Source organism: Jeotgalibacillus aurantiacus, from assembly GCF_020595125.1.
Lineage (GTDB): Bacteria > Bacillota > Bacilli > Bacillales > Jeotgalibacillaceae > Jeotgalibacillus > Jeotgalibacillus aurantiacus.
Genome location: NZ_JACNMS010000003.1, coordinates 279,647 through 334,969 on the forward strand (window position 1 = coordinate 279,647; position 55,323 = coordinate 334,969).

Below are 55,323 nucleotides of genomic sequence, written 5' to 3' on the forward strand. Positions count from 1 at the left end.
TATATTGGAGGGGGATTGTCATGACGTTTTTAAAAAGAGTAGGTACGATTTATATTCCAGTCCAGCATGTTCGAAACGCAGCCGTCTGGTATGAGGAATTACTTGGCGCAACGATCAATCATGAGGATGAAGAAAAAGCCATTGTAGATCTGGCGGACCAGAGTTTTTTTCTCGTTAAAAGCCTGCCGGGTGAAACGTCGAATTTCAAGGATCATCAGAGTCAAAGCCGTTTTTCAATGACCTTTGAAGTGGACGGTCTTAAGCGGCTGGAGGAATTCAGGGACCATTTGCTGAAAAAAGGGGTTACGGTTGGTCATGTCGAAAACAGAGGTCATGCAGGGCGTAATGTTGTGTTTGAGGATCCGGACGGTAATCGCTTTGACGTCTGGAGTGAACTAAGTCCTGATTTTAAAAGGAGAGGAAGTCGTGAAAGTTTTTAGTACGGGATTTTTAGTGATCGTACATATTGTTATTTTTCTTATCTGGCTGACTGAGTGGGAGTGGCTGGTTACCTTACCCGGGATGATCGTTTGGGGATCCGCAACCATTGGTGGTGTCCTGTATTTTGCCATCCTTTACAGACAGGAACTGAAAGGGATCAAGCATCCGATGCAAAAAACATTGTTATTTATATCAACCGCAGGAATGCTGGCGCTCGTCTTTCTTTCTCTGATGATCGAGGGAATTCAGCATTCAATGCCATAGCATAAAGGAGTATCACAATGATGGAGATGAAAGAGTTATCCACAGTAGAAGAATTAAAAGAAGCGTATCCAGTCATGAAAGAGCTTCGCACCCATTTATCAGAAGCGGAATTCATCGAACTTGTTCAGCACATGCAGCATGAGGATTATCAGCTGTTTGGCTGCTATGATCACGGTGAGCTGACATCTCTGGCAGGCGTAGCGGTGAAAACGAATTTATATTTAAATAAACACGTATTTGTCTACGATCTTGTCACAGCAGACCGGCATCGTTCGAAAGGGTATGGGGAAAAGCTTTTAACATATCTTGAAAACTGGGGTCAACAGCGTGGTGCGCATTGTATCGCACTGGAATCGGGTGTTCAGCGCACGGATGCTCACCGTTTTTATGAGCAAAAGATGGATTTCAGCCGGGTAAGTTATTCGTTTCGAAAGAGTCTGTAATGAACCCTTTTTCTGAAACGTGCTAAAATACGTGTACAGAAGAAGTAGGGGGCATTTGACATGACGATTTTATGTATGATCAGACATGGAGAAACAGATTGGAATGCAGAGCGCAGGCTTCAGGGGCAGACGGATATTCCACTCAATGAAAAAGGAAGACGGCAGGCGCGGATCACAGCCGCCCATCTGAAAAAGGACCAATGGGATGTGATCTTATCAAGTCCATTAAGCAGGGCGCGTGAAACAGCGGATCTGATAGCAAAAGAAGTTCAATTGCCGGTTATTGAAATGGAGGAGTTTGTTGAGCGTTCATTTGGTGATGCAGAGGGAATGACGCAGGATGAGCGGGCCAATACGTTTCCGGAACGTAAATATCCAAATGAAGAAACAATTGCGGTTTTTCATGAACGATTGAAACAAGGACTCAAACAGGTCACGGATCAATATCCTGCTCAGCGGGTGATTCTGGTGGCGCACGGCGCAGTGATTAATGCGATTCTGTCGATATTATCAGAAGGTGAAATCGGTTCAGGGAAAACGAGGCTTGAAAATGCGGGCATTTCCCATTTTCATTTTAAAGATCAGAAATGGGAGATTGGGGATTATAATCTGATTGACCACTTGACCGAGGTTACAAACAGGGAAACTTCAGAATCATCGTAAATTATTTATGAACTTTCCGGGAAATTCGTTTCAAAGAACGAAAAAACAGGTATAGAATATGATCCGCCCCGTTTAAATAGACGTAAGCTCTTTAACCGTTATCAGGCCGTCTGGTGAAACTGAACCGAGGGGGGTTCATCGTTGGTGAGTGACATTGAAAGAAAGCTTAATATTACCCTCCCGCCTGAGTATGTCAACAGTTATCCCGAAATTGTAGAGCATAGCGCGCTTTATTTTTATCAGGATGATACCTCCGTGCCGATCGCACAGTTTTATCCCGCCATTGAAACAGAGGCCATTAATCTGTACTCAATGTATGAAACAGCCCTTTCCGAAGCACTGCAGGAAGGGATGTATCCTTTTGCAGAAACCGTAGATGGGGACTGGCTGTGTTTTTATTTTGACCGGGGCAGGCTGGAAGAACCACAAATTATCTTTGTTTCAAGAGATCAGGTGTATGAAGACCAGGAAGAGGCGATCTTCCCGGTGGCCGCACGATTCGTTGATTTTTTGTACATGCTTAGAAAATGAATCAGGAGGAGAGACCGTGCAGGGTCACTCCTTTTTTTCATGGAATCGTCCATTTGCAAGCTCCTGTTTTAAAGCAGCTGCCTTTTTCCGAATGGCTGTTTTCTGAGACTCTTCTTTTTTACTCCACTGACTATAAATTAATCCCATTCGCGGATTACGGCTCAGCTTTTCCGCATGACGGTCGAGAAAGTTCCAGTACAGCGCGTTAAATGGACAGGCATCTTCCTCAAGCTGGTGATTGACGTTATAGGGACAGGATGTACAGTAATTGCTCATCTTGTGAATGTATTTACCTGATGACACATACGGCTTGGTAGAGAGTTTACCTCCATCTGCGTACAGTGCCATCCCAAGTACATTCGGCAATACAACCCAGTCATAGGCATCAATATACATTTCATTAAACCAGTCTGCTGTCTGCTGTGGCGAGATCCCAAACAGGTTAGCGAAATTTCCAAGTACCATCAGACGCTGTATATGGTGATTATATCCTGACGCAACAACCGGCTTAAGCGACTGCTCCATGCATGTCATGTTGGACTGTCCATCCCAGAAAAACGAAGGCAGATCCACCTGATGATTCAGCTCATTAACTTTCTTATATTCCGGCATCGTTTTCAGATACACAGCCCTTATATATTCCCGCCAGCCGAGGATCTGACGGATGAAACCTTCGACAGAATTAAGCGGTGCACCGTTCGTTTTTGCGTCCTCCACCTTTTGAATGACCTCAAGAGGTGTGATCAGACCAATGTTAATAGATGACGACAATAAAGAGTGAGACATATACGGGTTATCAATCAGCATTGCATCCTGATAGGTGCCAAATGTTTCAAGGCGTTCTTTGCAAAAGTGATTTAATGCCTGAAGTGCCTCTTTCCTTGTGACCGGCCATCTGAATGGTTCGAGGTCTCCGGGGGTGTCACCGAATAATTCAGCGACTTTCTTCATGACCTCTTTTGTGATGTCGTCAGGTCGGAAAGACTTTTCTTTTGGAAATGAAGTTCCTGACTTTGCAGACTTTCTGTTATCCTGATCAAACGACCATTTACCGCCAACCGGCTTATCATCCTCAACCAGAACGCTGTAACGCTTCCTCAGCTTTCTGTAAAACGGATCCATCTTCCATGGACCGTCCCCTTTCAGCTCCTGCTGTGCTTCTTCAGCCGTTAAAAGAAAGAGAGGCTGATCAGAAAGTACGGTTACTTCTATATTTTCAGGCAGAGAATCCTGCCACTTTTCCATCGCCTTTTTCATCCGGTAATCAGTGTGTGCCGTGTAATAAATTTGATCAGGCTTATATTCATTCCGGTGGTTTTCCCAGGCATCTTGAAACGAGTCCGCTTCACGGTAATCAACTGTATACCCTTTTTCTTTCAGCTCTTCTGCAAAATGACGCATGGCCGAGAAGATGAGTACCAGCTTCTGCTTATGATAAGACTGCCAGGTGGAGCGTGAATGGGCTTCCACAAATAAAAAGACATCCTTGTCCTGATCGGCATCTTTCACGATCGGCAGCTGATGATTTAACTGACTGCCAAAAATCCAACGAGTTGCCATCTCGTCACCTCCACTCTTTTCGAGTATACCCAAACAAATCTTTTTACAAGCGTGTGAATGTGCTGGTCTGAAAAGCAGATTGACGAGCTTTGTCGAACGGCTTATAATAAATTTACAGAATATTTAGTTATTTAAGTTGCGACGTTCATCCTGAGCCCAAAACAAAAGGAGGGAAAGCTGTGGTACAGGGCAATCCAGGTACAGGCATGAAGAAATCATCCACCGGTCTGCAGGAAAACACAGGAGGATTACTGGCTTACCTATTCGGATTTGTCAGTGGCATCGTACTTCTTCTTATCGAAAAGGAAAATCAGTATATCCGTTTTCACGCCATGCAGTCCACCATCGTGTTCGGGTCCATTTTCGTCATCAGTCTGATCGCAGGCTTCATTCCCATTATCGGATGGATACTGACACTGCTGCTCGGTCCGGTCGCACTCGTATTGTGGATTCTGCTGATGGTTAAAGCCTATCAGGGTGAACGTTACCACTTGCCGATGGCTGGTAAAATGGCCGAGGATCAGCTTCGGAAAATGCATTAACATTTGAGAGGACGCTGATGGTCAGCGTTCTTTTTTATGGGAGTTGGCAAGGAAGGTGTTCGCAGGATTATGGTTGAGGTTCGCAAGATTTAACGGCGGGTTCGCAGGATTCTGGCAGAGGTTCAAAAGATTATGCAGCAGGTTCACAAGATTATGCCCTTGTTTCTCCGGATTGTGATATAAGAACTATTTCGCTCTTCAAAGGCTGTCGATGAATCTATAAGTCCATCGACAGCCTAATCATATCCCTGCACTGGATGCCATTTTCATAAATTGGCTCTGCATAGTGGCGTGTGAAGAAATCGTGATCAATGCCTGTGATCCTGAAACCGCATTTTTGATAAAGACCTAACTGAGACAGGCTGGAGTTGCCTGTTCCGATTTCAATGGTATGGTATCGAAGCTTCCGAGACTCATCAATGGCATGTAAAACGAGCTTCTTCCCAATGCCCTGACCCTGGCATTTTTCATCTACAGCAATGTTAACGAGTTCGATCGTCTGAGGTCTTGTTGGCAGCAATATGTAAATGCCTGTTAATGATTCATCAAGGTAAGCCGCATAACAAAAACCTCTATGTACATAGCTATGAATGACGTCTTCTGATGGATCTGCCAACAGCAGGATGTTCATTGCGTCAGGTGAAATGGAGTGCAAACGTTCAATGTTCATATCAATCATTCCTTTCATTTACAGTGTAGCAGGAAATAAGCAGGGTCTGGAAGAATAGTATGGAAAAGAGAGTGAGAATGGGGGGAGTCATGATGAGCGAAAATATCCGCCTTGCACGTTTGGTGTCGTGGAGTGTCCTGCTTGGCATGCCAATATTCTTCTTGCTGGTCTCAATCCTTACAAACGGATGGCTTTACTTATGGATCAGCTTTATACCAGCTTTTTTGGCAGGGTATGTGGGGTTGATTGTGACGAGAAAAAAGATTTCGCAATTAGAGGAAGAAACCCTTAGGACTCCTAAATAACCATCTAATTCCTTATTTTTATGAACTTATTTCCATAATTAAAGGTTTATATGTGTCTAAAATGTGTCTGGAAACCCATGGAAGCGCTTCCTTATCATTTGATATGCTGAAAAGGTATTAAATGATGAGGAGGCAGATGATGAAAAAACAGATGATTGCTTTATCCGTAGCAGGCGCTTTAGCATTTAGTGGAACAGCTTTTACAGCACCATCAGCACAGGCGGTCGGTGAAGGACCGGGCTATGGTGGAAATGAAACGATTAACACATCTATTCTTCATACGTACTCCGAAATGACTGAATTCCTGAAGACACAGGACGCCAAGCAGGCTGATCTCGAAGTGGAAGTAATCGGTCAGTCCGTTAAAGGCAGGGATCTTTACGTAGCAAAATACATAAAAAATCCGGAAAACCCGACCATTCTTTTCCTGACTCAGCAGCACGGTAATGAGCAGCTGACAACAGAAGGAGCGCTTGAATTCATCAAACATATGGGAACCGGTAAAATGAAAGGCGTGCTGGATGGCGTTAACATTCTGATCGTTCCAATGTTAAATCCGGATGGTGCAATGGGAGACGTAGACTTTTCGCTAGATGATTACATTGCTAGCGGCGATCGTAACCTGACACGCTATAATGCACTTGAGGTAGATTTAAACCGAGATCACGTAGATAAAATCCAGCCGGAAACAAAAGCGCTTCACGAGAATGTCATGCAGAAATATAATATAGACTATATGATTGACCTTCATCACCAGGGTGCACAGAGTGAGCGGGATGGAAAGCTTGTTTCAGGTTCAATTCTTTATCCAACGACACCAAATGTGGATGAAGATGTTTTGCTGAAATCAAAGCAGCTTGGCGCAGTTGTGTTTGACGCTGTTGACTCCACTGGCTGGGGGCATCTCGGCAAATACAATGGAGGATCAGCTGAGACGATCAGCCGAAACGGCATTGCTGTAGAATATGGTATTTCTACGCTGTTGTTTGAAATGAGAGGCATGTCTGATCATTTCTATGATTCCTATGTATTAGGACAGAAGAGTAACGGTTATCTCATAAAACAAACGGTAACAACACTGGATGCAACGGTTCGGGCGATTTCAGATGGATCGATTGCTGATGCAGACATCTCATTCTGGGACACGTTGGCTACGCAGACAACAAGACCTTATGAAAGTGAATAATTGAGAGAAACACCGCTGACTGAGTCGGCGGTGTTTTTAAATGTGAAAAGCTGTTAATCGAGTTTGTCAGGTTATCCATGGAATTCGTGAGGTTAGACAGTGAGAATGTGAGTTCGTGGGAGGAATTCGTGAGTTTCTAACCGGAGTTCGTGAGGTTAAAAAATAATTTGCAAGGTTAGTGTAAAAAGTCCTGGATTAAATTTTGCATTTTCCGTGTTTAATAAACTGTAAAATCCCTTCTATATAAAAAACCTTTTGTTAAACTCTTACTCCTCTTTTACTTCAATAAATTGTATAATAAAAGAAAAAAGGAGTGGATTCGTATGAACCGTTTTGCACGTCCTCCTTGTTAATCGAATGCCCGTGAACCACCACCCGTGCTCTCTTGATTGATTTCTAAAAAAGAGAGAGGTGGAGGAACGGTGGAATTAAAACGAAATATTTGGTTGTTATATGGCATCAGCTTCTTTTTTGCGCTGATCCCGGCTTATGTAATTGAGCGTCTTTTCTGGGAAATGCGCGGGATGAGTGTGCTGGATGTTGTGCTGACAGAGATTATTTTTGGTGCGGTAATGCTGACGTTAGAGGTGCCGGCTGGGCTTGTGGCTGACCGGATTGGGAAAAAGCCGGTCATAATGGCAGGCATTTTTCTTGAAGGTATCATGTTTGTCATCCTGCTGTCAGCGGACTCGTTTTGGCAGTTTGGTGTGGCGATCGCCTTTTCGGCTGCTGGAGGTGCTTTATTGAGTGGTGCTGAAAATGCATTACTGTACGATTCTCTTGCTTCAATCAGACAGGAGCATCGATTCGACTGGCATTTAGGAAGGATGCAGGCAGTGAGGATTGTGTCGCTCATGATTGCCGCTTTGTCAGGAAGCTTGCTGGCGGAGCAGTATTCTTTTGAGTTAAACTATCTGATTTCCATATTGAGTATTAGTATCGCTTTTATCATGTCATTATTTTTAACTGATCGAAGTGTGCCGGAGCATGAAGAGCCCGTTTCGATCATGGAGCAGGTCCGTGAGTCTGTAATGTTTTTCAGGCAGCATCCAGCCTTGGTTTATTTGCTGATCCTTGGAATCATGACGGGTCTTGCAGCAGGGTTCACGGAAGAGTTTTGGCAACTGTACTTAAGAGACGCAGGAATCGGGCTGTCATTTTTCGGGTTGTTTTATGGCGCAGTGCTGCTTGTTCAGATTCCGGGAGGGCTTCTGGCTTTCCGTTTGCGACAGCGCTTTGGCCGTGAGAATCTGCTTCACTTTATTGTATTGACTGGCGCTTTAGCACTTATGTTTTCTGCTTTTTTCGTCAATTGGGCGGGTGCTGCAGGATTGATTGTTCTTCTTCTTGCTTCAGGCATGACGGAACCGTTAGTACTCGGTGCCCTGCATGAAAAGGCAGATGACAGGATGAGAGCCACGCTCGAGTCCTTTCAATCACTGGCGTTTAATGCAGTGCTTGTGGGAGTTGGTGTTGGCTTTGGATATGTATCCTCCGCCTATTCATTAACAGCTGGTTTTGCGCTGCTCGGTATCATGTGCCTTGCACCATTCATCTATAAAATCATGAAAAAAGAGCCTGCATAATTGCGGGCTCTTTTCGTTCGTATAAAAGCAGGAAAAGAATTCTGCTCTTCCGGCTCACTTGTATAAGTATTATTTGTTATCCGATTTCTTATTTCCTTTTGCGTGCTTCCCCTGGCGTCCGTATTCCTTGTTCGTTTCTTTATTGCGTTCTTCTCCGCTTTTTCCACGATTGCTGTCGCTCATGGTGCTCACCTCCAAAGAAAGTCATTTAGTAAACGTTTACATTTATGTGTGTACCCGCCATTTTCATTTCGAAACAATGTTTACCTAAAATTGATGAACTGATTATAATGGCCTGTGCTAAAATGATAAAAAAGACATAGAGCGGTGAGATCGTATGGTGACTGAAAAACTAAAAGAGGACGTTGTGCTTTCCAGGGAAAAAGTTGGTCATGCTCAGAAGTTCATTTTGAAAAAGTACCCTGATGCCACGTCCAAGAAGCGGGCAGCGATTTTGGCAGACACCTTACATAAAATGATCGAGCGTTCTCTTCCGAATGGAGAGGAAGAGCGGAAGAAAGCAGCAAGGCAAAGGCTGTTCGAGCATTTGCTGTCTTCAGGGAATATGATCATTACACGGTTGGATCTTGCTGAAGAAGGGGCAGCATATGCAGACCCCGAAGAAATGATGAGCTGGAGTACGGGCTTTTTATCCGAGGATGAGGCGAAAAAGCTGATGGACGTATTTTACCCTCCTGTTAACGTGACCGGGAACGAAATGAAACCAATGAACAGGAAGAGGCTCATACCGGCTCTGTCGGGAATATTGATCTCAGGATTGGCGGTCGTGCTTATTCTGACTGTTGACTGGCCGGACAAGACTGAACCTGAACGTATACTGGCGGAGGCCGTTCCTCCACCTGTTCAGAATGTAGAAGTTTACAAAGGACCTGTTAATGAGCTTCCGGAACATCTGAAATTTACGTTTGTTGAAAAGGAAGCTGTGCAGGTCTGGCTGGGTGAAAGGGGCTCGATTTTAGCGGACGACCGGAATGTGGATGCGATTTTTCAGGCTGCTCATGACTTTAATATTCACCCTCTGCTGCTTTTTGCGATTACAGGTCAGGAGCAGGCATTTGTTCCAAGAACGCATGAAAATGCAGAGGAAATTTCCAATAATCCTTTTAATGTGTTTCATAGCTGGCAGGATTTTAATACGAACATTGAAGAATCATCTGAAATTGCGGCGAGAACGGTCGTCAACCTGAGTGACGGCCGTCCGCCAGAGGCGAATCCGATCCAGTGGATCAACCGGAAATACGCAGAAGATCCGAACTGGTGGCAGGGTGTAGAGGCCATTTTTGAACAGATGGAGAGGGAGATTGTGGCGAAACCGTCTTGATCTGAAGGTGGTTTGAGTAAATGGGGTGGGTTATTCTGATCTTTTGGTGCTTGTCCAGCCTGGAAACCTGGATTGAGGGAATCTTCTCGGGTAGTGATGGAATTCAGGTGTTGAAGTGATGGAATCTGTTTGCTGAATGAAGGGAATAAGCCGGACTGAAGCCATAGTGAGGGAATACATTTTTTAAACGACTGAATTATTTTCCAGAAAGAAGGCATTATAAACTCAATAGAAGGAATAAGTGACAGTTGTGAAGGAATCCATAAAGGCCCACGCTTATAGACCCGTTTCAGAATTAAAAAAGTCCTTGAAGTTCAACATTCATCTCAAATAACTTTTCAATAAAAACAGCTGAGACACATAAATGGTCTCAGCTGTTTCCGTTCATTTTAGTTATCTGTAGTTGGTGCTCCGCCTTTTCCACGCGTCAACACTTTTAGTCCCTGTCCCATATCAGAGGCAAGTACGTAGTTGCGGTCAACGAAGACGCCCCATACGTCTGCCTGGTCAGGTTTATACTGACCAATTTGTTTTGGCTCAGAAGGATTTGAGATGTCTACCATATAGACACCACCTGCATAGTGGCTCAGGTAAAGGGTGTTACCGTGAACTTTTGGATCATGAACAGTATTTCCGAATGTCACGCCGTCTTCAACATTATCTGTCAGGTCGGTTTTAAATTCGCTTAACAGTTTTGGATTTGTTTTATCTTTGATATCAAAAATTCGCGTATAGCCGTATGACTCTTCATAGCCCGGTTTCGTCGGGTTATACACTTCACGTGTCTCAATCAGAATGTTACCGCCTTTGGCAAGTGTTGCGGAATGGGCAGAACCCTGCTGTTCAGATGCAAAGTCAGTGCGGCCAAGGTATTTCGGGTTTTCAGGATCTTTTACGTCAAAGATGATTGTGCCAAGGTCCCACATAGAAACAAATGCGTAATCGCCGTTATCATCTGTTACGACAGAGTGGTTAAATACTGGGCGTGTTTTGCCGTCCGGAGAAGCCCAGTTGTATCCATCAAAGTCCTCGGATACTTCAGGAAGGGTTCTTGGATCGAATTGCCATACTGTTTCAGGGTTTTTAGGGTCTGTGACATCAACGATTTGGAAGTCACGCTGTTCGCCGTGGCTGTAGTAATCAGCGTATGGATTGGCAGTGTAAACGTAAGCTTTTCCGTTTTTCGCAGATAGGTAAAGTTCGTGAGTACCTGCAGTGCGGTCATACACTTCCCAGAACCCGAGTTTTTCAGGATTAGTCGGATCCGTTACATCATAAAGCAGGAAGCCGCCTGATGTATCTTCACGGGTGCGGTTACGCTGCTGCACACTGACAACGGCAAGATCTCCCTTGAATTCAGGTGTGTTTACACTCTTTACAATGACTTTTTCCTGCCATGTTCCAGGAACATCATCATGAGCAAATACTGCGACTTCTTCAGGGTTATTTGGATCCTGAAGGTCGAATACGCGGACCCCGCCATTACCTCCATTAGCCGTGTGTGTACCGACGTAGGCATACCCTTTATGCGCGTAGACGTCTGCTGTATTATTCTGTACCCCATTCAGTTCTTTGATCTGTTTAGCTGCTGACTCAGTAAGAGTAGATACATTTTTTGATCCTTCTAAATAGGCATCACTCAGGTTTTTAATTTCATCATTTGAGAATACACCGCGTTCTCCTTTTACAGCCCCACTGTCATCAAGTGAGTCGTGAGCAAGTGCTGGAGAAATTGCGCCAAATGCGAGTGCACCGGCGATAGAAGTCGTAAATAAAGCTTTTTTGAATTTCATATGAACCCTCCTGTATGTATGTTGTATAGAACATAATAACAAATATAGAAAAATTTAAATATTACAATATTATTATATGTTTATGACAAACCGGCCGATTTGTTTCTATACAATTCGAGTAAGAGGAATATGTTTTGGGGGTCGAAAGAATTCTTTATAGATAAATTTTCTTTCAGTTATAATAAATAAAAATGTTAACGAGGTGATTCAAGTGAAAAATACTCCTGAAGAATCGTTCGATCAGCTTGCTCAGGCCTACGATCAGGAGGTGGACCATGCGAGCCCGTTTAATACCCATTATGAAAGACCCGCCATGATGAAAGAGCTGCCGGATGATTTAACCGGACTCAGTGTCTTAGATGCAGGATGTTCGGCGGGCTGGTATGCAGAGCAGCTTGTTGAACGGGGAGCTGAAGTTACGGGAATTGATGTTAGCAGTGAAATGGTAAAGGCTGCTAAAAATCGTTTGAAGGACCATGCATCTTTTCTTCAGCATGATCTGACACAGCCGTTGCCGTTTGAAGATGAATCTTATGATGTCGTGATCAGTTCATTGACACTTCATTATCTTGAAGACTGGAATCGTATAATGGGTGAAGTAAGAAGGGTGTTGAAGCCTGGCGGAACGTTTTTATTTTCTACCCACCATCCATTTATGGATTTCATTCAAATGAATGAAGAAAACTATTTTAAAAAGAAATTACTCCATGACGAGTGGACAAAAGGTGGGAAAACGGTTGAGGTGTCTTTTTACAGAAGGTCTTTGCAGGAAATCGTTCAGCAGACAATCAGGTATTTTGATCTGCTGGATCTGATTGAGCCTCAGCCATTAAAAGAAATGGAGCAGATAAAGGCTGATCGATATGAATATTTAACAAAAAATCCTCATTTTCTCATGATAAAAGCAGGAAAAAGATGAATAAATCCTTAATAATAGGTATAAAGAGTAAATGAAGGCAAAAGGGGAGTCACAGATGAATGTTCTGTCGAGAAATCACATAACGGTTAGAGGGAAGGGAACGCAGCCTCTGGTTTTTGCACATGGGTTTGGCAGCAGTCAAGAGGCGTGGAGTCAGGTCAGCCCTGCATTTGAAAACGACTATAAGGTTATTTTATTTGATTATGTCGGATCTGGACGATCTGATAAAAAAGCGTATTCTGAAGAACGATATCAAAGCTTAAATGGTTATGCCGATGACCTGATTGAAGTGTGTGAGTCGTTAAATTTATCTGATGTTACTGTGATCGGCCATTCCGTCAGTGGGATGATCAGTACACTTGCTTCGTTAAAGAGACCGGATCTTTTTAAGCAGCTGTTTATGATTGCCCCATCTCCGCGTTATTTAAATGAACCGGGTTACCACGGAGGGTTTACCAGGGATGAGATTTCAGGCTTACTGGATATGATGGAGAAAAACTTTAAGGAATGGGCAAAATATCTGGCGCCGGTTGCTGCGAAAAATGCAAACCGTCCTCATTTGGCGGAAAACTTTGAACATCAGCTATTATCGAACGATCAAAAAATTGCCCGGCAATTTGCTGAAGCAACATTTTTAGTGGATATGAGGGACGTGTTAAAGGATGTAACACTTCCTGTCACCATTCTCCAGCCGAGTGATGACACGATTGTTCCTCATGAAGTTGCGGTGTTTCTTGATCAGCAGTTTCAGGACAGCCGACTCATTATTTTAAAGGCGACTGGACACAATCCGCATATCAGTCACCCGGAAGAAGTGGTAAAATATATTCATCAAACAATGATATAAGTTGGGGGGGATTGCATGGATAGCCAGCTGTATCATGCACCATGTGCTTTTGCTATTCTGGAATTGGACGGAAGGATCATAGAAGCGAATAAAATGCTGGGAGAATTTACGGGACAAGCAACGGATGGTCTTGCTCAAAAACACATGAGTTCATTGCTGACACTGCCTTCCCGCCTATATTTTCAAACCTATTTTATGCCTGTCCTGTCGTCTCAGGGAAGAGTAGAGGAGATGTACTTGACACTGAAAACAGATGGTGAGCCACTGCCGGTTCTGATTAATGCACAGCAACGCGACGGGCAGATTGAATGTGTGCTCGTTAAAATGAAAACCCGTGACGACTTTGAAAATGAACTGATCCGTTCGAAGCGTAATGTGGAAAAAGTACTTGAAAATACGGATCAGGCATATTCAGAACTGCAAAATCTCATTAATGAACTCGAAGGAAAACGGGAAGAAATTACAGCTGCCAACGCTCGACTCGAAAATCTGGCTATGATTGATCCGTTAACGAATTTAAAAAACAGACGCTTTTTTGAAGATGCTGTTCAATCATTTATTCAGTGGGCTGATACAAAAAGGTTCGAATTCACTTTTGTGATATTAGATATTGATCATTTTAAACGGGTTAATGATCAATATGGACATCCTGTAGGCGATCAGGTGCTGCAGGAGCTTTCATGGAAGCTTGAGCAGGAAATCCGTGAAGGAGATGTACTTGCACGCTTAGGCGGCGAGGAGTTTGTAATTCTACTAGCCAATGTCGGATCAGACAAGGCGCAGAAGGTTGCAGAAAGAATCCGTGCCAATGTGGAGTCTCACATGTGGTCGCACACACCTGTCACGATCAGTATTGGCATCACGGACTATCAGGAAGGTGATCAGCGTAAGGACCTATTTTTACGTGCTGACCAGGCATTGTATCATTCTAAACAAAATGGACGAAATCAGGTCACCGTCATCCCGGGCAAGCAGTAAATCTGCTTGCTTTCTTTTTGTTACTAAAATATAATTAGTTACATAAAGTAACTAGAAGGAGGGCTTGACATGATGTTTCATGATCGACCGGCTGTCTATGTGGGTGAGGTTGTTTTGCTTGTAACAAATCTGGATCAGTCACTGGCATTTTATCAGAACGTCATCGGTTTTCGTCTTCTCAATCGGCAGGGTTCGCAGGTGACATTAACAGCAAATGGTGAAACGCCGCTGCTTACATTGATTCAGCCTGATGGCGTGCTGCCAAAACAATCGAAGAAAACCGGTTTATATCATTTTGCTATTTTACTTCCATCGAGAGCTGATCTGGCAGCCATCATCGAACATCTTGCTGAACATCAGATAAGACTTGGTGCCTCCGATCACCTGGTCAGTGAAGCACTGTATTTTTCAGACCCGGATGGTAACGGTATTGAGATCTACCGCGACCGCGAGCCTGGTGAATGGAGCTGGAATCGCGATCAGGTTCGTATGACAGTGGATCCGCTGGATTTTGAAGACGTGCTTGAGACGGAACATCAAAAATGGACCGGCTTACCTGTCGAAACCAAAATGGGCCATATTCATCTTCACGTATCGTCTATTTCAGATGCAGAGGAATTTTATACACAACTTCTTGGGTTCGAACCTGTATCCCGATATGGCAGTCAGGCATTGTTCCTGTCGACTGAAAAATACCATCATCATATAGCAGTTAATACATGGAATGGCACCGGAATTCCTGCACCTGATCACAACACTGCGGGCCTGGCTCATTACACGCTTGTCTATCCTGATTCAGAGCAGCTTCTGGCAGCAGTACATAAGACGGGTGCTGTTGAGAAAGAAAAAGGGTACTACGTGAAGGATCCGTCCGGGAACGGGATTATAATGATTACGAAATGAATCGGGCTGAGGCTGCACTCGTGATGAGTAGCCTTGGCTTTTTATTTAGGTTGGAGAGTCAGGTAGAGGACCTGCATCACCCCATACCTGATTGGACGCGGATCGGTTGCGGGAGTAGGAAAGGGGAGGCTTCGCGGGATTCCATCACTGCCGGGACTTATTCGGTCTTTTGAGAAATTTATTCCTTCTTTCTGGAATTTAATCCCTTCTTTCTGCGAAATGATTCTATCACTAGTACTCCCCGGTCTTATAATCCCTTCATAGCAGCTTGCGATTCCTTCATTTAGTGAGTGGATTCAGTCATTTCAAAAATTAATTCCATTAATCTCAGCAGCTCTATTTAGAAAGTAAATTAAAATCATGTAAAATATATGTACCAATTGCAATTTGGAGGGTTAACCATGACGATTTACTGGAATCAGTTTGATGTTAAAGACCGGAGCTATTATATTGCTGTTTCTGCCGAGGGGGTTTGTTATTTTGGAACTCAATCGGAGGGTTTTGACGGATTGGCGGCCTGGATAAGGAAAGTTTACAAAACGTCAACCCTTGAGTATAGCGCAGAAAGAACGGCTCCTTATATAAGTGAGTTAACGGATTATTTTAATGGTGTTAAACAAACGTTTAATATGAAAGTAGATGTGAAAGGTACACCGTTTCAGGAGGAAGTCTGGCAGGCGTTGCGTGATATACCTTTTGGTGAAACAAGAAGTTATGCTGATATTGCCGAAGCCATCGGAAGACCAAAGGCGGTCCGTGCAGTGGGAGGAGCAGTTGGTGCAAATCCGGTGCTCGTGACAATCCCGTGTCACAGAGTGATTGCCAAGGATGGTTCGATTGGCGGTTTCAGCTCAGGGCTTGATTTGAAAAGAGTGCTGATGAAGATCGAGGGCATCCGGCTGGTGAAAAATGCCTGACATAAAGGAGCTGTTTCTAGCGCATGGTAAATGGGAGAGCTGTTCTCAGCACTCAATACGGTCCGTTCATTGGACAAGGGGGAACCATCATGACCAACCATGAAAAATGCAGAAGTAAGCAGCAACGAGCGAAAGTGAACCGTATGGAAGAGATGGTACAAAATACGATTGATAACGCCCGCGATGCCGAATTCGCCCTCGAGCATGCTGATTCAAAACAGCAGGCTGACCAGATCAAAGTCAAAAATGAACACCGTAAAGAAAGTGTAAAAGCAGCGAAACAAGAAATTCAGGATGAGCGCGAACGCTTCTAATGGATTTCTGTGAAAAATGCGCCTGAGTGATCAGGCGTGTTTTTTTTGAGAAGATGGCGTTTGTGGTTCGCAGAATGATGCGTGTAGTTCACAAGATGTTAGCGTAGGTTCGCAAAATTTTGCTAATGGTTCGTAAGATAGTAAGAGAGGTTCACAAGATTCGGACGTTGTTTCGGAGGATAGGGACTTAAGACCCTACTACCTAATCAAAAGAAAACGCATCCGCCATAAGCGGACACGTTTCTTAAAACATTATTTATTCTTGGCAGCCTTCAAAATGATGCTAAGGATGAAAACAAAGATAACAGCACCAATTAACGCGGGAATAACATGAATGCCTGCAAGAGAAGGTCCAAAATCACTAAATGATCCAAGCAGTTCCCCTGCAATCCAGGCCCCGACAATTCCTGCTACGATATTGCCAATACAGCCCATTGGCACGTCTTTTCCTAAAATTAGTCCTGCAAGCCAGCCGATGAATCCACCGACGATTAAATATAAAATAAGTCCCATAAAGCCGAACTCCTTTCTCACTCATGATGTTCAGACTTTACCCTTCTTTACATAAGAATATGCGAACAAACATGAACAGATACTTATTCTTTCACCGGCAAATAAATTTCAACTATCTCGTCATCTCCAACGGGGTGATAACATTCGATGATCCAGTCATCATCTCGGCTCAGTTCCCGGGATTTCAGCCACTGTACCAGCTCCTGATGAAGGCTTGAGATGGACGCGATGGGTCCGGCTGTTTTACCGTAGAGCCCGTTTACAGTCAGAAACTCCATATCATCCGGCAATTTTTCCGGCTTATCTTCTACGAGAACGCCAACAAAATATGTACCCTTTTCCTTTCCCTCTTCAGCAGGTTCGAAAAATGCAGCTTCAGCTGTCATTTTTGCAGGGATTTCATCCAGCCTGCTCATAAAATTTTGTGCGTTCAAAGGTACTTTTTCTGCAAGTGAATCAAAAGGATCTTCATGCATGACGCCAACAAATAAAAATTCCATTTGAACTTTTTCACTCATTAGAGAATCACTCCTTTTAATATGCAATATTCTGCGCGAATGAAAAAAATCCTTTAATTGTTGTATTATGGTACGATGGTGAAAAGAGATAGGGGAGGGGATGAAGTGAAAGAGTTGGCTAAGCATCAATTCCAACTTTGTGAGCCGCTGCTTCGGAAGCAGGGGTCTATTGAAGTAAGGGCGGTTATTGAGGGCATCAATGAAGGAAGAGTGTTTGTTGATCAACTGGATTCCCCTTCTTCCGCGGTGGTATGGTTAGGAAACCTTGATGGTTTTTATGTCATTGGGGATGAGAAAAATGAGATGTTTAATAGAAAGCTGAAGGATTTCATGGACCTGGTCGCAGGGCCGGATGCGTTGGCCCAGGGCATTGGAATCGCAGAAATTCTTTCTTATCATCCCGGCTGGAATGATGTGCTTGATGAAATCTTTTCAGAGCGTAAAAGTGAGACGTGGGAACAGGCTGTTTATATTTATAATAAAAAGAAAAAACCGAAAAAAGCATTGCTTCCACCTGGCTATGAAGTGAAATACATGCAGGAAGCGATTCACGTTGCAGACTATACAAGCAGACGGCTGATTCATAATAAAATCAAAGAATTCTGGTCTTCAAAAGAGAGCTTTTTTGAAAAAGGAATCGGATTTTGTGTGATGAAGGGACAGCAGGTTACGTCTGTATGTATGACGGGATATCGAGCAGGAAATATTCATGCGATCGAAATTGAAACATTTATGACGTTTGAACAAAAGGGGCTCGCCACAGCGGCGGCAACGGCTTTTGTTGAAGAATGCATCGCTGAAAAAATGATGCCGTACTGGGATTGCCAGGTTGAAAATCTGCCTTCGGTTAAAACAGCTGAGCGAACAGGTTTTATTCCCGTTTTTACATATCGTGGGATTGAATTTGAATTCAATCCGCAACGTTCCTTTAAAGTAAATGTGAATCGCTAGCATGAAAACGGAAACCTCCAAAAAGCGGGGTTTCCGTTGTTTTTGATTTACCAGTATGGGTATCCACCGTACCCGTATCCATATCCGTAAGGAGGGAACAAAGTCGTGGCCAACAGTCCGCCTGCAAGTCCTCCCAGGAATGGAACGCCCCAGTACGGACGAGGTCGGTAATATGGACGCCAATAAGGTGGCCGGTTGTAGTAAGGGCGTCTAATAGCGTCTTGATCGAATGAGCGGGAGTAATCAACGGGATAGCTGTAAAACGAATCATGCTGATTCATAAATCATCCTCCTCGAATGGAATTCTCTATATCATACGCACAGGTTTGATAAGGGGATGGGTGATTGTCATATGCATATTAAAATAAAGTGGTTTAAGAGGTACATAATTATGAGGAATCTTTATTTAATCAGACATTGCCAGGCAGTAGGGCAGGAACCTGAAGCCGAATTAACGGCAAAAGGAAAGGTTCAGGCAAAACAGCTTGCAGACTTTTTTGAACAGATTGAACTGGAGCGTGTGATTTCAAGTCCGTTTGTCAGAGCAGTAGAGACGGCTCAGCCAATTGCACAGTTGAAAAAGCTGGATGTCGAGCAGGATATCAGGCTGTCAGAGAGAGTGCTTAGTAAGGTGGATTTGCCGGACTGGCTGGATCGACTGAAAGAGTCATTTGCAGATCCAGATCTCAAAATGCCTGGCGGTGAGTCAGCGTCAGAAGCGATGAGTCGTGGCTGGGAAGTGGTTTGTGAATTAACAGAGGCAAGAGGGGAAGCAGCCCTTGTGACGCACGGTAATCTTCTGTCACTTATGCTTAAACAAATAGACCCTCAGACAGGTTTTGAGGAATGGAGAGCTTTAACAAACCCGGATGTATATAAAGTGTCATATCAAAACGATAGCTGGACTTTTTCACGCGTCTGGACAGAATAAGCGGCTGCTGAATATCTCAGCAGCCGCTTTCATGTCTGTATTATGAAGACGTGTAAATAATGCTTAATCCAATGGTTGAGGTGATCAGGAAGCTTGCATAGCCTATCCACTGCATCCATTTGGATGCACCGCTCTTTTGAATATAGGCGCGAGTAACGTCCGTGGCCAGCCAGAAGAAAAATAAAAATGAAAGAGCAAATATTCTTGGTTTTGGTGTTTCATTTAGTATATAGGTATAGCCGAGGACGCCTGCCACGACAAGTGCCGCCTGGATCATGATCAGTTTTCGGTTCATTTTCATGGTGCGCATCCCTTTCTTTTTCACTCAGTGCCGAAGTTGTTTTCGTACACCGCTGTACTATTATACTGACACTCTGTCAGGTTATCAATGTGAAAGGCGAACTAAATCGGCTTTCAGGAATCACTGGTGATCATAAAAAGTGAAGAATCCACTTTTGAGTGTGTTATTATTTTACAATATAACGTTGAAAAATTGAATGTTTTTGGGGGAATAAAAATGGGCGAATTACCGGGAGAATTAAAGGGGTTTATGGGTCAGCTGCTGGATCAACTGACACATGAGCTGACGGGTTACATAGAATCGGTTTATGTATATGGTTCAATAGCTACAGGCAGCTATGTCAAGAACTGCAGTGATATTGATATGGTGTTTGTTGTAAATGATCGTATATCAGTGGATCAGGTGCGTAATGCGCTAAGTCCGAGCCTTAATCTGAAATTTGGAAAGCAGCTTGACGCTATGTTTATCAGGAAAGAGGATCTCGGAAAAATGAATCATGAACTGGCTCCCTATCCGTATATACATAATGGAAGAGTGAAGGAGGGACATTGGGATATCAATGCCATTACATGGTGGATGCTAGCTCATCAGGCAATCTGTATGTTTGGCAGTCCTCAGCAAATGAATATCACCTGGGAAGACGTTGAGAATACATTACGCTACAATCTGGAACATTACTGGACAGGTAAAAGTAAGACGATTTTTTCTTTTATTCGGGACAGCGATTTTGCTTTTGCGATGGCGACCGTATCGCGAATCGGTTATACATTTGAGACAGGAGAGATTGTGTCAAAAAGAGGTGCGTTAATATGGATGAAAGAACGTTCGGATGTTCAATGGGTGCGTTTGCTGAAAGAAGCTGAATCTATTTTAAATAAAAGAAGATCCGGTTACTTCAGCAAAATCTACAGAGCTTACCAGTGTAAAAAGTTTGTGAAGGAAATCATTCATTACGATTGGAGGAAAAAAGATGATCAATATTCAAATATTTCGTGATATAGAATCTTTTAGAGAAGAAGCAGTTCCTTTTTTGTTAAAACAGGAAGCTGAAAACAATCTGATTCTAGGACTGACAATGGCACTTAAAATGGAATCAAAGCCGTACCTCATGGCAAAGATTCAGAAGGACGGGAAACCGGCAATGTTTATGCTGCAGACGATTCCTTCCCAGGCGATCCTGTCACTGCATACAGGACTTGATCAAAACGATCTGAATCAGATTGCGGACTGGCTTTTTGACAACAAGGTACCTGGTCTTGTCGGTGAAAAAGAAACGGTACTGACAATTGCCGACTACATAAAAAATAGAGGAACGGCGTATGACATTAAAATGGATCAGCGCATTTACAAGCTGACTGATGTTGTGGATCCGAAAAGTGTATCTGGTGAGCTTGAGCAGGTGGAAATGGTAGATTCAGAGCTCGTTGTTGATTATTTAACCGATTTTCACAGCCATGTTCCTGAGCCTGCATCCGCTGAAGAAATCCGGCTGGCTGCTTTACGTATGATTAATGAGGGGCGTCTGTACGGCTGGCGGGATCAGGAAAAACTCGTTTCCGTTGCGGTGATCTCAAGGCCAACTGTTCACAATGCAAACATTGCATTTGTCTACACGCCGCCTGAACTCAGAGGGCGCGGCTATGCCTCCAACTGTGTAGCGGAGCTCTCTAAAAAAGCGTTGGAGCAATACGATACACTATCGCTCTATACAGACATGGCTAACCCGACATCTAATAAAATTTATATGGACATCGGTTATGAGCCGGTATGCGATTCAGTGATGGTGTGGTTTCGGTAAGGAAATGAACAATAGAATTTCAGACAAACAATAAACAATCCCTTAAAGCAGTTGTATAGGTAAGTTTACGTAAGAGGTGTATAATAGACTCCGTGCTTCGTGAATCGAATGATTGAAAGGCAGGATGAAAATGAACACCCTTACCGGTTCAAAAAGGACCCGCCTTGCGCTGCTTCTGGGCTCGCTCGGTGCGATGGGTCCGTTAACGATTGATATGTATCTACCTTCCTTTCCGACGATTGCATCTGAACTTGGTACCTCTGCTTCGTCTGTTCAACTCAGTCTGACAGCCTGTCTGCTTGGACTCGGAATTGGACAGTTGATCATGGGGCCAATGAGTGATGTACATGGAAGGAAGCGTCCCTTAGTCATTGCTTTGATTGCTTATGCAATTGCTTCTTTTGCAATTGCGTTTTCACCCAATATTTATTTCCTGATTGGTGCCCGTTTTCTCCAGGGATTTGCTGCGTCAGCCGGGATTGTCATTTCACGGGCCATTGTCCGTGACTCATACAGCGGCAGGGAACTGACCAAATTTTTTGCATTGCTCATGCTGGTCAGTAATCTGGCGCCGATCCTTGCACCAATTGCAGGAAGTACGGTGCTGCTATTCACAAACTGGAACGGTATTTTTGTCGTTTTAAGTATCATCGGCATACTGTTATTCTTTTTAATTACTTCAAGGCTGGAAGAAACTCTGCCGGAAGAGCGACGTGTTCCGAGTAATATCGGACAGACGCTGAAAAACTTTCAGTCTCTTGTGGCGGATCGACAGTTCCTTGGCTACGCATTGGCTCAAGGATTTATGATCGCAGGTGTATTCGCTTATGTGTCAGGAACACCTTTCGTTTATCAGAATATTTATGGTGTATCACCGCAGGTATTCAGCTACTTATTTGGATTAAACGGAATCGGACTGATTATCGGAACGCAGTCAGTCGGACGTCTGTCACATAAGGTATCTGAACGTCAGTTTCTGCTCTATGGCTTAAGTCAGGCAGTTACTGCAGGTGCTGTTCTGACCGTTGCGGTTCTTGTAAATGGTCCGTTTATCGCGATTGCCATTCCGCTATTTTTCTTCGTCATGTCAATCGGGATGGTGGCTACCGCTTCATTCTCCCTTGCGATGCAAACGCAGGGGCATATTGCAGGAAGTGCATCTGCATTTCTCGGAATGCTGCCGCTCGTCCTTGGCTCTCTGACAGCGCCGCTTGTCGGGATTGCAGGGGAAGATACAGCCGTACCAATGGGGCTGATCATTTTCACAGCCAGCCTGTTAGCGCTCGGTGCTTACTTTGGACTGGCAAGACGTGCTGAAAAGAAGACGGATGAATTGGTTTAAAGATGGGGTTGTATGATGACTTTATTAGTTGTCACAAACCGTCTTTAAAAGAATTCTTGGGTACGTTACAAGTTAAACACGCCAAAAACCCCCTGAACTAAATAATCAGGGGGTTTTTAGCAATTCGCATATCTCATGCACATTGCCAAAGGGGTCTACAAAAGCGGCATACTTACTGAAGTTGTTTTGGTTTGGCTTTGTATGTAAAAAGGTGATGTCTTTCTCAAGCATTTCGTGCATCTTTTGATCAATGTTGTCTACTTCAAAAACAAAAACAGTGCGAGCCTCATTTGAATAATCTCCGGGTGAAGTATCTTTTTCAGCCAGGTAGCAGTGAACCTCCGTACCGAAGGCATTAAAGGCCAGATGGTAGTCATCTTGTTCAAGCAGTTTCCAATCCAGGAGATCCCGGTAAAATGAGATCGTCTTTTCAAAGTCAGTGACGAAGATGGTCAGCATTTTAAGCTTCATGTTGTTGAGCTCCTTTCCTATGCTCGTATCTACTATTTACAAAAGCGATCATCGCAAAGAAAAATAGCGTTGAATTGATCCAGAGAACAAAACCTATGTACTCATTATCAAAGAAAGTATGATTAATAAGAAAAACAAAGTGCATCGCGGCAGTTATGCTGAAGATTAAAGTTGAATACTTCACAAAAACACCTCCGTTACGTAGATATTCTATCACAACACTCATTGTATAAAGATAAACGAATCCAAAGATGGATGTATCTGTTAATATTAAATCATCTATTTAGAGGGAATGGGGACAAATATGAGGAAAATGCTGCTGTTTTTATTTGAAGGGTATTGTGAATTTGAAGTGACTGTTGCGATTTCTATGATCCGGAATGAGGTGGAGGTCGTAACCGTTGCTTCTGACCGTTTACCTATCCGGTCAGAAGCAGGTCTTGTCACGATACCGGATTTAAGCTTAAATGAAGTCGCTCACAGGGAGTATGAGGGGATCATCATTCCTGGTGGCGATTTAAAACCTGTTGTGGATATGCAGTCAATCTATGACCTCACGGCTGATCTTTACACAAATAATAAAATTGTCGCCTCCATTTGCAGCGGTGTTTATATCCCGGCAAAGGCCGGCGTATTAAAAGGACAGACCTACACCGTTACTTTATCAGGAGAACAGCGGGATTTCCTTGGTAGCTTTGAGGAAACCGGCTTTGTATATGAACCGGTTGTTCAAACGGGGAACCTCCTGACCGCGCAGGGACATGCCTACGCTGAATTCGCTGTTACACTTGCTGAGATGTTGGGAGTCTCTAGTGAAAACAAAGCCGCATTTTACTCAGGCAAGAGGAATGTGATGATGGAGACAAATTAGATTCTTGCAGACTATCCAAGTAATAATGTTAAGGTAACAGCCAAACCGTTAAAGCTGGCGTGAACAATCATACTACTGATAATGGATCCGGTACGTTCGTATACCCATGCAAAGATGATTCCGCTGATAAAGTTGATCGGAAGTGTGTTATAGGTAGGGATATGGACCAGTGTGAAAATGGCTGCACTGATGATCAGAGAAGGGTAAAGTGTCAACCGCTGCCTTAGCCAGGTATAAATAAATCCTCTGTAAAAGAGCTCTTCATAAATCGGAGAGAGGATCGCGGCTGATAGAAAAGCCAGAACAAACATCGTGATTCCTTCGTTTTGAAGGCTCTCTGTTTTCGTGTTTGAGCTTCCGATTCCTGTTAGCTCCAATAGAACCACGTAAAGGATTCCTAAGAAAATATTAATCAGTGTCCATTTAAAAACGAACAACCATTGGCTTGTGTGCATTTTCTTCAAGCCGAGGCTGGCCCATTGAAGAGATTGTTTTTTTATAACACCAAAGATTAGAAAAAAGATGATTAAGCAGGTAAGAATCAATCCCATTAACAGCCCGTGAGACAGATCGTGGTCAACGAACTTTCTCAATGTGTCTGCTGCGTATGTATCAACAAAGAACGGGATGAAGATCAGTGCCAGTATGAGAGCATAGGTAAAGGATGAAGCCGTCATTTTCTGTTCCATGAATGTACCCCCAAAGTTAAGATACCTTCACTATAGAAGATAACGTTACGTCACCTGCAAGAAATAATTTCAAGGATAGGGGAAAAAGATGAAAACGACAGGAGAAGTTTCCAAACTGTTTGATCTGACTGTCCGAACACTTCGCTATTACGATCAGATCGGACTGGTTAAGCCGACATCTACAGATCAAGGGGGGAGAAGGCTTTATGACGATAAGGTTTTGATTGAATTGCAAAAAATATTATTGTTGAAAAGAATGGGGCTGCCGTTAGATCAGTTAAAAACGATCCTGCAGGAAAAGTCTATTCAATCCATTCTGGCGGCTCACATGTCGATGTTAAGAGAAGAAAATGAAGTAATGAATGATAAGATTCGTCACACTCAATCGCTTCTTCACGATTACGAGCTGACTGGGACTGTAGAGTGGCAAAAGCTTTTGAGGCTCGTCAAACAGGAAAATGAAGATCGGAAATGGGAAGATTATTTTACGCCTGAGGAATCAGAGATTCTTGAGCATACTCTTCCCAAATTGGAAAACGGAGATCCACTGACAAAAAAGTGGATTCATATGGTCAAAAGGATTAATTTATACATAGAAGCTGGAGTTGAACCTGAATCTTCGCTTGGCATTCTTCTTGCCGAGGAAGTGGAGTCTTTATCAGCAGAAACATTTGGTGATAACGAAGCTCTGGCAGAGAAATTCTGGGAAGTGAGAAAATCTGAAGAACGTTCCTCTCAAATGGGGCTTTACCCAATCTCTGCAGAAACGACCGGATTTTTGGAGAGAGCTTTTCAAGCGCTCGACCATTCATTTCCTGACAACTCTTGACCGCGTCAAAAGATCATATAATGTCTGCTTTTTTGGAGTAAATACGGCTGTTAGGATATAAGTAAACATGAGTCCATAAATGGTGATGCCAAGGATAGTATAAGAAACGGGCATTGGTGAATCACCAAGTAACACCAGGCGGTAAACGAGGAAATGCGAAAGCTCCCACGGTAGGAATTTCAAGAGGACCCTTATAAATGAGTGCAGAAAAGTGAGCGGTTGGCCATGATGGTCAACCGCTTGAATGTTTGTTTTTCTCTTTCCGAATGTCTGCCCGACAAGACGGGAGTCAGAGACAGCGAAGTATAGTGATACGGGCAAAGTGACGATCAGAAAACCGGCCAGCTGATTACGCCACGGCCCTCCGCTGAATAATGCTTCGATCTGCATAGGGAAAACAAGATACAAACAGAAGATGAGTACCAAATAAAATAGAATCAATAGATAATCCAACAAAAACGCTTTTCCTCTAGTCAGTATATTTACCGGCACATCATCACCTCATTTTTTCATGTAGTGCAGCATCGTAATCTGATTAAACTGTTCAACTTTAGTCAGCTTCAGTTCTGTAAAGGCTGTTCCATTTGGAAAAAGGGGAATCCCGCTTCCTAATACAACAGGAATGATGGCGATCTGAAATTCGTCAATTAATTGATGCTCAAGACAGTGCTTAACGAGTTCTCCGCCGCCGACAATCCAGACATCGCCGTTGTGTTTTTTCTGTAATTCCGGCAGTAATGTCTTCAATGATTCGGATGTAAAGGTGACATTCGGATCCTCTTGTTGTGTTCGGGAAAGCACATAAGAAGGACGGTCAGGATAAGGGAAATCATCTGTCATCTCCATCACTTTCCGGTAGGTGCGATTACCCATCACTACGGATGAAATACTATCATAAAACGCCTGATATCCATTGTCACCAAGACCTTCTGCTGCTTCAAGCCAGTCCAGTGAATCATCCTCCTTTGCAATCATTCCATCCAGACTTATCGCGATATATAATTTGTTTTTATGCATGATTGATCACTCCTTTTGATTTTAGTTTATACTTCAATTATGACAAAATGTGTCGTAATTGAATGGAGTTGAATGAAATGAATGAACGTCAATTGACGATGATGAGAATGCTGGATCCAGGCCGTTCCTTTACAGCCCGTGAGTTGGCAGAGAGATTTGATGTATCTGTCAGAACGGTTCAGCGTGATCTTGATAAACTGCAGGAACTTGGCTATCCACTGTACTCGGAGCCTGGCAGGTATGGTGGTTATCGTGTTTTACCAAACCGGATTATGCCCCCTCTGCAATTTAATGAAAACGAGGCGCTCGGTTTATACCTGATCATGAATACTTTTCAGCAAATACCGGACCTTCCGTTTGGTCAGATCCGTTCTTTTTTAGCAGAAAATTATTTCACTGAGCTTCCCGCATCGACACGTGAAAAGATTAGAAGAGTTGAGAAAAAGGTCGTGTTTAAAGCGTCCTCGGTAAACAGGGAAAGCAAATGGACGACAGTGATTTTGGAAGCAGCCCTTGAACAGCGAGAACTGAAGTTGACCTATGAATCAGCAAAAGGAATCTCAAAACGTTCAGTTTTTCCTATTGGTTTATATTTCGACCAGTCCTGGTATATGCCTGCTTTTTACCGGGAAAAAGTTTTGCTATTCAGAGTAGATCGCATTATCAGTGCAGAATGGGGAGAGAATCAAAAAGATGATTTGCCGACTTTGGTTGATTGGCTTACGTTTCCTGAAACACGTGAAGAGGTGAAGGTTGTATTATCTTTTACTGATGAAGGTGAGAGAAGAGCGAAAGCAGATCCTTTTTATCAGGATGTGAAGGATCGTCGATGGGAAGGGAGTGTGCCTGTGGAGGAGCTGAATTTTACGGCGGGTCATCTGATCTGTTATGGTGGGAATGTAAAAGTAGAGAAGCCACAGGAGCTTATAGATTTAGTCAAGCGGCGTTTACAGGATGCGTTGAATCAATATTAATATTGCGAGACTTTTCGATAATGAAACGTCAGATCAGGCTCTATCCTGATCCGACGTTTTTTCTTTTGTGTTTAATTCAATTTTAAGGTTGGTAACTTAACGAAGAGCTCTTTCTTACTTTACCCACTCCAATATCCCGCTCAAATCTCTATACTCAGCATCAGGCTCAAGCTGCAATTCTTCAACAGGCAGTCCATTACGGTTGATCCATGCTGTGTTGAAGCCGAAGCTTTTGGCACCTGAAATATCCCATCCGTTAGATGACATGAATAGCACCTCTTCACGCTTGACCCCGGCTTTTTGAAGAGCATGAAGATAAGCTGCAGGTGAAGGCTTATACTGTTTGATTTCATCTGCACTGATGACATCTGTAAAAAGCGGACCGAGTCCGGAATAATCAATTAATGGCTGCAGCATGTTGTCTGAGCCGTTTGAAAAAATGATCAGTTCTTTGCCCTGAAGCTTTTTTAATACATCTGACACTTCATCATAATGAGCAAGCTTACGGTACGCATTCAGCATCTGGTCAAGTGTTTCAGCTGATATGTTCTGCCCGTTTTCTTTTACGGCATAAATAAGCGAGTCACGCGTAACATGGTCAAAGGGCTTGTAGCGACCCATGATTTGTCTCATGAAAAAATACTCTACCTGCTTTTTACGCCAAGTCTGGCTGATCGCCTGGCCTTTTTCAGGAAAATGCTGCTCCAATTCCTCCATCACTGAATGGACATCAAATAATGTTCCGTACGCATCAAAAATAAACGCTTTAATGGCTGGTTTCATGTTCATCGCTCCTTTATCCGTGTTTTATTCCCGATTTTTTCAAAGATAACCCAATAGTCCCGAAACTTCTTTTAAATCATAACGTCTATACCTATAAGAGTACAAATGAAGGAGTCTATTATCAGCATGAGAAAACCAGTCATCATTGCCTTCGTCTTGTTTTTTGGATTAGCAGGAATCATTTTGGCATCAAACACCTTTGAAAAAACTAATACAGCCGTGATCCAGTATTGGGAAGCAGATCAGCAGTCTTACGGGGAAGAGCTGTCGCTCGAAAATCAAGAGGACATTGAAGAACTGACGGCCATTTTAAATAACGCAGATCATCGAAGCAGACAATCTGAAATGGCTACATTCGCTGACGTGAAGGTGACCTTTACATATGAAAATGGCGATCAGGAAAGTGTTTATTTATGGGAAGAAAGCGGACGCTTTACACGATTCACAAGCTCTGAACGAAACGGAACGTATACAATAAATGGCTCCAAAGCAAAAGACACATTAAGTGAGATTCTGCGTTAAAGGAGGAATCGGCATGTCTGTTAGGAAGCGTGGAATGGCAAGTATCTGGTTGGGAATTTTGTCGGGGTTACTGGCTTTAAAGGGATATCTGGTTATGCAGACGCTTAAAACAGTAGACGGAGCAGGGATTGGTATTACCTTTTTAGGATTTGAAGTGAACGATCGTGTTCTCACATCCGAGATCATGAGTTATGCTTATGGTTTCTGGATTGTGAGCGGAGCCGTTCTGCTGGTTGCCATGATCCTTGCGGGAAGCATCAAACCGCAAAAGCTTAAAGGAATAAAAACGCCAGAGTCTGTTTGATTTCATTTTGTTTTTTTTCCCTATTTTCCATTTGAAGTAACGATCTTGGAAATTAACAACAAGAGTGCCGGGAACATCCGAAGACTCCTGCGGCAGAGAAGCGACAGGTGAGACAACGTAGCGCGAAGCGCAAGTTGGCTCACCGCGCGGCCGCGGAAAGCGTAGGATGTTCCCGGCACGGTTTATGTCCAAACCATGAATTAATCAAAAACGCCGGAGTTCCGTTCAACTCCGGCGTTTCTTCATTTATCCTTCATTTTCATATACGAAGCAGCAATTGCAGCCATTATATCTCCGACAAATGTGAATAAAACTGCCAATTCATAACCCCCATTTTAAAATGATTTAAACCGGTTCTTCATCATCTTTTGATTTACTGGCGTATTGCCAGAGAAAATACACGATCCATGCGCCGATCACTGGAGACATCGCTAATAAGCTCCGGTTTTCGGGCAGAATATACAGCAGAATAATACTTAATATAAACGTCGGGAGTACGAGCATTAGATATTTCACTTTGGGATCCATCATCATGTTTCCTCCTCTTATATAAATTATTATAACATTTTGACAATGAGTTTGCGAACGTTGAAAAGTAAGCGTTTTCACGGAAAGTAATCTGTTATGAAAAAATTCACACATAATTACCACAAAATACATATTGATATGTTCGGATTAGATTATAATGGTAAATAGAGGTGGTTTAATGTTTGATATGATAAAGCTTTTACATATTATCGGGGGATTTCTTGCGCTGTTTACGTTTCTGATTCCTGTTGTGACGCGTAAAGGTGGGAAGGTACATCGTCTCGCAGGCTGGGTCTATACAGCCGGAATGGGGATTGTAGCTATAAGTGCTTTCTATATGGGCGCTGCGAGGTTAGTGGATCCTGAGAGCTCACCGGAATTGATCTCATTTTCTGTTTTTCTATTATTTATTGCTGTGCTGAGCAGCTCAACAGCCTGGTATGGATTGCGGGTTCTCAAATTTAAAAAGAGATTGGTCGTACATCGTCATGCTGTGGACTTAGGTTTTTCTTTTGCGCTTCTTTTATCTGCAGCAGCTACTTCTATCTATGGCTTTATGATCGGTTCGTCCCTATTATCGTGGTTTCCTGTCGTCGGGATTGCATTGGCGTTTGTACAGTTGAACTACTGGCTGAGAAAACCGGATGAGCGGATGCACTGGTGGTATGAGCATCTTGGCGGGATGCTGGGCTGCTCGATCTCCACGATTACGGCTTTTACTGTGTTTGGCGCACCGCGTCTGTTAAATATTGAATCTGTCAGCCTTATGTTATGGTTTTTACCTACCATTTTGCTGACGCCTGTTATTATTGGGATGACGGTATACTATAAAAAGAAATTTTCTGCACGATCAGTATCCAGTGCAGCTTGAAATGGAGGTCTTTTAAATGGAAAAGGAAGTTGAACGTTTATTTTCAATGGCGCTTTTAGAAGAGGCGGCACAGCGATATGGGGCAACGGCTGCTGATGCGAAAAACCTGAATGGCTTTGAAAATTATGTGTATGAAGTGAAGGTGGGGGATGAAAGTAAAGTGCTCAGACTGACCCATTCCACTCACCGGACGAAAGCACAAGTGGAAAGTGAGCTTCGCTGGATTAACTATCTGCATGAACAGGGAATCAATGTCTCGCTTGTCCATCAGTCATTACATGGTCAGCTGGTTGAAGAGTTTGAGGTCGAAGGGTCCTACTTTTATGCATGCTTATTTGATAAAGCGCCTGGAAGCTCAGTCAAATTGAACAGTCCGGAGCTGGGTACACCTTTGTTCGAAAAATGGGGTGAGATTACGGCTGAACTGCATCTGGCTGCGGAGAACTTTAATACGTCAGAAATTGACCGTCCGCACTGGTATGAAGATGATCTGATTAAGCTTGAAAAGTATCTGGATGCATCAAGGGATCAAAAAATTATTGATGAAGGTCGTGAACTGGTGCAGGAGATTCTGAAGCTGCCGTCAGCACCTGACGCTTATGGACTGATTCATTCAGATATACATATAGGAAACTTCTTCTATCATGAAGGAGACATTCATTTGTTTGACTTTGATGATACGATGTATTTTCACTATGTGAGTGACATTGCGATTCCGCTGTATTATATGATTCTCTGGAAATACAATGATCTATCTTTAGATGACCGTTCAGCACATGGAAGAGCCTTTTTAAAGGACTTTTTAAGAGGCTATGAGCGAAAAAGAAAGGCTGAACCAGAATGGATTGAGCAGCTGCCGCTGTTTCTTAAAATGAGAGACTATACATTGTATGGCGTTTTTCATAAGAAAGTGGATCTTGAACATGCGGGTGAGCGTGAAAGAGCACTTGTAAGCAGTCTTCGTAACCGTCTGATGAAAAATGAGCTAATTGTGGAATTGGATTATCAGGAGATTTTATTAAATTGTAATCAGGCCCTTTAAAACAGGGTCTTTTTTATTGTGAATTAATAGCATAAATTTCTTTTAATATGTGACTATTTTCTTACATAATGTTAAAGATCATTTACATTATGCAAACGATCCTTTACATTTACAATAAGTAGAAAAAATAAAAGGAGAAGGAACATGCTGAAAAATTCTGTGAAGGAATGGCGTATGCGCAACGGATTGACTCAGCAGGAACTGGCTGATCGGATGGGGATCACAAGGCAGACGATCGGCTTGATTGAAAAAGGGGATTATGCACCTTCAGTCCTGCTGGCGCTGAGAATGGCTGCAGTAATGGGGGTTCGTGTAGAAGATTTATTCAGAGTAGAGGAGGATAAAAATGCTTAAAAGAATTTTTCAGTCACCATTATTTAATGTGATGCTCGTAGCTGGACTCGGGTTGGTCATGCTGAGTGAACAGTATAGTGATCAAATGCCTGTCTGGTTTAAAGTAGACTCCATGGTGCTTGGGGTCCCTATTCTTATTCTGCTTGGATTGATACCAATCTATAACTGGCGCAATCCGCAAAATAAAATCAAACCTCAAATTTTGCCCATGGAGTTAAGGGAAGAGGACGAGGGGATGCAATGGCTTACGTTTAAAGCAACCCGCAGCGTGTACGTGTTTTATGCACTGGCTATTCCGCCATCCATTGCGATAACTGCTTATTTTCATGAAATCATCTATATTCCAGTGCTGATTCTAATGCTGCTTGGAACTGTACAATACCTTATTTACTGGGGATTTATGAGGCGTCATATTTAGACGAAGAGGGGGATGGATTATGAGCAGGGATTTAATGATTTCTCTCATCATTTTTGCTGTATTACTCGAAGCGGCATTAATTGCATGGGTGGTTCTCCATAAGCAGGGTAAGCTTCAGGAGAACCCGCTTTTGGTAATGGTAAAAAAAGAAGGTCTTATTTTGTATCATGCATTTTTTAAATGGGGTAAAAGAAAGCAGGGCCCAAATTATTTTTATTATCATAAAAACTCAGCTTACTTCTGGTTTTTTCTTGCACTTGTTCATGAGCAGGTTTTAGAGATGTTTTTCTTTCATTATTACTTAAAAATTCTTTATCCGGATACCGTTTGGATCATGACAGGTTTACATATTTATTCGGTCATTTATCTGATAGGAGATTATCAGATGGTTCGGCACTCTCCTGTGACCATTCAGAATGGTGTCATCTCAATGAAAATCGGTACAAGAAGAGAATTGACATTTTCAGCAAAAGACATAGATACCTTTGAAAGTTCAGGGCTTGAGTACACAGCTAAAGGGGGACTGATTCATCCGAAATCCGCGTTTCATGTTAGTGCATTTCCAAGGGCGCTAACGCGTGTTTTTGGCGTAGGAGATGCCCCGACGCACAAGGTGATATTCAAAAAACCGTTAAAAGCAAAAGGTTATTTCGGCAGGATTTTTTATGTGAATGAAGCTTATCTTTATCTGGATGAACCGGAAAGATTTATAGAAGCAGCCAGTGCAGCATCTGAGGAAGTGGTTGAAGAAAAGGTTAATGTTCTGGAGAAAAAAGCTCCGCTTATTAACTGGAAGCTTTATTTCGGGATTATGTTTTTGAATTTTGTGGGAGCACTTGCGATTTCACCTTATGCAATGGAAAGAGAGCAGTTACATATAACGATGGGACTCTCTCCGCTTTCCTTTACCGCATTCTATGTGTTTCAGGTAATCGTGGAAACGGGCATCATGGTATTTCTGGCTTTACTCATCATTAAAAAGTTAGCAGCGTCCCATCATCCTTTTAAAAAGCTGATAGAGATACCTGAATTTAATAAGCGCTGGAGAATTCGGGTAGTTAAAACAGCAGGGCTCGGCATGGCAACGGGTCTGCTGATCATTCTGGTCAGTTTAATCGTTTCCAGACCGCTTGGCATTGATCAGTCATCTATTAATGAACCTGTATGGTGGCTCGGTACCATGGGGGCAGCAAGAGCAGCTATAAACGAAGAATCAATTTTCCGGATGTTTTTAATCAGTTTTGTTCTACTCGTCCTTACGAGGCTTGGAAAAGGCAAGCTTACAAGATGGAAAACCTCTTTTGCCATCGTGTTTTCAGCACTCGTATTTGGCGCGATGCATTTCAGCTTGGCAGCATCTCATTTTGATATGACGCTCGGGTTGTTTCTTAGCATGCTTTTAATTAACGGAATTGGTGGTATTGTATTTGGAGTATTATTTTTATGGATCGGACTCGAATTTGCGATTATCGCTCATTTTTCCGCAAATGTTGTTATTCATGTCGTTGGTCCATTGCTTGTCATGTAAGTTTAGTTCAGTTTAGTCTTTTTGAATATTTAGAAGAACGGATGCTATGAAAATTTCCTGTGTAGAGCATAATTTTAATCAGGAAGGGTATGAATCATAACAGAATGTTTGGAAGGACAGGAGGAGTACAATGATGAACAGAGGGATTGTGACCTCGCTTTCTGCGATTGGCATTGCGCAGGCGCTGAAGATTGTCACACATAAACGCATGACAGGGAAATGGGATTGGCGGCCGCTCGTTCAGACTGGTGGTATGCCAAGTTCTCACTCAGCTGGTGTGGCGTCTCTGGCTGCTTATGTGGCAGCCAACAGGGGAACCCGCCATATTGAAACAGCGCTAGCCATCGTCTTCGGATCCATCGTCATGTATGATGCACAAGGTGTCCGCCGGCACACGGGTGAAATTGCTCAGCTTGTCAATGACCTTGAAGATCACATGGGTGTGATCGCAGATGATTACCCGAGTTTGAAATACGAAAAGCGTGAAAAGGAATTGAAGGAACTGCTTGGCCACCAGCCGCTTGAAGTACTCGCCGGAGGCATTTTCGGGGTTGTGTACGGGGTAGCCTCAGCTCTTCTTGAAGATAAAAAGCATGGAAAAAATCCGCAGCGTTAAACCGCAGCGGATTTTTTTGTGCCTGGTGGTTTAATGGATTTTCTGCATTTTGAAAAGCCTTCATAGGAATCGATAATACTGGAAATCAAGATAATGACGATCGTTGTCCAGATGGCCCAATTAATCGAGTTAGTGGTTTCAATTGCTGAGCCCCCGAACAAATCTGTCAAAAATGAAGCGAGGTCCGGGTGAAGGATGTTTGGGTTTGTCAGGAATACAATCGCTGTTATTGTCCAGATCAGATTATATACTGCGTTGATAACAGCCAGTCTATTAGTCCACACCTTTACAGCCCATTTATAACAGGTCATGGCAATTTCTGCAGCAATAAAGATAATAACAACCGGCAGATACAAACGAAGGATTTCTTCATTAAAAATTGGTACTGTCATGTCACCGTTGATATAAATTCCGATCAGGGAGGAAGCGTTGAAATAGGCGGTTGCCCAGACTGCTGTCCAGATTAGGTTCCCAATTAACGATGTTCTGGAAATAGTCCGTTTCGGAAGGGCCGTTTTTTTCAATTCATCCGGTGTCCATTTTGATAGAGGCGTTGAATCCTTCACCGCGCCGCTTCGTTCAATCATAAAGAAGACAGCAGTGATCCAGAAGAGTACCTGAACGGCAACACTGAAAATGCCTGCACCAATAGAAAGAATGGCATCAATTAATGTATTAATGACGTTTGTATTTCCTGAAAATGCTGTGATTTCCCCTATGATGATAGAGATCGTAATGACTGATAAAGCGATTGGCATGGTAATTTTTAATACTGACACGTACGAAGGAAAAAGACCTGGACCGATCAAATGCATGGGGCGGTCTGCATACCGTGCAGCCAGAATCATCGGATCACCCATTCTTGCAAGTGTGTCCTTTACTTCCTGTTCAGTCGGATGCTCGGGAAGCATATCGGAGATGATCGAATTCAGCTCAAGACCAATATCATGACGGTTCTTTTCGGGAAGACGGCGTGTGACCTCATACACATAGGCATCAATCAGATTCATGATCTTCTTCCTCCTTTAAAAGGGTGGTTAAATCCTCATTCATTCTGAACCATTCAGTCTTTAACTGCCGGAATACTTCATGACCGTAGGAGCTTAATTCGTAATATTTCCTCGGACGGCTTTCAGTCGTATCCCACTCGCTTGTTACCAGCTCCTGTTTTTCAAGACGTCTTAAAAGCGGATAAAGCGTACTCTGATCCATCTGGATGCTTGCGGCTTCAAGTCTTTGCACAAGGGAGTACCCATACTGTGGTGTTCTGAGCTGACTTAAGACGGCCAATGTCAACGTTCCGCGACGGAGTTCCGTGGTTAAAGAGGGTACAATTTCTGCCATTTCATCACCTCTTGTTCTTATGCTGTGTATTATACAGTATAAGTTAACATACATCAATAGGTGATATTTAAACTACAGTGTTGGTGGTTTAAAATCACCATATCTCTAAGCCTTTGTTATAATGAAACCAACGTTTAGACGGGGAGGTTTTTGGAGGATGAAGGTTGCACTCGTAACAGGAGCCAATTCAGGTATGGGGCTTGCTACAACGGTTGAGCTTGTCAAAAAGGGCTATCATGTTGTCATGATGTGCCGTAACACGCGCCGTGGAAAAGTTGCCTGGATCTCGGCAAAGGAAAAAACCAGATCTGAAGAATTAACGTTAATGTATGGCGATCTCGGCTCTCTTGAGAGTATCCGGGAATTCGCTGCTGAATTTAAAAAGAAGTTTTCCAGGCTGGATGTTCTGGTGAATAACGCAGGTGTTGTCGCGGTGAAAAGACAGCTGACGGATGACGGCTTTGAATCGCATCTCGGCGTGAATCACCTCGGGCACTTTCTGCTGACAAATCTTCTGCTGGATGAACTGAAAGCAGCAGATCAGGGGCGAGTCGTAACGGTAAGCTCAGGTGCGCATAAATGGGGACGCATCGATTTTGACGATCCTCACTTTGAGAAAGGGTACAGCGTAGCAAAAGCGTATGGGCGTTCCAAGCTTGCCAATATTCTTTTTACGAAAGCACTGTCAAAAAGGCTCGAAGGATCGAACGTAACAGCCAATGCTGTGCATCCCGGTGCAGTCTCAACCAACCTGGGTGTGAACAGAAAAACTGAATTCGGCCGCGGTGTTCATAAGGTGCTGAAGCCGTTTTTCCAATCCGCTGAGGAAGGGGCAGAAACAACTGTGTATCTTGCTTCAAGTCCAGAAGTGGAATATGTAACCGGCAAATATTTTTATAAAATGAAAGAAGTCGACGTATCAAAGGACGCTGAAAACGAATGGCTCGCAGAAGAACTGTGGGGCTGGAGTGAAGAGCGTACCGGTTTATAATAGGACGATGGAGACCGGGGTTACGTGATGTGGCTCCGGTTTTTCTATTATTTGTTTGACGCGAAAAGGGTCTGATTGATTGTTGGCGGTTGTGTTTCGCGGGATTCCATCACTGCGGTCAGTGATTCATTCGTTTGAAAATGTCATTCCCTCTTATAAAAAATGGATTCCTTCTTTCTGGAAATTAATTCGATCACATGCACACCGTTACGAAATTTTTCCTTCATTACAAATGCTGAATTCCCTCATTCACAATCAGGAACCCTTCACTATAAATGATAATTCCATCAATACCACCAACCCCCATTTGCCGCGAAGAGAGCATGACTTGTGGACAAAGTTACCGCCGCGTCAAAACGTCCTCACTTCACCTGAATTTCACACAAAGCTGATACAATGGAAGAAAATGATTGAAAAGGCGGGGCATTTCGATGGTGAAGGCGGTCGTTTTGGTAGTAGAGGATGAACAGCCGATGCGTGAGCTGATCAGCTCCTTTTTACGCGATGACGGATATCAGGTATTAGAGGCGGGTGATGGAGCAGCAGCTTTGCAGGTCCTGGCGCAGCATTCACCCGATTTAATCATTGCGGATATTATGATGCCGTTTATGGACGGATTTGAATTGATAAAAGAAGTAAGAAAGTCATCTGAGCTGCCTTTTATTTTCCTCTCTGCACGAGGAGAAGAGTGGGATAAGGTGAAGGGATTGCGTCTTGGTGCGGACGATTATATTGCCAAGCCGTTTCATTCAGGGGAGCTGATTGCCCGGGTGGAAACGGTTCTTCGGCGTGCAGGAAAACAGCTGAAGCTCAATATACTGAAAGCGGGAAAGATTGAGCTGGATCCTGAGTACAGAGAGATCATGAATAACGGCGTTCCTGTCACGCTAACGAAAAAAGAATTCGATCTGCTTTCTCTGCTGATGCAGGAAAAAGGAAGAACGGTTTTAAGAGAACGGATTATGTTTGCTGTATGGGGACCGGATTATCCAGGATCTGACCGGACGGTAGATACGCACGTGAAGACATTGCGCATGAAGCTCGGCAGTCAGGGAGAACTCATTAAAACAGTTAGAGGTACAGGGTACAGGCTGGAGGATTCTCAATGAAGCAGTTGAATTTCAGCAGAAAAATCCTGTTGCTTTTGCTTGGAAGCATTGCTGTGACGCTGATCAGTGCATTTATATTCCTTCATTTTTCTTATCGTGACTTATATTTAACGACTGTGAGAGAATCTGTGGAATATCAGGGACAGCGGACTGCTTCTCACTATCATTCCGGTGAGCTTTCTGAGGAAATCATTGAGAAAATTCACTGGTATAATGTCGTTTCTGAATACGAGGTCCTTGTGGCTGATAACCTGGATGAATTGAATACTTCCTTTCCGTATCAAATAGGGGATGAGAGGCTGATTGAAGAGGCGGATCGCGCTTTTCTGGAGAGCGGCCGTTCCATTATGAAGGAGGGCTATGTGGAAGCATTTAACCGTGAAGTGATCGGGGCAGTATATCCGATTACGGATGGAACGTCACCCGTCGGTTATATTTATATTTTCGTTCCCCTTGAAGGGCTTGCGCAGGTGTTTGGCAGCAGTATTCCATGGCTGATTGGCATGGCACTGGTTTTCTTTTTGCTTATCAGTCTGCTGGTGAATCAGATCAGAAAATCATTATTTAAACCGCTGCTGGCGATTCAGGATTTCTCTAAAAGTGTCTCGATGGGCAGCTATCGCCAGCGTCTTGAAGTCAGGCAGCTCGATGAAATCGGTCAGGTTTCACAGGCGCTGAATCAAATGACTCAAACGCTTGAAGTAGAAGAGGAGCGCAAAAAAGAATTTTTGTCCAACATTGTGCATGAGGTAAGAACGCCGCTTACCTACATTCAGGGCTATACGGAGCGGCTGAAAAAAGCGCCAGAGGCTGAAAAAGAGGTGCTTTTATCCACAATTGAAAGTGAGGTCGGGAGAATGAACCGGCTTCTGTCGGATTTGGTGGAGCTGAACCGTCTTCAGGAAAATCAGCTGACGTTTGATCTTCAGCCGATCGTTGCGGCAGAACTTTTATACGAAACGCTTGGACTTTTCTCTATTTTAGCGAAAGAACGCGGGCTGACTTTTGAGATAGAGGCTGATGAAGAAGTGATCATGCTGCAGGATGAAAAACGGCTTCAGCAGGTGTTTTATAATGTCATTGAAAATGCAGTGAAATATTCTCCTGAAAATAGTGTAATTCAGATCTTGCTGAAAGAGGTTAAGGATTCAGTGCAAATTGAAGTGGTCAACGAAGCGCCACAGTTAACAAAAGCTGAAAAGAAACGTATTGGAGAACGCTTTTACCGGGCAGATCGGGATCGCAACAGAAAAACAGGTGGAACAGGACTGGGTCTTGCGATTGTAAAAGAAATCGTCCGGGTACAGGGTGGCCAATGGCTGATTGATGCAGATGTGGATCAGCTGTTTACCGTCCGGATTATGCTCCCGAAGGAAGGAATGGCACAATGAAAAAATGGATATTACTAATGACCGTTTTACTATTAACTGCATGTGGCGGGGAGCCTGCAGGGGATCCTGTCAATGCCTTCAGTTTTACTGATCAGCAGGGCAATGAGTTTGGAACAGAACAGCTTGCGGGAAAGGTCTGGATTGCCGATTTCATTTTTACGAACTGCGATACGGTTTGTCCGCCGATGACCTATAAAATGGCTGATATACAGGCGCAGCTTGAAGAAGAAGGACTTGAGGCTGAAATCGTATCCTTCAGTGTAGATCCTGAAATTGATACTCCTGAAGTGCTGCAGGATTATCTTGCTCAGTTCACAGACAATCAGGACAACTGGCATGCGCTCACCGGCTACAGCCAGGCTGAGATTGAACGTTTCGCGCTGGATGAATTTCAGACACTTGTCAATAAACCCGAAAATACCGATCAGGTGCTGCACGGCGTAACATTTTACGTGATGGATCAGGAAAGCAGGATTGTAAACGAGTATAACTTTACGGAAGAAGACGTCGTGGATAAAATCATTGCTGATGTCAAACGCATACAGTAATTATAGACAATCTGTGAAGAGTGAAGGCATTTCACTTACATTTCACACAAGGGGTCTATAATAAAAGTATCGTTAAATAAAGGAGATTTTTTGAATGAAGAAATATTCATTTTTACTAATTGGTGCTCTGACATTGCTGCTTGCAGCCTGTACAGAGGAAGAGACTGTCATCAATAATGAAACGCCACAAATGGTTGAGGTAGATATTCAGCTGCCGGATTCAATTGAAGAAAACACAGTAGTCCCACTGCGCGCTGAGATTACGCAGGGTGGTGAGCCGGTAGAGGATGCCAATGAGGTTCTTTTTGAAATCTGGAATGATTCGGCGGGAACAGAAAGTGTCCGACATGAAGCTGAGCATGTAGGCGACGGCATTTATGAGCTTGAGCACACGTTTGAGGAAGTGAGTGTCTATACGGTTCAGGCACATACAACAGCGCGTGATATGCACGTCATGCCCAAAATGCAGTTTAACGTTGGAGAGCCTACTGAAGAACAGATCGAGCAGGCGGCTGTAAATGCAGAAAATCAGGAAAGTAACCATATGCATGGAGAAGATTCTGAAGAGCATAGTGAGGAATCACATGATGATGCTGATGAAGGGCACGATCATAAAAAAGCGATATATTTTTAGGGATTGAAAAAACAGCCTCTGTGCTGTTTTTTTATTTCTCTTAATAAATGGTTCAAACAAATTCATAAAAAAATTGATCCATTTCTCTCGTTGCTCCGTTTCCTGCCTAAACGGTTAAAACAAGGAGAGTGAGCAACATGAAAAAACAACTTAAAAAAGCAGCCGCTCCAATTTTGGGAATGGCGCTATTAATGCCAACTGCAGCATCAGCAGAAGAAACAGGATCAGGCGCAGATCTTCGCGCTGACCTTGACTACTTATTATCAGAGCATTTCGTACTGGCAACTAACGCAATGGTGAAGGATTATCTGGATGCGCCGGATGAAGAGGCGTTTATTCAAGCGCTTGATCAGAATGCAGCAGATATGACGCCTGCCATTGCTTCTATTTATGGTGAAGAAGGGGCTGCTGAATTTGAGCGGATCTTCCGTGGACATAATGATTACACGGCGGATATCGTAGCAGCTGCACAGGCTGAAGATGATGCAGCCCGAGCGGCAGCAGAGGAAGAAGTAGAGGCATTTGTTACTGAGTTTTCAGCATTTTTAGCTACAGCAACTGAAGGTAACCTTCCACAGGATGCAGCAGAGGAAGCAATTCGTGCTCATGAAGAAGACGTACTTGCCTTCTTTGACGCTTATGTGGCAGAAGACTATGTAGGTGCCTTTGAAGCATTCCGTGAAGGCTATGATCATATGTTTGTGATTTCTGAAGCATTATCCGGTGCGATCGCAACACAATATCCCGATCAATTTGGAGGAGACGTATCATCAGCCGCATCTGATCTCCGTTCAACGCTGAACAGTCTGGCTGGAGAGCACCATGCATTAGCGGTAATGGGTATGATCAGCGGTATTGAAGGAACTGCAGATTATGATTTTGTTACATGGGCAGAAGATATGCATACACAGGATTTTAAAGCAGCGATTGCTTCTATTTATGGTGATGAAGCAGCCGGTCAGTTTGAAAGTGTATGGACTGCTAACCATATTGAAGCAGAAGGTGCTTTAGCGGCAGGTCTTGCTGCAGGTGATGAAGAAGCAGTGAATACGGCTAAAGAGCAATTTGCAACATTTGCTAACGACTTTGGCGCATTCCTTGGCGCTGCAACAGAGGAAAACCTGCCAACTGAAGATGCACAGGCAGCTGTTTTAGGTCATGAAGAACTGAAACAGGAAGCAGCACAGGCTTATGCAGATGGAGACTATGACACGGCAGTGATGAAGCTGCGTGAAGGCTACCAGTACATGTATGGTGTTGGAGAAGCATTAGGTGGAGCCATTGCAGCCCAGTTCCCTGATCAGTTCGGCAGTGAAATGCCTGGCGATATGCCGAATGCAGGCTTAGGTGGAAGCCAGACAGAAGGAAATCCCGACATGGCACTGTGGACCGGACTTGGCGTGATGGCTCTTGCAGCAGGCGGCGTATTCGCAGTTCGCAGAAGAACGCAGAACTAAAGATGTTTGATGAGGCCGGGACAGGTGATGCTGTTCCGGTTTTTTGTTTGGAGAGCGGAGTTTGACGCGGAAGATTGATGATGTGGTGCATAGGGGTGTTTTCGCGGATGGATTGGGTTGGGTAAATGGTGTTTGAAATCATAAATAATTTCAGAAGACAAAGGTGCCGATGAGAATTCCTTCATTGCTGTGAGTTATTCAATCGTTTGAAAAATAAATCCCTTCTTTCTGGAAATTAATTCATTCGTTTGAAAAAATGATCCCATCACTCCGCAGATCCATCTTCATAACTAAAATCATTTTGCCTAAAAGAATGCTGTTTTGACCCCGTTGGTGGATTTCCTAATGAACGGGGAGCTTGGTCCATGGTATGTCGCGTGCTTAGTAGAGCAAAAATCATCTAACGACAGATTTTTTGATGTTATGAACAGATTAAGAGGTGATAACAACAGAATTGAAAGACCTGTCAACGTTAATTTCAGTGCAATCGACAAAATAGACTCTACTCAACAGTCAATCGACAGAAAAAGTCTATCTGTCGACAGAAGTGGTCGTGTTTATCACATAAAAAGACAGGATAATGATATGAGAATGAGCGCTGACTCGCGTGAGAAACAGACAAATAAAAAAAGCGTGCACCAGGCACGCTCCTTTAAAAAATCACGCTTGCTGCTTCTGTCTCAACTCAATACGGCGGATCTTACCCGAAGTTGTTTTTGGCAACTCCTTGATAAATTCAATTTGTCTTGGATATTTATAAGGTGCCGTCATTTCCTTTGTATGATTTTGGAGCTCTTTTACCAGCGCTTCATCACCTGTCGCATTTTCATCGCGCAGCACAACGTAGGCTTTGACGATGCTTCCGCGGATTTCGTCAGGTGCGGCGACAACGGCACATTCTCTGACAGCCGGGTGCTTCAGCAGGGCATCCTCGACCTCAAACGGACCGATTGTGTAACCGGAGCTGATAATAATATCATCGCTTCGTCCTTCAAACCAGAAATAGCCGTCCTCATCACGGGTTGCCTGATCACCTGTTAAGTACCATTCACCGCGGTAGGCTGCCTGTGTACGTTCATGATCATTGTAATATTCCTTAAATAGCGCAGGACAATCCTTATGAACGGCAATATCCCCGACTTCACCCGTTTTTGCAGGCTCACCGTGTTCGTTGATAATCTCCACTTTATTCCCAGGGGTTGGCTTGCCCATGGAACCTGGCTTTACTTCCATTCCCTGAAGGGTCCCGACAAGTAATGTGTTTTCCGTCTGACCGTAGCCGTCGCGCACGATGACATCAAAGGCATTTTTAAACGCCTCAATCACCGGGCGATTTAATGGCTCCCCGGCTGATACAGCACTGCGAAGCTCGGGCAGCTTGTAGGAATCAAGGTTATCGAGTTTAGCCATCAGGCGGTACTCGGTTGGGGTGCAGCATAAAACGTTAATTTCCTCTTTTTCAAGGAACGACAGATACGTATCAGCATCAAATCCCCCGTGGTACACGAAGGCTGTAGCGCCAAGTGTGATGGTCGATAAAAACGGACTCCAGATCCATTTCTGCCAGCCAGGGGCAGCAGTTGCCCAGACAAGATCACCCTCCTGAACGCCGAGCCACTCCTTGGCGGCCGTACGAACATGGGCATAGCCCCAGGCGTGTGTATGAATAACTCCTTTAGGATTTCCTGTTGTACCTGAAGTATAAGGCAGAAAAGCGGTATCATCACGGGACGTCAGCTCACCATCATAGTCAGTCGGCTGCTGGTCTGCAAGCTCTTCGAGTGATGTCCAGCCGTCTTCTGAACCCCCAATAATGAATTTGTTATGTAAGGCTGTCAGATCCTCATCAATCGCATTCACTTCTGCTGTTGTTTCAAAAAATGCGATGACCCCTTTAGCATCGGCATGTTTGATCCTGTAGATCAGATCTTTTTTGCGCAGCATTTCCGAACACGGAATCGCGATGATTCCTGCCTTCAGACAGGCAAGGTAGCTCATATAGGCTTCAGGAAGGCGCGGTAAAATAATGAGTACCTTATCACCTTTTTCAATTCCTCTGCTTTTTAAAGCCAATGCGAACTGATTGGTCCGCTCAACAAGCTCCTGATAAGATACATCCCGTCTGTTACCTTTTGCATCCAGCCACTTGATGGCGATTCTCGTTTCATCCTGTGCGAATTGGTCCAGCTCTTTTGCAATGTTGTACTGCTCTGGTGCAATTAAGTTTTCTGCAGTCATATCCATTCCCCCGTTCTGTTCGCTCTGAAAGATGTGAAGACAGTGTGGTGATTGAACGCTCGCTCACCATCTGTCCAAGTCCTTCTTATTGTAAACGTTTACAAAAACAGACGTCAAGTTTATTTCAGGAATATTCAAACAACTTATATTGTGTAAAATAAATGAATCGGAACCTTTAGAGGCTGCGTCTAAATGGTAGGGCGTTTATAAGGGGTGAGATCTTGAACGGATCAGGATTAGATCGGCATACGGGCCTTGAATGGGCCATGAATGAGTATGGAACATCAATAAAAAGGTTTATTTATTCTTATGTGAAAAACTGGGAGACGGCAGGTGACCTTGCTCAGGATGTTTTTGTGACGGTATATGAGAAATGGGCCACCTTTGAAGGGAGAAGTTCATTTAAAACATGGATTTTTACGATTGCTGCCAATCGATCTAAAGATTATTTGAGGAGCTGGCATTACAGAAAGATCAGTCTTTCTTATTCAATGGCGGATTGGGGAGGCTCATATGATTCTGCAGAGGCAGAAGTAGAACAAAAAGAAAATGTCCAGGCTGTTTTATCAGTGATGATGACACTGCCTGTGAAATACCGTGAAATTTTACTGCTACACCATGATCAGGATTTGAACTATCAGGAAATGGCAGAAATCTTATCCTTACCGGTCTCAACTGTTAAAACCAGAATCCGGCGCGGGCATGAAAAAGTCAGAAAATCTTTTTTACCAGAACATAGGGGGATCAGCCATGAGTGAGAAGCAGAACGGACTTCCATTAGAGTGGCCATCGCAGTCATCATTTACAACAGAGGATAAAAAGGCAGTCTGGAATAAAATAAAACGGCCAAAAAAGAAGAAAAAACCTGTCCTTTTCCCAACACTTTTAACAGGGGCTGTAGCGGCGGTTTTTCTGATGGTAAGTGTTCAATTGATCCCTGAGGAACCGGTGGAAAGGCAGGCTGCTGTCGAAGAGCCGACATCTTCAGAATTGCTGAAGGAAATCCAGCTGCTTTCAAGCGGAGATGAAATCAATGGATGGCAGGTGGAAGTACAGCATAGTGCTGCACGTATTTCGAAGTGGACATTTACAGGTGAACAGATAATGTCAGGGGAAGTTTACATTTCTGGATCAGCATCGTCTGTTCAATATACACCTGATCAGGATAGCAAAAAGAAGCTTCCTTTCACATCTGCCGGTGAAATGGTTTTTGTTTTTGATGACCATTTTAAAAAGCAGTATATGACTGAAAACCCCATAGAAAGAAATACAGGTGAATGGATGGTTTACGGAATAGAAGTGATTCAGATCAGTGGTAAACTCTCAACTATTACTTTGAAAACATTAAATGATGAAGGGTCGTTTATTGAGGGGAAAGAAGTGATAGACGGTTTTGATGCTGATCCTGATGTTTTTCGTATTCCTGTAGATGAAAACTTTAATGTTTCTTTAACTGAAGATCAGCTTAATAGCTATCGGTTGTTTTCACAAACAGGAGATGGAAAGGCGTTAATGGGGCTGGATCCATATACAATATTTCTTTTATATTTGTATGCCGATGAGCAGAAGGACTATAAAACCCAATATGCACTGTTCAATCACGAATCGGATGAATTTATTGCATTTGAAACGTTTGAGGAGTATGAATCAGCGAAGGGTTCTGACGGAGCTGACAGGCTGCATGTGTTTAAAAAGAATGAAATAAAGCAGATAATAGAGGGGCAAAATGCTTACATTGCGGTTGATCATCAAAACCCTGAAGAGCAGGCGTTTTTTGGATTGCATCTGGATCATGAGGGAATCTGGAGGGTCAACTGGCTTCCAATGCAATAAAAAAAGAAGAAAGCGCCTGTTTGAAAGGAGAGCGGGCGCGCTTTCTTCCTAAGCTATATGTGAACTCCGCTGCCCCTGTGGCTGTGGGACAGGGACAGAGAGGATCACGCGTCAGACAAAAGGAGTCTTTAAATAGAAAACGCACATGCTATGGATTTGGATCAGTGTTTACATTTATTTTACTCCCGAAGATTTTACTCCACGACTTTTAATGCTTTGACAGTCTGCTGCAGGTGTGGGAAAGATTTTAGTGGTACGGACCTCTTCGGCGTGTTAAGATTAGCAGGTAGATCTTAAAAAGAAGAAGGTGCCAACTTGAAAAAGGGTTTTATTATAGGGATGTTTTATCTCCTTGGCCTGTTGTTTTTGTCTTTTGGAATCAGCTTGATGATTGTCGCTGACCTTGGTGTTGGACCATGGGATGCTTTATATGTAGGTTTATCTGAAACAATTGGTTTTACGGTTGGAACGTGGGTATTCATTCTCGGTATTATTCTGATTCTGCTGAATGGCTATCTGATGAAAAGAATTCCGGATTTCCTGGCGATCATCACGATCTTTTTGATCGGTGCTTTTATGGACTTCTGGCTGCTTGTCGCTTTTGCAGGTATAGATTCATTAGCGATGCCGGTAAGAGCATTCATGCTGGTAGCGGGTGTCGGAATCATTGCACTTGGTATTTCATTTTATCTTCAGGCAGACTTTGCACGCAATCCAATTGACAGTCTGATGCTGGCCATTCAGGAGCGGACAGGCAAAAGTCTCGCATTCTCTAAAACCGTCATGGAAGTGACCGTTCTTGTCATTGCCTTTTTATTTGGAGGACCAATAGGACTTGGAACGGTAATTGTGGCATTTGGAATCGGCGCTATTTTGCAGTTCTTTATGAAACCTGTAACAGCTGTAAGAAAACGCCTTACAAATGAACCTGCTGTATAAACTTGAGGAAAGCGCCGGGATATCCGGTGCTTTTTTATATTCGTATTTTTTGTCTGATTCAAAATGTCCCAATCATGTCACATTTGCATTTCCCTTAATTTGTTAAAATTAAAGAAAAGGGGGCATTTGGATGAAAAATGATGATCATGTTCACTGGATGGATCAGGCGTTTAAAGACTTTGAAAAAGAAAATAACTTAAGCGATAACCCGGGATTCGGGAAGCCGCTTTCAAAGGACTTGTTTAAAGGTGACACGTATGCACAGTTCGAGAAAACAGCGCGTGCTGCCGGTTATTTGCCGGAATGGGTGAAAATCCGAAAACAAATTGCTTCAGAAATCGAAATCACTGATGACTTCACCAAAAAGAAAATTGATCAACTCAATGCAAAGGTGAAAAAGTATAACAAGTGCTGTCCGCCGCCACTCCAAAAGCCCTTGTTTCATATTGATTTAGTTGATAAACAATTACATAATTGGCTGTAAAAATATTTTTCTGAATAATCTGACTAAATGAGATTCCTGCTATTCTCAGGTGATATAATGAGTATAAAAGGAGGCGTATTTCCCATGAAAAAGCTCGTGATCCTGGCGGCTGCTTCCATTCTCTTGTTTGCATTATTTCCGGGTAAAGCAAAAGGAGTTGTGTCATTCGATGATGTGCCGATGGATCATCCATTTGTATGGGAAATTATTTATCTTTACGGGGAAGGGATTATAGATGGCTATTCGGATGGAAACTTCAGACCATCCAACAATGTGACACGGGCACAGGCGATGAAAATGATCGGGAAGGCGGTTTATCTATACGATGAGCAACGACCAACACCTTTTTCAGATGTGCCACCCAGTCACTTTGCATCCGGGTTTATCACATCCGCTTATGAATACGAATGGATCAGAGGCTATCCGGATGGCACGTTCCGGCCGAATGCTCATTTAACGCGTGGCCAGGCAGCCATTGTGTTAGCGAATGCTTTTAAATGGGGAGAAGCGCAGCCTGCTCATTTCTCTGATGTTGACGGCAATACAGCCATGGGAAAAGCCATTGCGAAGCTGGCTGACCAGGGAGTAGCAAAAGGTTATCCGGACGGAACGTTTAAACCTTATCAGCGGATCACACGCGGACAGTTTTCTGCCATGCTGGCAAGGGCTGCAGAACCGACCTTTGTTCCGGACTATCTGGCGTTGCTTGGAACAGCAAACGATATTTTAGCACATCTCCAGAATGAAGAATTTGAGGATGTTGTATCGTATCTGAATGAAGAACACGGGCTTCGGTTCTGCCCTTATGCAGGCAGCTGTATTGATCATGGAGGAGTCATGTTTTCTGCTGAGGACATACCTGGGTTTATGACAGACACTAATGTTTACTATTGGGGAGATCAGGATGGATCAGGTTTCCCAATTGAATTAACAACAGATGACTATTACAGCGACTGGCTAATGAATGTACCGTACACTGAAAAAGAGAGATATGGACGATCTATTCAGCCTGCCACACATGATTTGATCAGGGTAGAATATCCAAACGCCAAAGTTGTTGAATTTTACTTTGCGGGAACAGACCAATACGAGGGAATGGACTGGCAAAGCTTAAATATGATTTTTGAAAAAGACGAAAATGGTGAGTGGAAGCTTGTTGCAATCATCAATGACCGCTGGACGATCTGATCAGGCATAGAAGATTGATCAGCAGCTTCGAACTTCCCTGCGGCCAAGGAAGAATGGTTCGAAATTGTCTTATAGATACACAAATGCAAGATGGATCAACTCGGTTAAGAGTCGATTCATCTTTTTATTTACAGAGATATTTATAAAATAGAGGGAAGTAAACAAAATTTTCCTAAAATTCTAACTCTATGATAAATTACGTATTGACTAATTTCTTCCCTGTCGTAAAATAGTTATATAGTACAATACTAATAGGTCTTATGATTGGTGGTGGGGGTATGAAGCTTCAACAGCAAACGTTATGGGTGATTGGTGGAAGTATGTTTGTTTTTCTACTTCTCCTCACGACTATTATACGTCCGATGCTATTAGAAGATGCTTTGTCTATGGATGAAGCCGCATTGGATAGAGACCTTGACCGGATTGAAAGAGCCATAGTCAATGAAGGAAATGAGTTAAACCGTCTGGCTGATGACTGGGCGCAATGGGATGATACATATGAATACGTTAATGGCCGGTATTTTGATTTTGTCAGGTCAAATATTAATCAGCAAACATTTGAAAACAATCATTTTTGGCGCATGATTATTATCAACAACAGCAATCAAGTCATGCTGGATCGCTCTTACGGATATCGTTCTGAAAAGAATTTTCTCGGGGAAGGTGTGCTGAATCTTGAGCCTTCCAGGACGCCTTATCTGATCAAAGGGGAAAATACCTTTTTTTATGCTGCAGTTAAAGAAATTTATCCGAATGAAGGAAGAAATGCTTCCGGAGGGAAATTTCTTGTGTTCAGGCCGTTGAATGCAGACCATATTGCCTTTATTGGCAGAGAGCTCTCAATGGATCTTAGCAGTTTTATTAAGGTCGTCCCATCAACTGGACAAAACAGAATGACTCGCGTGGCAAGTGAAGATATCCTTCAGGGATTTTTGTATCTAAATAGTGCAGATGGTGAATCGCAGCTGGCCATCACAGTTGAAAAAAATAGAAACTATTATTTATCCAAAAAAGACGTGATCAGCAAGTTTGTTATTTATCTTATCATTTTGCTCTCAGTTATTGCGTTGGTTCTTTTCCTGATTTTTGACCGGTTGCTCGTGTCCAGAATTTCATCGATTTCGACACAGCTTAACCGAATAGAGGAAACAAAGGATTTTGAATCAAGAGTAAGCTGGAAGATTCACAATGGAGACGAAATTCATCGACTGGGCACTTCTATTAATGGAATGCTTACATCAGTGGATCAAAGTCAACGTGAAGTCTACAGTATGGCGCAGCATGATCAGTTAACCGGACTGCTGAATCGTTATGGAGTTTATGAAGAATTTAAAAAAATATCATCTAACCCGGGTTCCAAAGCAGCCTTTATCTTTTTTGATCTCGATGGCTTTAAGCGGATTAATGATTCACTTGGTCATAAAGCTGGAGACCTCCTGTTAAAGAAAGTATCGAAGCGATTGAAGGAATTTGTGCTGAACGAAAAAGAAATCATCGCACGAATGGGTGGAGATGAGTTTTTAATGCTTGCTCCTTGTGGAGATGCGGATGCGTTGATGGAAAGAACGAACGCAATGCTGCGGCATTTAAAGCAGAACTATTCACTTGGAGACATTCAAACCTTTATCACAACGAGTGTAGGGGTTGCCATTTATCCTCAGGACGGTGAGACGTTTGACGAAGTGCTGCAATCCGCAGATATCGCAATGTATGAAGCGAAGCGGAAAGGGAAAAATCAGTTTGTTTTTTATCATGCATTAGAATCAGACCTTGATTACCGTAACATCCTGACACTTGAGAATGATTTGAAGTTTGCGCTGAAAAATAAAGAACTGTATCTTGATTATCAGCCCGTTTATACGGGGAACCGAAACCGGATGACCGGGGTAGAGGCATTAATTCGCTGGAACCATCCGGAAAAAGGGCTGATCTCTCCAAGTGTATTTGTACCGATTGCTGAAAATGGAAGCTTCATCAGCGACATTGGGGAATGGGTGATGGAAGAAGCACTCCGTCAGCATGTAAAGTGGCGTGAGATGGGCCTTGGGGAAATCGGTGTCGCCATTAATGTTTCAAAAATGCAGATGAAGAACAAAAATCGCTTTCTCGATAAGCTGGATGATCTCCTCTCAAAATTTAAAGTAGATCCATCCATTTTACAAATTGAAATTACGGAAAGTGATATCTTCTTTTTTGATGGGGAAGTGATCGAATTCGCTGCGACACTTCAGGAAAAGGGAGTTCGTGTTGCGCTTGATGATTTCGGAGTAGGAACGTCTACATTATTTAACCTGAAGAAACTTCCGGTAGATGTCGTGAAAATTGACCGTTCGTTTGTTCAAAACGTGCCAAACGTTCATTTTGACACAAAACTACTATCGGGCATCTATCAGGTGTTAGAGGACCTTGGTTTTCATGTCATTACAGAGGGTGTGGAAACGAAAGAGCAGGTTGCCTATATTTTATCGAACAGTGATTCGGATATTCAGGGCTATTACTTCAGCAGACCCGTTAAGCCTGAACAGATCGCACTGCTGCTTGAGCAGGAAATTACAGTCAGGGAAGCAGCTGCGGATCAACGATAAAAAGCGCCGTAGAGCGCTTTTTATCGTTTCGTTTATAATTCTCTCCTCATTGCCTTTAACACATCGACTTCTGTCGCGCGTTTTGCCGGTCTCATGCCAGACATTACAGTGACGGCAAGACAAATCGCAACAGCAATCAGAATCAGACTCGGTGGAATAGAAGAGAACGTGAAACCTTCGGGAAGCTGCTCATCAGGGAATACCTGCTGTAAAATGAGGGGGAGTCCCAGGTTAACAGATATACTAATGACATAAGCAGCGATAATACCAATCACAGCCCCCATCAGGCCGATATAGCTGCTTTCGAGCAGGAAGATCCGTTTTATCACCTTCGGACTTGCACCGATTGCTTTCATAATGCCAATATCAGGTGCGCGCTCGGTCACCGCCATCGTCATCGTGTTAAAGATTCCGATTGATGCAATCAAAATTGCGATGGTCCCGATGAAAATCAGTCCGGCTTTTGCGATGTTGAACAGCATATTGATTTGGGACATTTCACTGACGATTGAATAAACGGCATATCCTTCATTCTCGAGATCGGCCACAACCGGTTTTACATCTTCCAGTGTATTGGCATAGACAGTCGCATACTGATAGTGATCCGTTGTTTCAATCTCTCCAAATTCACCTGTAAGACCAGCGATAGCTGCCAGTTCATTATATTTTTCATCCGTAATATACACGTTATGATCCTGTGACCATTCACGGGCAGGCGCTTCGAAAATGCCGGACACGGTAACAGGCATCGTTTCGATTGTCTCCTCGCCGTTAACAACTGTTTTTATTTCCATGTCAATTGTTTTTCCGACTAAATTCTCTGAGTAACGGTATTCTTCCAGTGGCACACCAAACTCATTGTATTCAATTTCTTCTGCGTCAGGGTCTGTGAAATTCAGTGCAAAATGATAACCGACCATGACTTCATCCTTATTCTGCGGGTAAGAACCCTCACTGATTTCAATCCCGGCTTCCGTCATAGATGGGAAATGACTCTGAACCGTTGACGCACTCTGAGTATACTCCTCAATCGAGTATGTAAATATGCTCAGATCTCTCTGTCTTGTAACGGCTTTGACCCCGTTCAATTCCTCAATACTATCTATATTTTCATCATTTAATGGCCCGAAATTTCCTTCTCCATCATTCATTCCATATACTTCAATTTGAGTAACAGCAGGTGATTCAAGATTTTCCTTAATGATCGTACTGTGCAGTCCAAATGCAACAGATGCGAGTACAATTAAAAAGGCGCAGCCCATTGCGGTTGCCAAAATGGTCATGGATACACGCATGCGGTTTTTCTTCATATTTTGCCTGATAAATCGGAACTGATCCTTCAGTTTCATACGAATACCCCGCTTTCTGCAAGCTCGCCATCAGTAATCCGGATCGTCCGGTTTCCGATTTTCGCTACTTCATCATCATGCGTGATAATCACAAACGTAATGCCGCGCTCCCGGTTCAGCTTCTGAATAAAACGAAGCAGATCCTGTTCCGTTTCACTGTCCAGGCTTCCTGTAGGCTCGTCCGCCAGAATAAGTGGGGGCTCAAGTACCAGCGCTCTGGCAATACTGACCCGCTGCTGCTGTCCACCTGACAGTTCACTCGGATAATGTCCCTGAAAGTGCTCAAGACCAACCGTTTTCAGCATATCAATCGTCATCTGCTTCCGCGCAGCTTCCGAAACACCTTTTAAAATCAGTGGCAGTTCCACATTTTCATACGCTGTCATACTCGGGATCAGCTGAAAGTTTTGAAAAATAAACCCCATGTTTTTAAGACGGAAATCAGCAAATTCACTCTCCGTAAACTCACTCACCTTTTCATCTAAAATAATGATTTCTCCTTCAGACGGCTTGATAAAACCACTGATTAAATTCAAAAGTGTTGATTTACCTGAACCACTTCGGCCCACAATCGAGACGATTTCACCCTGCTGAACATGAAAAGAAATATTTTTGATGACATCGAGCCGGGACTGCTGACCCTTTTTTTCGAGCCTGAAATGATGACTTACCTGATTCACTTCAATCATTTTTCCTACCTCCATTCGATTTTTGGCAAAAAGAAAGAAGGGACCTGAAAAAAGATCCCTTATCTAGTTCGATTTTACTGGAACTGCTCGCGGGCGAATTCCGGTAAAGTTTCTTCGGTGAATCCGTAGAAGGTGTAGCCGTCGGGCGTCTCAATGAACATCACATATCTTTCGTAAGAGTTAGTCGCTCCGGCTTCCAGCAACTCTTCGATTTGATCTGTGGAAGTGACTTCAATCAGTTCACCATCAAGCTCATCAGGTGTTCTTACCCTTTGATAAGCGACTTCATCTATTTCCATCATAAAATCTGCACCTTCATTTAATCTTACCAACTGCACCGAATCAATATTTTCAGGGGTTAGTAGTGCATCAGCGTAGCCATTTTCCTCAAGCCAGCTAATGGTTTCAGTAAAATCGTCAGTCAAATAATAAGAGATTGGATAATCAAACTTTGTCTCAAAATAAAGTTCGCCTAAGTTGGAATTCATATAGAAATTCATCAGATAAGCAGACGGTTGCTGTTCGAGATCACGTTTAATCGCAGCAATCAATTCTTCAATCTCTGCAAGGTCTGCGATTCTGGACTCACTACCTGCTAACGGGCTGTATATATTGACAAAATTGATATCGTCAAGATTTACCGTGTAAATCGGATCGTACGTTTCTTTAAAAGACTGGTTATTTCTTAAAGCTTCAGATGCTTCTGAGAAAAACTGATCATTCACCGTATATTCCCGACTGATGGTTCTGCCATCAGTAAGCTCGTAGTTAAAGATAACAGAATTCCAATTTTCAAATCGATTATAACTTGTATCGATTAATTGCTCGTGGAGTTCTGTAACCAACTGAATCGCTTCAGGATCTGTAAGTTTGCCTACCTCATCAATCGGCATGTAACTATTTGTGTTATAGACTGTTACAGCCTCAACATCATTTGGTTCGGGTACGGCATTTTCATAAAATCCTGCCACAAAGTTAACCGGGATGATCAGAAGCGTGACGGCAATAGCGTATGCTACAAACCCCTTCCATGGCCACGATAATCTTAAGGTTTTTTGGAGGATCATTTGCAGGAAAGTATAGGCGATGAACGCACCCAATACATAACCAACAACTGTCCAGATAAAGCTGCCCTGCTGGATTTCTGTAAAATAGAAGCCTGCAAGCAGCATCGCAAACAATGTTAATCCGTAAAGGAACAGTGACCTGAAAAACGGAAAGACAATCGTCTGGTCTGTTGCTTCAGAAGGACGTTTGCTGTAAGCGATATATGTGATCGCGATCAATACCGATGCAATCGCTGTATAAACTAGATATTCAATTAGACTTAAAGGGTCGTTGTACAAGTCAATTAATCTGCCAAAGAAAATACCGTTTGTCAAAAGTTGTTCTGTATACGTGTTGAGCGCAAGACCCGTCACATAGTATTGAAGGTTCACCAGGACCAGCAGAATTAATAGGGCGGGCACGACAATCACAATGTAAGTGAGTGCGCCATGAATAAGCCCATTTCCAACGAATATTCCCACTGCCATGGTGATGATGAACATAAAAAGCACAATAAGTGATGATAAGCCCATCCACTTCACAATCTCAAAGAAAGTGAAGAACTTTTGATCCAGGAAAATCCGCAAAATGCTTAGTAAAACCCCGGTCAGCAAAATAGGAGCCAGTAAAGTTAAAGCGCCTGCTGTATAAGTGTTCGTGAGGATCACCTGACGCGTAAATGGCAGACTGTGCATAAAATCCGTTGCCGATTTTTTTGTTGTAAAGTTCAGCAGAATGATGCCGAGCAACACAGGAAAGAAGCAGAATGCAATTAACTGGAATGGATAAGAAAATTCAAAAACAGGGTTAAGTTCACTTCTGTAATAGAACCAGTCAGTATTAGTGTAAGGCTGCATAGTCAATTCGCGTACAAGAATACTCAGCGGCAGCATAATAATCAGGGCCAGTGAAAAGAAAACACCAATCCAGGTAACAGAGCGTGCCTGCTGACGAAACAACCCTTTATTCAACGATAAGATTCCGGATTTCATAGCCGACACCTCCAAGCTCATAAATAAAGATTTCTTCAAGCGTTAATGGCAATAAATCAAAGATTGCAGGATTAAATGATTTTACATATGGAAGAATCTGATCCTCGTTGCCTTTTACAATAATCAGGAG

64 protein-coding genes (1 of these 64 running past the window's edge) are annotated in these 55,323 nt (G+C 43.2%); 44 read left to right on the top strand and 20 right to left on the bottom strand.

Features of this window, described 5'->3' with window-relative positions:
- Positions 1-20: 20 nt before the first annotated feature.
- The 5 genes from H7968_RS11065 to H7968_RS11085 all read left to right on the top strand — a co-directional run bounded on the left by H7968_RS11065 (position 21) and on the right by H7968_RS11085 (position 2,342).
- A complete protein-coding gene (locus tag H7968_RS11065) occupies positions 21-440 on the top strand; it encodes a VOC family protein (protein ID WP_227396212.1) in 420 nt (139 codons plus the stop codon).
- Positions 427-705: a hypothetical protein gene (locus H7968_RS11070; RefSeq protein ID WP_227396213.1), complete on the top strand. Its 279-nt coding sequence runs from the start codon at positions 427-429 to the stop codon at positions 703-705. Before H7968_RS11065 ends, H7968_RS11070 begins: the two co-directional genes overlap by 14 nt.
- 20 nt (positions 706-725) lie before the next feature.
- Positions 726-1,148, top strand: a complete 423-nt coding sequence (locus H7968_RS11075) for a GNAT family N-acetyltransferase (RefSeq protein ID WP_227396214.1) — start codon at positions 726-728, stop codon at positions 1,146-1,148.
- Positions 1,149-1,208: 60 nt separating this feature from the next.
- Positions 1,209-1,811, top strand: coding sequence for a histidine phosphatase family protein (locus H7968_RS11080; RefSeq protein WP_227396215.1), 603 nt, complete (start codon positions 1,209-1,211; stop codon positions 1,809-1,811).
- A 144-nt stretch (positions 1,812-1,955) separates the two neighbouring features.
- Positions 1,956-2,342 carry an SMI1/KNR4 family protein gene (locus tag H7968_RS11085; RefSeq protein ID WP_227396216.1) on the top strand — a complete coding sequence of 129 codons (387 nt, stop codon included), beginning with the start codon at positions 1,956-1,958 and terminating at the stop codon, positions 2,340-2,342.
- A 24-nt stretch (positions 2,343-2,366) separates the two neighbouring features.
- On the opposite strand, the gene H7968_RS11090 is transcribed toward H7968_RS11085, so the two are convergent.
- Positions 2,367-3,902 carry a cryptochrome/photolyase family protein gene (locus H7968_RS11090; RefSeq protein WP_227396217.1) on the bottom strand — a complete coding sequence of 512 codons (1,536 nt, stop codon included), beginning with the start codon at positions 3,900-3,902 and terminating at the stop codon, positions 2,367-2,369.
- Between the two features lie 179 nt (positions 3,903-4,081).
- Here H7968_RS11090 and H7968_RS11095 point away from each other — a divergent pair, with 179 nt between their 5' ends.
- Positions 4,082-4,444 (top strand): DUF4870 domain-containing protein, encoded by a 363-nt coding sequence (locus H7968_RS11095; RefSeq protein WP_227396218.1) that lies wholly within the window; start codon positions 4,082-4,084, stop codon positions 4,442-4,444.
- 217 nt (positions 4,445-4,661) lie between these two features.
- On the opposite strand, the gene H7968_RS11100 is transcribed toward H7968_RS11095, so the two are convergent.
- On the bottom strand, positions 4,662-5,114 hold the full coding sequence (locus tag H7968_RS11100) for a GNAT family N-acetyltransferase (protein WP_227396219.1): 453 nt from the start codon (positions 5,112-5,114) through the stop codon (positions 4,662-4,664).
- Between the two features lie 92 nt (positions 5,115-5,206).
- Between H7968_RS11100 and H7968_RS11105 the strand changes: the two genes are divergently transcribed.
- The 4 genes from H7968_RS11105 (at position 5,207) to H7968_RS11120 (ending at position 9,533) form a co-directional block, all read left to right on the top strand.
- Positions 5,207-5,419: an MLO family protein gene (locus H7968_RS11105; RefSeq protein WP_227396220.1), complete on the top strand. Its 213-nt coding sequence runs from the start codon at positions 5,207-5,209 to the stop codon at positions 5,417-5,419.
- 139 nt (positions 5,420-5,558) lie between these two features.
- Entirely contained in the window at positions 5,559-6,605 is a 1,047-nt protein-coding gene (locus tag H7968_RS11110) for a M14 family zinc carboxypeptidase (RefSeq protein ID WP_227396221.1), read from the top strand.
- Between the two features lie 422 nt (positions 6,606-7,027).
- Positions 7,028-8,191 carry an MFS transporter gene (locus H7968_RS11115; RefSeq protein ID WP_227396222.1) on the top strand — a complete coding sequence of 388 codons (1,164 nt, stop codon included), beginning with the start codon at positions 7,028-7,030 and terminating at the stop codon, positions 8,189-8,191.
- Between the two features lie 337 nt (positions 8,192-8,528).
- The gene (locus H7968_RS11120) at positions 8,529-9,533 is read left to right on the top strand and encodes a hypothetical protein (protein ID WP_227396223.1); all 1,005 of its coding nucleotides are present in this window, start codon (positions 8,529-8,531) and stop codon (positions 9,531-9,533) included.
- A gap of 389 nt (positions 9,534-9,922) precedes the next feature.
- Here the strand turns inward: H7968_RS11120 and H7968_RS11125 are convergent, their stop codons facing one another.
- The gene (locus tag H7968_RS11125) at positions 9,923-11,326 is read right to left on the bottom strand and encodes an LVIVD repeat-containing protein (RefSeq protein ID WP_227396224.1); all 1,404 of its coding nucleotides are present in this window, start codon (positions 11,324-11,326) and stop codon (positions 9,923-9,925) included.
- Positions 11,327-11,537: 211 nt separating this feature from the next.
- Here H7968_RS11125 and H7968_RS11130 point away from each other — a divergent pair, with 211 nt between their 5' ends.
- The 6 genes from H7968_RS11130 (at position 11,538) to H7968_RS11155 (ending at position 16,204) form a co-directional block, all read left to right on the top strand.
- On the top strand, positions 11,538-12,245 hold the full coding sequence (locus tag H7968_RS11130; protein ID WP_227396225.1) for a class I SAM-dependent methyltransferase: 708 nt from the start codon (positions 11,538-11,540) through the stop codon (positions 12,243-12,245).
- 55 nt (positions 12,246-12,300) lie between these two features.
- The gene (locus H7968_RS11135) at positions 12,301-13,092 is read left to right on the top strand and encodes an alpha/beta fold hydrolase (RefSeq protein WP_227396226.1); all 792 of its coding nucleotides are present in this window, start codon (positions 12,301-12,303) and stop codon (positions 13,090-13,092) included.
- Between the two features lie 15 nt (positions 13,093-13,107).
- Entirely contained in the window at positions 13,108-14,070 is a 963-nt protein-coding gene (locus tag H7968_RS11140) for a sensor domain-containing diguanylate cyclase (RefSeq protein WP_227396227.1), read from the top strand.
- A gap of 72 nt (positions 14,071-14,142) precedes the next feature.
- Positions 14,143-14,973 (top strand): VOC family protein, encoded by an 831-nt coding sequence (locus H7968_RS11145; protein ID WP_319799495.1) that lies wholly within the window; start codon positions 14,143-14,145, stop codon positions 14,971-14,973.
- A gap of 401 nt (positions 14,974-15,374) precedes the next feature.
- Complete coding sequence (locus tag H7968_RS11150) at positions 15,375-15,890, top strand: methylated-DNA--[protein]-cysteine S-methyltransferase (protein WP_227396229.1); 516 nt, start codon at positions 15,375-15,377, stop codon at positions 15,888-15,890.
- Positions 15,891-15,979: 89 nt separating this feature from the next.
- Positions 15,980-16,204, top strand: coding sequence for a small acid-soluble spore protein Tlp (locus H7968_RS11155; RefSeq protein WP_227396230.1), 225 nt, complete (start codon positions 15,980-15,982; stop codon positions 16,202-16,204).
- A 252-nt stretch (positions 16,205-16,456) separates the two neighbouring features.
- Here H7968_RS11155 and H7968_RS11160 read toward each other — a convergent pair whose 3' ends face one another.
- Together H7968_RS11160 and H7968_RS11165 are read right to left on the bottom strand one after the other, a co-directional pair.
- Entirely contained in the window at positions 16,457-16,717 is a 261-nt protein-coding gene (locus tag H7968_RS11160; RefSeq protein WP_227396231.1) for a GlsB/YeaQ/YmgE family stress response membrane protein, read from the bottom strand.
- Positions 16,718-16,800: 83 nt separating this feature from the next.
- The gene (locus H7968_RS11165) at positions 16,801-17,235 is read right to left on the bottom strand and encodes a GyrI-like domain-containing protein (protein ID WP_227396232.1); all 435 of its coding nucleotides are present in this window, start codon (positions 17,233-17,235) and stop codon (positions 16,801-16,803) included.
- Between the two features lie 105 nt (positions 17,236-17,340).
- Between H7968_RS11165 and H7968_RS11170 the strand changes: the two genes are divergently transcribed.
- Positions 17,341-18,186 (top strand): GNAT family N-acetyltransferase, encoded by an 846-nt coding sequence (locus H7968_RS11170; protein ID WP_227396233.1) that lies wholly within the window; start codon positions 17,341-17,343, stop codon positions 18,184-18,186.
- A gap of 47 nt (positions 18,187-18,233) precedes the next feature.
- Here the strand turns inward: H7968_RS11170 and H7968_RS11175 are convergent, their stop codons facing one another.
- Positions 18,234-18,467: a hypothetical protein gene (locus H7968_RS11175; protein ID WP_134373388.1), complete on the bottom strand. Its 234-nt coding sequence runs from the start codon at positions 18,465-18,467 to the stop codon at positions 18,234-18,236.
- A gap of 110 nt (positions 18,468-18,577) precedes the next feature.
- Between H7968_RS11175 and H7968_RS11180 the strand changes: the two genes are divergently transcribed.
- Positions 18,578-19,117, top strand: a complete 540-nt coding sequence (locus H7968_RS11180; RefSeq protein WP_227396234.1) for a histidine phosphatase family protein — start codon at positions 18,578-18,580, stop codon at positions 19,115-19,117.
- A 40-nt stretch (positions 19,118-19,157) separates the two neighbouring features.
- Here H7968_RS11180 and H7968_RS11185 read toward each other — a convergent pair whose 3' ends face one another.
- Positions 19,158-19,418, bottom strand: a complete 261-nt coding sequence (locus tag H7968_RS11185; protein ID WP_227396235.1) for a hypothetical protein — start codon at positions 19,416-19,418, stop codon at positions 19,158-19,160.
- A 216-nt stretch (positions 19,419-19,634) separates the two neighbouring features.
- On the opposite strand from H7968_RS11185, the gene H7968_RS11190 reads away from it, so the two are divergent.
- The 3 genes from H7968_RS11190 to H7968_RS11200 all read left to right on the top strand — a co-directional run bounded on the left by H7968_RS11190 (position 19,635) and on the right by H7968_RS11200 (position 22,558).
- A complete protein-coding gene (locus H7968_RS11190) occupies positions 19,635-20,414 on the top strand; it encodes a nucleotidyltransferase domain-containing protein (RefSeq protein ID WP_227396236.1) in 780 nt (259 codons plus the stop codon).
- Positions 20,389-21,216, top strand: a complete 828-nt coding sequence (locus H7968_RS11195) for a GNAT family N-acetyltransferase (RefSeq protein WP_227396237.1) — start codon at positions 20,389-20,391, stop codon at positions 21,214-21,216. The genes H7968_RS11190 and H7968_RS11195 overlap by 26 nt, the downstream gene beginning before the upstream one ends.
- Positions 21,217-21,346: 130 nt before the next feature.
- Positions 21,347-22,558 carry a Bcr/CflA family multidrug efflux MFS transporter gene (locus H7968_RS11200; RefSeq protein WP_227396238.1) on the top strand — a complete coding sequence of 404 codons (1,212 nt, stop codon included), beginning with the start codon at positions 21,347-21,349 and terminating at the stop codon, positions 22,556-22,558.
- 105 nt (positions 22,559-22,663) lie between these two features.
- Here the strand turns inward: H7968_RS11200 and H7968_RS11205 are convergent, their stop codons facing one another.
- Positions 22,664-23,029 (bottom strand): VOC family protein, encoded by a 366-nt coding sequence (locus H7968_RS11205; RefSeq protein WP_227396239.1) that lies wholly within the window; start codon positions 23,027-23,029, stop codon positions 22,664-22,666.
- Positions 23,030-23,333: 304 nt separating this feature from the next.
- On the opposite strand from H7968_RS11205, the gene H7968_RS11210 reads away from it, so the two are divergent.
- Entirely contained in the window at positions 23,334-23,900 is a 567-nt protein-coding gene (locus tag H7968_RS11210) for a DJ-1/PfpI family protein (protein ID WP_227396240.1), read from the top strand.
- An 11-nt stretch (positions 23,901-23,911) separates the two neighbouring features.
- Here H7968_RS11210 and H7968_RS11215 read toward each other — a convergent pair whose 3' ends face one another.
- Positions 23,912-24,589 carry a CPBP family intramembrane glutamic endopeptidase gene (locus H7968_RS11215; RefSeq protein ID WP_227396241.1) on the bottom strand — a complete coding sequence of 226 codons (678 nt, stop codon included), beginning with the start codon at positions 24,587-24,589 and terminating at the stop codon, positions 23,912-23,914.
- 88 nt (positions 24,590-24,677) lie between these two features.
- Between H7968_RS11215 and H7968_RS11220 the strand changes: the two genes are divergently transcribed.
- Positions 24,678-25,418 (top strand): MerR family transcriptional regulator, encoded by a 741-nt coding sequence (locus H7968_RS11220; RefSeq protein WP_227396242.1) that lies wholly within the window; start codon positions 24,678-24,680, stop codon positions 25,416-25,418.
- Here H7968_RS11220 and H7968_RS11225 read toward each other — a convergent pair.
- Together H7968_RS11225 and H7968_RS11230 are read right to left on the bottom strand one after the other, a co-directional pair.
- Positions 25,398-25,910, bottom strand: coding sequence for an RDD family protein (locus H7968_RS11225; RefSeq protein WP_227396243.1), 513 nt, complete (start codon positions 25,908-25,910; stop codon positions 25,398-25,400). The genes H7968_RS11220 and H7968_RS11225 overlap by 21 nt on opposite strands.
- A 9-nt stretch (positions 25,911-25,919) precedes the next feature.
- On the bottom strand, positions 25,920-26,435 hold the full coding sequence (locus H7968_RS11230) for a dihydrofolate reductase family protein (protein ID WP_227396244.1): 516 nt from the start codon (positions 26,433-26,435) through the stop codon (positions 25,920-25,922).
- Between the two features lie 77 nt (positions 26,436-26,512).
- Between H7968_RS11230 and H7968_RS11235 the strand changes: the two genes are divergently transcribed.
- Positions 26,513-27,409 (top strand): helix-turn-helix transcriptional regulator, encoded by an 897-nt coding sequence (locus H7968_RS11235; RefSeq protein ID WP_227396245.1) that lies wholly within the window; start codon positions 26,513-26,515, stop codon positions 27,407-27,409.
- A 114-nt stretch (positions 27,410-27,523) separates the two neighbouring features.
- Here H7968_RS11235 and H7968_RS11240 read toward each other — a convergent pair whose 3' ends face one another.
- Positions 27,524-28,192 (bottom strand): haloacid dehalogenase type II, encoded by a 669-nt coding sequence (locus H7968_RS11240; RefSeq protein ID WP_227396246.1) that lies wholly within the window; start codon positions 28,190-28,192, stop codon positions 27,524-27,526.
- Positions 28,193-28,318: 126 nt separating this feature from the next.
- On the opposite strand from H7968_RS11240, the gene H7968_RS11245 reads away from it, so the two are divergent.
- Complete coding sequence (locus tag H7968_RS11245) at positions 28,319-28,714, top strand: hypothetical protein (RefSeq protein WP_227396247.1); 396 nt, start codon at positions 28,319-28,321, stop codon at positions 28,712-28,714.
- Positions 28,715-28,727: 13 nt separating this feature from the next.
- Positions 28,728-29,018: a hypothetical protein gene (locus H7968_RS11250; RefSeq protein ID WP_227396248.1), complete on the top strand. Its 291-nt coding sequence runs from the start codon at positions 28,728-28,730 to the stop codon at positions 29,016-29,018.
- A gap of 345 nt (positions 29,019-29,363) precedes the next feature.
- Here the strand turns inward: H7968_RS11250 and H7968_RS11255 are convergent, their stop codons facing one another.
- The gene (locus H7968_RS11255; protein WP_227396249.1) at positions 29,364-29,549 is read right to left on the bottom strand and encodes a hypothetical protein; all 186 of its coding nucleotides are present in this window, start codon (positions 29,547-29,549) and stop codon (positions 29,364-29,366) included.
- Positions 29,550-29,724: 175 nt separating this feature from the next.
- Between H7968_RS11255 and H7968_RS11260 the strand changes: the two genes are divergently transcribed.
- From H7968_RS11260 to H7968_RS11285, 6 genes are all read left to right on the top strand, one after another.
- Positions 29,725-30,417, top strand: a complete 693-nt coding sequence (locus H7968_RS11260; protein WP_227396250.1) for a DUF2306 domain-containing protein — start codon at positions 29,725-29,727, stop codon at positions 30,415-30,417.
- Between the two features lie 16 nt (positions 30,418-30,433).
- Positions 30,434-31,459: a phosphotransferase enzyme family protein gene (locus H7968_RS11265; protein WP_227396251.1), complete on the top strand. Its 1,026-nt coding sequence runs from the start codon at positions 30,434-30,436 to the stop codon at positions 31,457-31,459.
- Between the two features lie 144 nt (positions 31,460-31,603).
- Positions 31,604-31,813 (top strand): helix-turn-helix transcriptional regulator, encoded by a 210-nt coding sequence (locus H7968_RS11270; protein ID WP_227396252.1) that lies wholly within the window; start codon positions 31,604-31,606, stop codon positions 31,811-31,813.
- Positions 31,806-32,231, top strand: a complete 426-nt coding sequence (locus H7968_RS11275; protein WP_227396253.1) for a hypothetical protein — start codon at positions 31,806-31,808, stop codon at positions 32,229-32,231. Before H7968_RS11270 ends, H7968_RS11275 begins: the two co-directional genes overlap by 8 nt.
- A gap of 19 nt (positions 32,232-32,250) precedes the next feature.
- Complete coding sequence (locus H7968_RS11280) at positions 32,251-33,759, top strand: CPBP family intramembrane glutamic endopeptidase (protein WP_227396254.1); 1,509 nt, start codon at positions 32,251-32,253, stop codon at positions 33,757-33,759.
- Between the two features lie 133 nt (positions 33,760-33,892).
- Positions 33,893-34,375, top strand: a complete 483-nt coding sequence (locus H7968_RS11285; protein ID WP_227396255.1) for a divergent PAP2 family protein — start codon at positions 33,893-33,895, stop codon at positions 34,373-34,375.
- On the opposite strand, the gene H7968_RS11290 is transcribed toward H7968_RS11285, so the two are convergent.
- The gene (locus H7968_RS11290; protein ID WP_227396256.1) at positions 34,372-35,385 is read right to left on the bottom strand and encodes an HAAS signaling domain-containing protein; all 1,014 of its coding nucleotides are present in this window, start codon (positions 35,383-35,385) and stop codon (positions 34,372-34,374) included. The genes H7968_RS11285 and H7968_RS11290 overlap by 4 nt on opposite strands.
- On the bottom strand, positions 35,372-35,719 hold the full coding sequence (locus H7968_RS11295) for a PadR family transcriptional regulator (RefSeq protein ID WP_134373344.1): 348 nt from the start codon (positions 35,717-35,719) through the stop codon (positions 35,372-35,374). Before H7968_RS11295 ends, H7968_RS11290 begins: the two co-directional genes overlap by 14 nt.
- 157 nt (positions 35,720-35,876) lie before the next feature.
- On the opposite strand from H7968_RS11295, the gene H7968_RS11300 reads away from it, so the two are divergent.
- The 6 genes from H7968_RS11300 to H7968_RS11325 all read left to right on the top strand — a co-directional run bounded on the left by H7968_RS11300 (position 35,877) and on the right by H7968_RS11325 (position 41,849).
- Positions 35,877-36,710, top strand: a complete 834-nt coding sequence (locus H7968_RS11300) for an SDR family oxidoreductase (RefSeq protein WP_227396257.1) — start codon at positions 35,877-35,879, stop codon at positions 36,708-36,710.
- A gap of 431 nt (positions 36,711-37,141) precedes the next feature.
- Positions 37,142-37,819 carry a response regulator transcription factor gene (locus H7968_RS11305; protein WP_227396258.1) on the top strand — a complete coding sequence of 226 codons (678 nt, stop codon included), beginning with the start codon at positions 37,142-37,144 and terminating at the stop codon, positions 37,817-37,819.
- Positions 37,816-39,210 (top strand): sensor histidine kinase, encoded by a 1,395-nt coding sequence (locus H7968_RS11310; protein ID WP_227396259.1) that lies wholly within the window; start codon positions 37,816-37,818, stop codon positions 39,208-39,210. The genes H7968_RS11305 and H7968_RS11310 overlap by 4 nt, the downstream gene beginning before the upstream one ends.
- A complete protein-coding gene (locus H7968_RS11315; protein ID WP_227396260.1) occupies positions 39,207-39,758 on the top strand; it encodes an SCO family protein in 552 nt (183 codons plus the stop codon). Before H7968_RS11310 ends, H7968_RS11315 begins: the two co-directional genes overlap by 4 nt.
- A gap of 94 nt (positions 39,759-39,852) precedes the next feature.
- On the top strand, positions 39,853-40,392 hold the full coding sequence (locus H7968_RS11320; RefSeq protein ID WP_227396261.1) for a FixH family protein: 540 nt from the start codon (positions 39,853-39,855) through the stop codon (positions 40,390-40,392).
- Between the two features lie 137 nt (positions 40,393-40,529).
- The gene (locus tag H7968_RS11325; protein WP_227396262.1) at positions 40,530-41,849 is read left to right on the top strand and encodes a copper amine oxidase; all 1,320 of its coding nucleotides are present in this window, start codon (positions 40,530-40,532) and stop codon (positions 41,847-41,849) included.
- 660 nt (positions 41,850-42,509) lie between these two features.
- Here H7968_RS11325 and mbcS read toward each other — a convergent pair.
- Entirely contained in the window at positions 42,510-44,087 is a 1,578-nt protein-coding gene (mbcS, locus tag H7968_RS11330) for an acyl-CoA synthetase MbcS (protein ID WP_134375735.1), read from the bottom strand.
- A 221-nt stretch (positions 44,088-44,308) separates the two neighbouring features.
- Between mbcS and H7968_RS11335 the strand changes: the two genes are divergently transcribed.
- The 6 genes from H7968_RS11335 to H7968_RS11360 all read left to right on the top strand — a co-directional run bounded on the left by H7968_RS11335 (position 44,309) and on the right by H7968_RS11360 (position 51,116).
- Complete coding sequence (locus tag H7968_RS11335; RefSeq protein WP_227396263.1) at positions 44,309-44,845, top strand: sigma-70 family RNA polymerase sigma factor; 537 nt, start codon at positions 44,309-44,311, stop codon at positions 44,843-44,845.
- On the top strand, positions 44,838-45,920 hold the full coding sequence (locus tag H7968_RS11340) for a hypothetical protein (RefSeq protein WP_227396264.1): 1,083 nt from the start codon (positions 44,838-44,840) through the stop codon (positions 45,918-45,920). The genes H7968_RS11335 and H7968_RS11340 overlap by 8 nt, the downstream gene beginning before the upstream one ends.
- Before the next feature lie 315 nt (positions 45,921-46,235).
- The gene (locus H7968_RS11345) at positions 46,236-46,859 is read left to right on the top strand and encodes a YczE/YyaS/YitT family protein (protein ID WP_134375734.1); all 624 of its coding nucleotides are present in this window, start codon (positions 46,236-46,238) and stop codon (positions 46,857-46,859) included.
- Between the two features lie 130 nt (positions 46,860-46,989).
- The gene (locus H7968_RS11350; RefSeq protein ID WP_227396265.1) at positions 46,990-47,343 is read left to right on the top strand and encodes a DnaJ family domain-containing protein; all 354 of its coding nucleotides are present in this window, start codon (positions 46,990-46,992) and stop codon (positions 47,341-47,343) included.
- A gap of 84 nt (positions 47,344-47,427) precedes the next feature.
- Positions 47,428-48,531, top strand: a complete 1,104-nt coding sequence (locus H7968_RS11355; RefSeq protein WP_227396266.1) for an S-layer homology domain-containing protein — start codon at positions 47,428-47,430, stop codon at positions 48,529-48,531.
- Positions 48,532-48,809: 278 nt separating this feature from the next.
- Complete coding sequence (locus H7968_RS11360; RefSeq protein ID WP_227396267.1) at positions 48,810-51,116, top strand: bifunctional diguanylate cyclase/phosphodiesterase; 2,307 nt, start codon at positions 48,810-48,812, stop codon at positions 51,114-51,116.
- Between the two features lie 32 nt (positions 51,117-51,148).
- Here H7968_RS11360 and H7968_RS11365 read toward each other — a convergent pair whose 3' ends face one another.
- The 4 genes from H7968_RS11365 to H7968_RS11380 all read right to left on the bottom strand — a co-directional run.
- The gene (locus H7968_RS11365) at positions 51,149-52,465 is read right to left on the bottom strand and encodes an ABC transporter permease (protein WP_227396268.1); all 1,317 of its coding nucleotides are present in this window, start codon (positions 52,463-52,465) and stop codon (positions 51,149-51,151) included.
- Positions 52,462-53,154: an ABC transporter ATP-binding protein gene (locus H7968_RS11370; RefSeq protein WP_227396269.1), complete on the bottom strand. Its 693-nt coding sequence runs from the start codon at positions 53,152-53,154 to the stop codon at positions 52,462-52,464. The genes H7968_RS11365 and H7968_RS11370 overlap by 4 nt, the downstream gene beginning before the upstream one ends.
- Positions 53,155-53,228: 74 nt before the next feature.
- Positions 53,229-55,193, bottom strand: a complete 1,965-nt coding sequence (locus H7968_RS11375) for a DUF6449 domain-containing protein (protein ID WP_227396270.1) — start codon at positions 55,191-55,193, stop codon at positions 53,229-53,231.
- On the bottom strand, positions 55,165-55,323 hold the final stretch of the coding sequence (locus H7968_RS11380; RefSeq protein ID WP_227396271.1) for an ABC transporter ATP-binding protein. It continues 747 nt past the right edge of the window; 159 of the gene's 906 nt are visible here — the last part of the coding sequence; its start codon lies off the right edge, out of view — the gene reads right to left on this strand; its stop codon occupies positions 55,165-55,167. The genes H7968_RS11375 and H7968_RS11380 overlap by 29 nt, the downstream gene beginning before the upstream one ends.

Excerpts from the sequence above, each read along its gene's own strand:
- H7968_RS11280 (WP_227396254.1), top strand. The coding sequence starts at position 32,251 with ATGAGCAGGGATTTAATGATTTCTCTCATCATTTTTGCTGTATTACTC.
- H7968_RS11135 (WP_227396226.1), top strand. The coding sequence starts at position 12,301 with ATGAATGTTCTGTCGAGAAATCACATAACGGTTAGAGGGAAGGGAACG.
- H7968_RS11160 (WP_227396231.1), bottom strand. The coding sequence starts at position 16,717 with ATGGGACTTATTTTATATTTAATCGTCGGTGGATTCATCGGCTGGCTT.
- H7968_RS11195 (WP_227396237.1), top strand. The coding sequence starts at position 20,389 with ATGATCAATATTCAAATATTTCGTGATATAGAATCTTTTAGAGAAGAA.
- H7968_RS11350 (WP_227396265.1), top strand. The coding sequence starts at position 46,990 with ATGAAAAATGATGATCATGTTCACTGGATGGATCAGGCGTTTAAAGAC.
- H7968_RS11295 (WP_134373344.1), bottom strand. The coding sequence starts at position 35,719 with ATGGCAGAAATTGTACCCTCTTTAACCACGGAACTCCGTCGCGGAACG.
- H7968_RS11215 (WP_227396241.1), bottom strand. The coding sequence starts at position 24,589 with ATGGAACAGAAAATGACGGCTTCATCCTTTACCTATGCTCTCATACTG.
- H7968_RS11315 (WP_227396260.1), top strand. The coding sequence starts at position 39,207 with ATGAAAAAATGGATATTACTAATGACCGTTTTACTATTAACTGCATGT.
- H7968_RS11370 (WP_227396269.1), bottom strand. The coding sequence starts at position 53,154 with ATGATTGAAGTGAATCAGGTAAGTCATCATTTCAGGCTCGAAAAAAAG.
- H7968_RS11305 (WP_227396258.1), top strand. The coding sequence starts at position 37,142 with ATGGTGAAGGCGGTCGTTTTGGTAGTAGAGGATGAACAGCCGATGCGT.
- H7968_RS11290 (WP_227396256.1), bottom strand. The coding sequence starts at position 35,385 with ATGAATCTGATTGATGCCTATGTGTATGAGGTCACACGCCGTCTTCCC.
- H7968_RS11235 (WP_227396245.1), top strand. The coding sequence starts at position 26,513 with ATGAATGAACGTCAATTGACGATGATGAGAATGCTGGATCCAGGCCGT.
- H7968_RS11360 (WP_227396267.1), top strand. The coding sequence starts at position 48,810 with ATGAAGCTTCAACAGCAAACGTTATGGGTGATTGGTGGAAGTATGTTT.
- mbcS (WP_134375735.1), bottom strand. The coding sequence starts at position 44,087 with ATGACTGCAGAAAACTTAATTGCACCAGAGCAGTACAACATTGCAAAA.
- H7968_RS11185 (WP_227396235.1), bottom strand. The coding sequence starts at position 19,418 with ATGAAAATGAACCGAAAACTGATCATGATCCAGGCGGCACTTGTCGTG.
- H7968_RS11355 (WP_227396266.1), top strand. The coding sequence starts at position 47,428 with ATGAAAAAGCTCGTGATCCTGGCGGCTGCTTCCATTCTCTTGTTTGCA.
- H7968_RS11065 (WP_227396212.1), top strand. The coding sequence starts at position 21 with ATGACGTTTTTAAAAAGAGTAGGTACGATTTATATTCCAGTCCAGCAT.
- H7968_RS11310 (WP_227396259.1), top strand. The coding sequence starts at position 37,816 with ATGAAGCAGTTGAATTTCAGCAGAAAAATCCTGTTGCTTTTGCTTGGA.
- H7968_RS11120 (WP_227396223.1), top strand. The coding sequence starts at position 8,529 with ATGGTGACTGAAAAACTAAAAGAGGACGTTGTGCTTTCCAGGGAAAAA.
- H7968_RS11365 (WP_227396268.1), bottom strand. The coding sequence starts at position 52,465 with ATGAAACTGAAGGATCAGTTCCGATTTATCAGGCAAAATATGAAGAAA.
- H7968_RS11155 (WP_227396230.1), top strand. The coding sequence starts at position 15,980 with ATGACCAACCATGAAAAATGCAGAAGTAAGCAGCAACGAGCGAAAGTG.
- H7968_RS11180 (WP_227396234.1), top strand. The coding sequence starts at position 18,578 with ATGAGGAATCTTTATTTAATCAGACATTGCCAGGCAGTAGGGCAGGAA.
- H7968_RS11270 (WP_227396252.1), top strand. The coding sequence starts at position 31,604 with ATGCTGAAAAATTCTGTGAAGGAATGGCGTATGCGCAACGGATTGACT.
- H7968_RS11200 (WP_227396238.1), top strand. The coding sequence starts at position 21,347 with ATGAACACCCTTACCGGTTCAAAAAGGACCCGCCTTGCGCTGCTTCTG.
- H7968_RS11150 (WP_227396229.1), top strand. The coding sequence starts at position 15,375 with ATGACGATTTACTGGAATCAGTTTGATGTTAAAGACCGGAGCTATTAT.
- H7968_RS11140 (WP_227396227.1), top strand. The coding sequence starts at position 13,108 with ATGGATAGCCAGCTGTATCATGCACCATGTGCTTTTGCTATTCTGGAA.
- H7968_RS11285 (WP_227396255.1), top strand. The coding sequence starts at position 33,893 with ATGAACAGAGGGATTGTGACCTCGCTTTCTGCGATTGGCATTGCGCAG.
- H7968_RS11090 (WP_227396217.1), bottom strand. The coding sequence starts at position 3,902 with ATGGCAACTCGTTGGATTTTTGGCAGTCAGTTAAATCATCAGCTGCCG.
- H7968_RS11175 (WP_134373388.1), bottom strand. The coding sequence starts at position 18,467 with ATGAATCAGCATGATTCGTTTTACAGCTATCCCGTTGATTACTCCCGC.
- H7968_RS11320 (WP_227396261.1), top strand. The coding sequence starts at position 39,853 with ATGAAGAAATATTCATTTTTACTAATTGGTGCTCTGACATTGCTGCTT.
- H7968_RS11125 (WP_227396224.1), bottom strand. The coding sequence starts at position 11,326 with ATGAAATTCAAAAAAGCTTTATTTACGACTTCTATCGCCGGTGCACTC.
- H7968_RS11075 (WP_227396214.1), top strand. The coding sequence starts at position 726 with ATGGAGATGAAAGAGTTATCCACAGTAGAAGAATTAAAAGAAGCGTAT.
- H7968_RS11245 (WP_227396247.1), top strand. The coding sequence starts at position 28,319 with ATGAGAAAACCAGTCATCATTGCCTTCGTCTTGTTTTTTGGATTAGCA.
- H7968_RS11145 (WP_319799495.1), top strand. The coding sequence starts at position 14,143 with ATGTTTCATGATCGACCGGCTGTCTATGTGGGTGAGGTTGTTTTGCTT.
- H7968_RS11080 (WP_227396215.1), top strand. The coding sequence starts at position 1,209 with ATGACGATTTTATGTATGATCAGACATGGAGAAACAGATTGGAATGCA.
- H7968_RS11220 (WP_227396242.1), top strand. The coding sequence starts at position 24,678 with ATGAAAACGACAGGAGAAGTTTCCAAACTGTTTGATCTGACTGTCCGA.
- H7968_RS11275 (WP_227396253.1), top strand. The coding sequence starts at position 31,806 with ATGCTTAAAAGAATTTTTCAGTCACCATTATTTAATGTGATGCTCGTA.
- H7968_RS11300 (WP_227396257.1), top strand. The coding sequence starts at position 35,877 with ATGAAGGTTGCACTCGTAACAGGAGCCAATTCAGGTATGGGGCTTGCT.
- H7968_RS11230 (WP_227396244.1), bottom strand. The coding sequence starts at position 26,435 with ATGCATAAAAACAAATTATATATCGCGATAAGTCTGGATGGAATGATT.
- H7968_RS11100 (WP_227396219.1), bottom strand. The coding sequence starts at position 5,114 with ATGAACATTGAACGTTTGCACTCCATTTCACCTGACGCAATGAACATC.
- H7968_RS11210 (WP_227396240.1), top strand. The coding sequence starts at position 23,334 with ATGAGGAAAATGCTGCTGTTTTTATTTGAAGGGTATTGTGAATTTGAA.
- H7968_RS11265 (WP_227396251.1), top strand. The coding sequence starts at position 30,434 with ATGGAAAAGGAAGTTGAACGTTTATTTTCAATGGCGCTTTTAGAAGAG.
- H7968_RS11325 (WP_227396262.1), top strand. The coding sequence starts at position 40,530 with ATGAAAAAACAACTTAAAAAAGCAGCCGCTCCAATTTTGGGAATGGCG.
- H7968_RS11260 (WP_227396250.1), top strand. The coding sequence starts at position 29,725 with ATGTTTGATATGATAAAGCTTTTACATATTATCGGGGGATTTCTTGCG.
- H7968_RS11205 (WP_227396239.1), bottom strand. The coding sequence starts at position 23,029 with ATGAAGCTTAAAATGCTGACCATCTTCGTCACTGACTTTGAAAAGACG.
- H7968_RS11105 (WP_227396220.1), top strand. The coding sequence starts at position 5,207 with ATGAGCGAAAATATCCGCCTTGCACGTTTGGTGTCGTGGAGTGTCCTG.
- H7968_RS11340 (WP_227396264.1), top strand. The coding sequence starts at position 44,838 with ATGAGTGAGAAGCAGAACGGACTTCCATTAGAGTGGCCATCGCAGTCA.
- H7968_RS11375 (WP_227396270.1), bottom strand. The coding sequence starts at position 55,193 with ATGAAATCCGGAATCTTATCGTTGAATAAAGGGTTGTTTCGTCAGCAG.
- H7968_RS11255 (WP_227396249.1), bottom strand. The coding sequence starts at position 29,549 with ATGATGGATCCCAAAGTGAAATATCTAATGCTCGTACTCCCGACGTTT.
- H7968_RS11240 (WP_227396246.1), bottom strand. The coding sequence starts at position 28,192 with ATGAAACCAGCCATTAAAGCGTTTATTTTTGATGCGTACGGAACATTA.
- H7968_RS11165 (WP_227396232.1), bottom strand. The coding sequence starts at position 17,235 with ATGAGTGAAAAAGTTCAAATGGAATTTTTATTTGTTGGCGTCATGCAT.
- H7968_RS11190 (WP_227396236.1), top strand. The coding sequence starts at position 19,635 with ATGGGCGAATTACCGGGAGAATTAAAGGGGTTTATGGGTCAGCTGCTG.
- H7968_RS11250 (WP_227396248.1), top strand. The coding sequence starts at position 28,728 with ATGTCTGTTAGGAAGCGTGGAATGGCAAGTATCTGGTTGGGAATTTTG.
- H7968_RS11110 (WP_227396221.1), top strand. The coding sequence starts at position 5,559 with ATGAAAAAACAGATGATTGCTTTATCCGTAGCAGGCGCTTTAGCATTT.